The organism is Curtobacterium sp. VKM Ac-1393 (assembly GCF_015350995.1).
GTDB lineage: Bacteria > Actinomycetota > Actinomycetes > Actinomycetales > Microbacteriaceae > Curtobacterium.
In genome coordinates, this window is sequence record NZ_JADKRW010000001.1 from 431,196 (window position 1) to 486,110 (window position 54,915).

Annotated in this window: 57 protein-coding genes (1 of these 57 cut by a window edge); 23 read left to right on the forward strand and 34 right to left on the reverse strand. The window is 71.8% G+C overall.

Annotated elements, in window-relative coordinates; all coding sequences use genetic code 11:
* Nucleotides 1-836 carry the 3' portion of a LacI family DNA-binding transcriptional regulator gene (locus ITJ59_RS02010; RefSeq protein ID WP_323749369.1) on the forward strand. The gene continues 163 nt to the left of window position 1, outside the view, so the window shows 836 of its 999 coding nt (coding positions 164-999); its start codon lies off the left edge, out of view; its stop codon occupies nt 834-836.
* 230 nt (nt 837-1,066) lie between these two features.
* Here ITJ59_RS02010 and ITJ59_RS02015 read toward each other — a convergent pair whose 3' ends face one another.
* The 5 genes from ITJ59_RS02015 to ITJ59_RS02035 form a co-directional block, all read right to left on the reverse strand.
* On the reverse strand, nt 1,067-2,785 hold the full coding sequence (locus tag ITJ59_RS02015; protein ID WP_194649466.1) for an MDR family MFS transporter: 1,719 nt from the start codon (nt 2,783-2,785) through the stop codon (nt 1,067-1,069).
* Nucleotides 2,782-3,402 carry a TetR/AcrR family transcriptional regulator gene (locus ITJ59_RS02020; protein ID WP_323749370.1) on the reverse strand — a complete coding sequence of 207 codons (621 nt, stop codon included), beginning with the start codon at nt 3,400-3,402 and terminating at the stop codon, nt 2,782-2,784. Before ITJ59_RS02020 ends, ITJ59_RS02015 begins: the two co-directional genes overlap by 4 nt.
* Before the next feature lie 50 nt (nt 3,403-3,452).
* Nucleotides 3,453-3,935 carry a GNAT family N-acetyltransferase gene (locus ITJ59_RS02025; protein WP_323749371.1) on the reverse strand — a complete coding sequence of 161 codons (483 nt, stop codon included), beginning with the start codon at nt 3,933-3,935 and terminating at the stop codon, nt 3,453-3,455.
* Between the two features lie 106 nt (nt 3,936-4,041).
* Complete coding sequence (locus ITJ59_RS02030; RefSeq protein ID WP_194649467.1) at nt 4,042-4,683, reverse strand: MBL fold metallo-hydrolase; 642 nt, start codon at nt 4,681-4,683, stop codon at nt 4,042-4,044.
* 57 nt (nt 4,684-4,740) lie between these two features.
* Entirely contained in the window at nt 4,741-5,166 is a 426-nt protein-coding gene (locus ITJ59_RS02035; RefSeq protein ID WP_123671116.1) for a MarR family winged helix-turn-helix transcriptional regulator, read from the reverse strand.
* A gap of 52 nt (nt 5,167-5,218) precedes the next feature.
* Here ITJ59_RS02035 and ITJ59_RS02040 point away from each other — a divergent pair, with 52 nt between their 5' ends.
* Both ITJ59_RS02040 and ITJ59_RS02045 read left to right on the forward strand, forming a co-directional pair.
* Nucleotides 5,219-5,974 (forward strand): glycosyltransferase family 2 protein, encoded by a 756-nt coding sequence (locus tag ITJ59_RS02040; protein WP_194649468.1) that lies wholly within the window; start codon nt 5,219-5,221, stop codon nt 5,972-5,974.
* 97 nt (nt 5,975-6,071) lie between these two features.
* Nucleotides 6,072-6,728, forward strand: coding sequence for a hypothetical protein (locus tag ITJ59_RS02045; RefSeq protein WP_194649469.1), 657 nt, complete (start codon nt 6,072-6,074; stop codon nt 6,726-6,728).
* A 9-nt stretch (nt 6,729-6,737) separates the two neighbouring features.
* On the opposite strand, the gene ITJ59_RS02050 is transcribed toward ITJ59_RS02045, so the two are convergent.
* Nucleotides 6,738-7,346 (reverse strand): helix-turn-helix domain-containing protein, encoded by a 609-nt coding sequence (locus tag ITJ59_RS02050; RefSeq protein WP_194649470.1) that lies wholly within the window; start codon nt 7,344-7,346, stop codon nt 6,738-6,740.
* Nucleotides 7,347-7,413: 67 nt separating this feature from the next.
* Between ITJ59_RS02050 and ITJ59_RS02055 the strand changes: the two genes are divergently transcribed.
* The gene (locus ITJ59_RS02055; RefSeq protein ID WP_194649471.1) at nt 7,414-8,400 is read left to right on the forward strand and encodes an NAD(P)/FAD-dependent oxidoreductase; all 987 of its coding nucleotides are present in this window, start codon (nt 7,414-7,416) and stop codon (nt 8,398-8,400) included.
* Nucleotides 8,401-8,460: 60 nt separating this feature from the next.
* Here the strand turns inward: ITJ59_RS02055 and ITJ59_RS02060 are convergent, their stop codons facing one another.
* From ITJ59_RS02060 to ITJ59_RS02110, 11 genes are all read right to left on the reverse strand, one after another.
* Nucleotides 8,461-9,126, reverse strand: a complete 666-nt coding sequence (locus ITJ59_RS02060; RefSeq protein ID WP_194649472.1) for a pentapeptide repeat-containing protein — start codon at nt 9,124-9,126, stop codon at nt 8,461-8,463.
* Between the two features lie 34 nt (nt 9,127-9,160).
* Nucleotides 9,161-9,571 carry a DUF6314 family protein gene (locus ITJ59_RS02065; protein ID WP_194649473.1) on the reverse strand — a complete coding sequence of 137 codons (411 nt, stop codon included), beginning with the start codon at nt 9,569-9,571 and terminating at the stop codon, nt 9,161-9,163.
* 9 nt (nt 9,572-9,580) lie between these two features.
* Nucleotides 9,581-9,934 (reverse strand): SHOCT domain-containing protein, encoded by a 354-nt coding sequence (locus ITJ59_RS02070; RefSeq protein WP_194649474.1) that lies wholly within the window; start codon nt 9,932-9,934, stop codon nt 9,581-9,583.
* 159 nt (nt 9,935-10,093) lie between these two features.
* The gene (locus ITJ59_RS02075) at nt 10,094-11,170 is read right to left on the reverse strand and encodes an NAD-dependent epimerase/dehydratase family protein (RefSeq protein WP_194649475.1); all 1,077 of its coding nucleotides are present in this window, start codon (nt 11,168-11,170) and stop codon (nt 10,094-10,096) included.
* Nucleotides 11,170-12,363, reverse strand: coding sequence for a zinc-dependent alcohol dehydrogenase (locus tag ITJ59_RS02080; protein ID WP_194649476.1), 1,194 nt, complete (start codon nt 12,361-12,363; stop codon nt 11,170-11,172). The genes ITJ59_RS02075 and ITJ59_RS02080 overlap by 1 nt, the downstream gene beginning before the upstream one ends.
* A gap of 124 nt (nt 12,364-12,487) precedes the next feature.
* Nucleotides 12,488-13,375 carry an aminoglycoside phosphotransferase family protein gene (locus tag ITJ59_RS02085; protein WP_194649477.1) on the reverse strand — a complete coding sequence of 296 codons (888 nt, stop codon included), beginning with the start codon at nt 13,373-13,375 and terminating at the stop codon, nt 12,488-12,490.
* A 105-nt stretch (nt 13,376-13,480) separates the two neighbouring features.
* A complete protein-coding gene (locus ITJ59_RS02090) occupies nt 13,481-14,038 on the reverse strand; it encodes a TetR/AcrR family transcriptional regulator (protein ID WP_194649478.1) in 558 nt (185 codons plus the stop codon).
* Between the two features lie 8 nt (nt 14,039-14,046).
* Entirely contained in the window at nt 14,047-15,567 is a 1,521-nt protein-coding gene (locus tag ITJ59_RS02095) for an MFS transporter (RefSeq protein ID WP_194649479.1), read from the reverse strand.
* A 69-nt stretch (nt 15,568-15,636) separates the two neighbouring features.
* Entirely contained in the window at nt 15,637-16,281 is a 645-nt protein-coding gene (locus ITJ59_RS02100) for a DNA alkylation repair protein (protein WP_194649480.1), read from the reverse strand.
* 163 nt (nt 16,282-16,444) lie between these two features.
* The gene (locus ITJ59_RS19515; protein WP_194649481.1) at nt 16,445-17,641 is read right to left on the reverse strand and encodes a peptidoglycan DD-metalloendopeptidase family protein; all 1,197 of its coding nucleotides are present in this window, start codon (nt 17,639-17,641) and stop codon (nt 16,445-16,447) included.
* Nucleotides 17,642-17,769: 128 nt separating this feature from the next.
* Nucleotides 17,770-18,684, reverse strand: coding sequence for a LysR family transcriptional regulator (locus tag ITJ59_RS02110; RefSeq protein WP_194649482.1), 915 nt, complete (start codon nt 18,682-18,684; stop codon nt 17,770-17,772).
* 69 nt (nt 18,685-18,753) lie between these two features.
* On the opposite strand from ITJ59_RS02110, the gene ITJ59_RS02115 reads away from it, so the two are divergent.
* Complete coding sequence (locus ITJ59_RS02115) at nt 18,754-19,920, forward strand: TDT family transporter (protein WP_228510754.1); 1,167 nt, start codon at nt 18,754-18,756, stop codon at nt 19,918-19,920.
* A gap of 61 nt (nt 19,921-19,981) precedes the next feature.
* On the forward strand, nt 19,982-21,877 hold the full coding sequence (locus ITJ59_RS02120) for a gamma-glutamyltransferase (RefSeq protein WP_194649483.1): 1,896 nt from the start codon (nt 19,982-19,984) through the stop codon (nt 21,875-21,877).
* A gap of 7 nt (nt 21,878-21,884) precedes the next feature.
* On the opposite strand, the gene ITJ59_RS02125 is transcribed toward ITJ59_RS02120, so the two are convergent.
* Both ITJ59_RS02125 and ITJ59_RS02130 read right to left on the reverse strand, forming a co-directional pair.
* Complete coding sequence (locus ITJ59_RS02125; protein ID WP_194649484.1) at nt 21,885-22,928, reverse strand: NAD(P)-dependent alcohol dehydrogenase; 1,044 nt, start codon at nt 22,926-22,928, stop codon at nt 21,885-21,887.
* A gap of 23 nt (nt 22,929-22,951) precedes the next feature.
* On the reverse strand, nt 22,952-23,566 hold the full coding sequence (locus tag ITJ59_RS02130) for a DUF805 domain-containing protein (protein WP_194649485.1): 615 nt from the start codon (nt 23,564-23,566) through the stop codon (nt 22,952-22,954).
* Nucleotides 23,567-23,689: 123 nt separating this feature from the next.
* Here ITJ59_RS02130 and ITJ59_RS02135 point away from each other — a divergent pair, with 123 nt between their 5' ends.
* Together ITJ59_RS02135 and ITJ59_RS02140 are read left to right on the forward strand one after the other, a co-directional pair.
* Complete coding sequence (locus tag ITJ59_RS02135) at nt 23,690-24,130, forward strand: OsmC family protein (protein ID WP_111085865.1); 441 nt, start codon at nt 23,690-23,692, stop codon at nt 24,128-24,130.
* Between the two features lie 113 nt (nt 24,131-24,243).
* Nucleotides 24,244-25,773 carry a threonine/serine ThrE exporter family protein gene (locus ITJ59_RS02140; protein ID WP_194649486.1) on the forward strand — a complete coding sequence of 510 codons (1,530 nt, stop codon included), beginning with the start codon at nt 24,244-24,246 and terminating at the stop codon, nt 25,771-25,773.
* 10 nt (nt 25,774-25,783) lie between these two features.
* Here the strand turns inward: ITJ59_RS02140 and ITJ59_RS02145 are convergent, their stop codons facing one another.
* A complete protein-coding gene (locus ITJ59_RS02145; RefSeq protein WP_194649487.1) occupies nt 25,784-26,470 on the reverse strand; it encodes a TetR/AcrR family transcriptional regulator in 687 nt (228 codons plus the stop codon).
* 175 nt (nt 26,471-26,645) lie between these two features.
* Here ITJ59_RS02145 and ITJ59_RS02150 point away from each other — a divergent pair, with 175 nt between their 5' ends.
* Nucleotides 26,646-26,963: a hypothetical protein gene (locus ITJ59_RS02150; RefSeq protein ID WP_194649488.1), complete on the forward strand. Its 318-nt coding sequence runs from the start codon at nt 26,646-26,648 to the stop codon at nt 26,961-26,963.
* Between the two features lie 142 nt (nt 26,964-27,105).
* On the opposite strand, the gene ITJ59_RS02155 is transcribed toward ITJ59_RS02150, so the two are convergent.
* Nucleotides 27,106-28,005: an SDR family oxidoreductase gene (locus ITJ59_RS02155; protein WP_194649489.1), complete on the reverse strand. Its 900-nt coding sequence runs from the start codon at nt 28,003-28,005 to the stop codon at nt 27,106-27,108.
* Nucleotides 28,006-28,203: 198 nt separating this feature from the next.
* Here ITJ59_RS02155 and ITJ59_RS02160 point away from each other — a divergent pair, with 198 nt between their 5' ends.
* The gene (locus ITJ59_RS02160) at nt 28,204-28,923 is read left to right on the forward strand and encodes a hypothetical protein (protein ID WP_194649490.1); all 720 of its coding nucleotides are present in this window, start codon (nt 28,204-28,206) and stop codon (nt 28,921-28,923) included.
* A gap of 1 nt (nt 28,924) precedes the next feature.
* Here the strand turns inward: ITJ59_RS02160 and ITJ59_RS02165 are convergent, their stop codons facing one another.
* The 4 genes from ITJ59_RS02165 to ITJ59_RS02180 all read right to left on the reverse strand — a co-directional run bounded on the left by ITJ59_RS02165 (nt 28,925) and on the right by ITJ59_RS02180 (nt 34,134).
* Nucleotides 28,925-29,707 carry an endonuclease/exonuclease/phosphatase family protein gene (locus tag ITJ59_RS02165; protein WP_194649491.1) on the reverse strand — a complete coding sequence of 261 codons (783 nt, stop codon included), beginning with the start codon at nt 29,705-29,707 and terminating at the stop codon, nt 28,925-28,927.
* A gap of 35 nt (nt 29,708-29,742) precedes the next feature.
* Nucleotides 29,743-31,239 (reverse strand): LCP family protein, encoded by a 1,497-nt coding sequence (locus tag ITJ59_RS02170; protein WP_194649492.1) that lies wholly within the window; start codon nt 31,237-31,239, stop codon nt 29,743-29,745.
* Between the two features lie 93 nt (nt 31,240-31,332).
* Nucleotides 31,333-31,983 carry a GntR family transcriptional regulator gene (locus ITJ59_RS02175; protein WP_194649493.1) on the reverse strand — a complete coding sequence of 217 codons (651 nt, stop codon included), beginning with the start codon at nt 31,981-31,983 and terminating at the stop codon, nt 31,333-31,335.
* A gap of 12 nt (nt 31,984-31,995) precedes the next feature.
* Nucleotides 31,996-34,134 carry an MMPL family transporter gene (locus ITJ59_RS02180; protein WP_194649494.1) on the reverse strand — a complete coding sequence of 713 codons (2,139 nt, stop codon included), beginning with the start codon at nt 34,132-34,134 and terminating at the stop codon, nt 31,996-31,998.
* A gap of 100 nt (nt 34,135-34,234) precedes the next feature.
* On the opposite strand from ITJ59_RS02180, the gene ITJ59_RS02185 reads away from it, so the two are divergent.
* Both ITJ59_RS02185 and ITJ59_RS02190 read left to right on the forward strand, forming a co-directional pair.
* Nucleotides 34,235-34,648, forward strand: a complete 414-nt coding sequence (locus ITJ59_RS02185; RefSeq protein WP_194649495.1) for a MarR family winged helix-turn-helix transcriptional regulator — start codon at nt 34,235-34,237, stop codon at nt 34,646-34,648.
* Nucleotides 34,649-34,727: 79 nt separating this feature from the next.
* A complete protein-coding gene (locus ITJ59_RS02190) occupies nt 34,728-35,762 on the forward strand; it encodes an LCP family protein (RefSeq protein ID WP_194649496.1) in 1,035 nt (344 codons plus the stop codon).
* A gap of 96 nt (nt 35,763-35,858) precedes the next feature.
* Here the strand turns inward: ITJ59_RS02190 and ITJ59_RS19520 are convergent, their stop codons facing one another.
* From ITJ59_RS19520 to ITJ59_RS02220, 6 genes are all read right to left on the reverse strand, one after another.
* On the reverse strand, nt 35,859-36,563 hold the full coding sequence (locus tag ITJ59_RS19520) for a transglycosylase family protein (protein WP_194649497.1): 705 nt from the start codon (nt 36,561-36,563) through the stop codon (nt 35,859-35,861).
* A gap of 302 nt (nt 36,564-36,865) precedes the next feature.
* A complete protein-coding gene (rlmC, locus tag ITJ59_RS02200; RefSeq protein WP_194649498.1) occupies nt 36,866-38,017 on the reverse strand; it encodes a 23S rRNA (uracil(747)-C(5))-methyltransferase RlmC in 1,152 nt (383 codons plus the stop codon).
* A 7-nt stretch (nt 38,018-38,024) separates the two neighbouring features.
* Nucleotides 38,025-38,903 carry an SMP-30/gluconolactonase/LRE family protein gene (locus ITJ59_RS02205; RefSeq protein ID WP_194649499.1) on the reverse strand — a complete coding sequence of 293 codons (879 nt, stop codon included), beginning with the start codon at nt 38,901-38,903 and terminating at the stop codon, nt 38,025-38,027.
* A gap of 37 nt (nt 38,904-38,940) precedes the next feature.
* Nucleotides 38,941-39,561, reverse strand: a complete 621-nt coding sequence (locus tag ITJ59_RS02210) for a DedA family protein (protein ID WP_194649500.1) — start codon at nt 39,559-39,561, stop codon at nt 38,941-38,943.
* Between the two features lie 67 nt (nt 39,562-39,628).
* On the reverse strand, nt 39,629-40,288 hold the full coding sequence (locus ITJ59_RS19525; protein ID WP_194649501.1) for a FadR/GntR family transcriptional regulator: 660 nt from the start codon (nt 40,286-40,288) through the stop codon (nt 39,629-39,631).
* Nucleotides 40,285-41,007: an SDR family oxidoreductase gene (locus ITJ59_RS02220; protein ID WP_228510756.1), complete on the reverse strand. Its 723-nt coding sequence runs from the start codon at nt 41,005-41,007 to the stop codon at nt 40,285-40,287. Before ITJ59_RS02220 ends, ITJ59_RS19525 begins: the two co-directional genes overlap by 4 nt.
* Before the next feature lie 45 nt (nt 41,008-41,052).
* Here ITJ59_RS02220 and ITJ59_RS02225 point away from each other — a divergent pair, with 45 nt between their 5' ends.
* Nucleotides 41,053-41,802 carry an SDR family NAD(P)-dependent oxidoreductase gene (locus ITJ59_RS02225; RefSeq protein WP_194649502.1) on the forward strand — a complete coding sequence of 250 codons (750 nt, stop codon included), beginning with the start codon at nt 41,053-41,055 and terminating at the stop codon, nt 41,800-41,802.
* A gap of 6 nt (nt 41,803-41,808) precedes the next feature.
* On the opposite strand, the gene ITJ59_RS02230 is transcribed toward ITJ59_RS02225, so the two are convergent.
* Nucleotides 41,809-42,225, reverse strand: a complete 417-nt coding sequence (locus tag ITJ59_RS02230) for a MarR family winged helix-turn-helix transcriptional regulator (RefSeq protein ID WP_228510758.1) — start codon at nt 42,223-42,225, stop codon at nt 41,809-41,811.
* 72 nt (nt 42,226-42,297) lie between these two features.
* On the opposite strand from ITJ59_RS02230, the gene ITJ59_RS02235 reads away from it, so the two are divergent.
* From ITJ59_RS02235 to ITJ59_RS02265, 7 genes are all read left to right on the forward strand, one after another.
* Nucleotides 42,298-43,242: a zinc-binding dehydrogenase gene (locus tag ITJ59_RS02235; RefSeq protein ID WP_194649503.1), complete on the forward strand. Its 945-nt coding sequence runs from the start codon at nt 42,298-42,300 to the stop codon at nt 43,240-43,242.
* 109 nt (nt 43,243-43,351) lie between these two features.
* Entirely contained in the window at nt 43,352-46,258 is a 2,907-nt protein-coding gene (locus tag ITJ59_RS02240; RefSeq protein ID WP_194649504.1) for a Na+/H+ antiporter subunit A, read from the forward strand.
* Complete coding sequence (locus ITJ59_RS02245; RefSeq protein ID WP_194649505.1) at nt 46,255-46,665, forward strand: Na(+)/H(+) antiporter subunit C; 411 nt, start codon at nt 46,255-46,257, stop codon at nt 46,663-46,665. Before ITJ59_RS02240 ends, ITJ59_RS02245 begins: the two co-directional genes overlap by 4 nt.
* Nucleotides 46,662-48,353, forward strand: coding sequence for a Na+/H+ antiporter subunit D (locus tag ITJ59_RS02250; RefSeq protein ID WP_194649506.1), 1,692 nt, complete (start codon nt 46,662-46,664; stop codon nt 48,351-48,353). The genes ITJ59_RS02245 and ITJ59_RS02250 overlap by 4 nt, the downstream gene beginning before the upstream one ends.
* On the forward strand, nt 48,350-48,934 hold the full coding sequence (locus tag ITJ59_RS02255) for a Na+/H+ antiporter subunit E (protein WP_194649507.1): 585 nt from the start codon (nt 48,350-48,352) through the stop codon (nt 48,932-48,934). The genes ITJ59_RS02250 and ITJ59_RS02255 overlap by 4 nt, the downstream gene beginning before the upstream one ends.
* On the forward strand, nt 48,931-49,272 hold the full coding sequence (locus ITJ59_RS02260; protein WP_194649508.1) for a sodium:proton antiporter: 342 nt from the start codon (nt 48,931-48,933) through the stop codon (nt 49,270-49,272). Before ITJ59_RS02255 ends, ITJ59_RS02260 begins: the two co-directional genes overlap by 4 nt.
* Nucleotides 49,273-49,277: 5 nt before the next feature.
* Nucleotides 49,278-49,625 (forward strand): cation:proton antiporter, encoded by a 348-nt coding sequence (locus tag ITJ59_RS02265; protein WP_228510952.1) that lies wholly within the window; start codon nt 49,278-49,280, stop codon nt 49,623-49,625.
* Between the two features lie 3 nt (nt 49,626-49,628).
* Here ITJ59_RS02265 and ITJ59_RS02270 read toward each other — a convergent pair whose 3' ends face one another.
* Nucleotides 49,629-50,894 carry an MFS transporter gene (locus tag ITJ59_RS02270; RefSeq protein ID WP_194649510.1) on the reverse strand — a complete coding sequence of 422 codons (1,266 nt, stop codon included), beginning with the start codon at nt 50,892-50,894 and terminating at the stop codon, nt 49,629-49,631.
* Nucleotides 50,895-51,100: 206 nt separating this feature from the next.
* Here ITJ59_RS02270 and ITJ59_RS02275 point away from each other — a divergent pair, with 206 nt between their 5' ends.
* Nucleotides 51,101-52,147: an aldo/keto reductase gene (locus tag ITJ59_RS02275; RefSeq protein ID WP_194649511.1), complete on the forward strand. Its 1,047-nt coding sequence runs from the start codon at nt 51,101-51,103 to the stop codon at nt 52,145-52,147.
* Nucleotides 52,148-52,156: 9 nt separating this feature from the next.
* Here the strand turns inward: ITJ59_RS02275 and mgrA are convergent, their stop codons facing one another.
* Complete coding sequence (mgrA, locus tag ITJ59_RS02280) at nt 52,157-53,200, reverse strand: L-glyceraldehyde 3-phosphate reductase (RefSeq protein ID WP_194649512.1); 1,044 nt, start codon at nt 53,198-53,200, stop codon at nt 52,157-52,159.
* Between the two features lie 103 nt (nt 53,201-53,303).
* Between mgrA and ITJ59_RS02285 the strand changes: the two genes are divergently transcribed.
* Nucleotides 53,304-53,759, forward strand: coding sequence for an iron chaperone (locus tag ITJ59_RS02285; protein WP_194649513.1), 456 nt, complete (start codon nt 53,304-53,306; stop codon nt 53,757-53,759).
* 49 nt (nt 53,760-53,808) lie between these two features.
* Entirely contained in the window at nt 53,809-54,855 is a 1,047-nt protein-coding gene (locus ITJ59_RS02290; protein ID WP_194649514.1) for a YdcF family protein, read from the forward strand.
* Nucleotides 54,856-54,915 lie beyond the last annotated feature (60 nt).

A 54,915-nucleotide genomic window follows, 5' to 3' on the forward strand; every position in this document is an offset into this window, starting at 1 on the left:
GCTACGTCGTGGACCACGCCGCGAGCTCCCTGGCGCGCGGCAGCGGCGACCTGGTCGTGTTCATCGCCCCGGACCTGTCGAACCCGTTCTTCGCCGAGGTCATCCGCGGCGTCCGCGACACGATCGGGGAGCGCTTCCAGCTCGTGCTGTCCGTCACCGAGCGTGGCGCGCAGCCCCTGGCGTCGGACGTCCGGCGCTTCGAACGCCTCCGGCCCGCGGGCATCCTCGTCGACGCTCCGGCCGCGGGCGAGTCGATGTCGGCGAGCGTGCCCGTGGTGCTCCTCGACGCCCCCGGAGGCCCCGAGGCCGTGAACTACGACCTCTCCCCCGGGGTCCACGACCTGGTCGCACACCTGCACGCACAGGGTCATCGCCGCGTCGGGTACCTCGACGGGACCTCGCGGGCGACGACGTTCGGCGTCCGCCGTGAGCTCTTCGAGCAGGAGTGCGCGGCGGTCGGCATCTCGGTGTCCGAGGTCACCGCGCGCGCCGACCTGACCGTCGACGCCGCGGCCTCGGCCACCGAACACGTCATCGAGGCCTGGCAGGACGACGACGTCACCGCGGTCGTCGCCGCAGCGGACACGCTGGCCTACGGAGTCCTGCGCGTCGCCGGATCGCTCGGCATCGATGTGCCCGGGGAACTCGCGGTCGCCGGCTTCGACGACCTGCCGTCGTCGTCGGTCACGGCCCCCGCCCTGACGAGCGTGGCCCTGCCGGGCGCGGACCTCGGGCGCGCAGCCGCTGAGCGGCTGCTCGCGACGCTCGACGGCACCGCTCCGGAGCCGGCCGCGCTCCCCACGCGCCTGGTGCGCCGCGCGAGCACGGGCGCGTAGCGCGCGGAGCCCACCAGGCCGCCACGACCTCACGTACCCAGCGACACCTCACGCGCGCTGGAACCCGTGAGCTGTCGCTCAGCGCAAAACGCCGCCACGGCGGTGGGCGCGACCGGACGACGGACGGGAGGCGCGGCACCAGCTGGCACCGCGCCTCCCGTCAGCACGCCGTCGTCTCCACAACGCGCCCCGCGATCCGCAGGACGCCGCCGGATCCGGCGGCGTCTCGCTCAGTCGGAGGCGTCCCGACGAGACGCCGGCGTCTCACCGCCCGACGACGCGGACCCTGACGGCACGGACTCCGACGACACGGACGTCGCGTGCGCCGAACGCTGCGCACGGTCGAGCTCGTCGGCCTCGGCGCCACCGACGGCCTCGCCACGAGCGACCATGCCGGCCGTGTCGGAGAGCGTGATCTGCGGCAGGAACAACGCGAGCAGGAACGCCACGGCGATGAAGGGCAGCAGGTACCAGAACACGGGCGCCAGGGAGTCGGCGTACGCGTTCACGATGCCGTCCTGCACCGCCGGCGGCAGCCCGGCGACGGTCGACGGGTCGATGCTCCCCGCGGACGACGCCGCATCGGTCGCCGAGCCGCCGGCGCCGGTGAAGACGTCGGTGAGCGACGTCGTGAGCCGGGCCGTGAACAGCGCACCGAAGACGGCGGTGCCGAGGGATGCCCCGACCTCGCGGAAGTAGTTGTTCGTCGACGTCGCGGTGCCCACCTGCGACGCCGGCACGGCGTTCTGCGCGACCAGGACGACCACCTGCATGATCAGTCCGAGCCCGGCGCCGAAGACGAACAGGTACGCGCAGATCAGCCAGATCGGGGTGGCCGCGGCGAGCTGGGTCATCGCGAGCATCGCGATGGCGACCAGGACCGTGCCGATGATCGGGAACATCCGGTAGCGACCGGTCTTGGTGATCAGGTTGCCGGACGCGATCGAGGTCCCGATCAGGCCGACCATCATCGGCAGCATCAACAGACCGGACACGGCGGCCGAGGTGCCCGATGCCATCTGCAGGAACGTCGGGACGAAGCCGATCGCCGCGAACATGCCGATGCCGAGCACCAGGCCGATGCCGGTCGCCAGCAGGAACGTCCGGTTCTTGAAGAACGACAGCGGCAGGACGGGGTCCTGCGCACGCGACTCGACGAGCACCAGGAGCGCAGCCGAGACGACGAGCCCGGCGAACCAGGCCCACGTCTCCGGGGCGTCCCAGCCGTGGTCCTTGCTGCCGCCGAACTCCGAGAAGAACACCAGGCAGGTCGTCGCGGCGGACATGAAGAGCACGCCGAGCACGTCGATGCGCTTCGTCGCCTTCTTGTTCGGCAGCGTGAGTGCGAACCACGCCACGAAGAACGCCGCGATGCCGACCGGGATGTTGATGTAGAACGCCCAGTTCCAGGTCAGGTGGTCGACGAAGAAGCCGCCGAGCAGCGGGCCGCCGATCGCGGACAGGCCGAAGATCGCACCGAGCGGGCCGAGGTACTTGCCGCGCTGCGAGGCCGGCACGATGTCGGCGATGATCGCCTGGGACAGGATCATCAGGCCGCCGCCGCCGAGGCCCTGCATGGCACGGAACACAACGAGCTGCGTGAAGTCCCCGGCGAAGGCACACCCGGCCGACGCGATGGTGAACAGCGCGATGGCGATGAGGAACAGGTTGCGGCGACCCAGGACGTCACCGAACTTGCCGTACACGGGCATCACGATGGTCGAGGCGAGCAGGTACCCGGTCGTCAGCCACGCCTGGTGTGCGACGCCGCCGAGTTCGCCGACGATGGTGGGCATCGCTGTCGAGACGATGGTCTGGTCGAGGCTGGAGAGCAGCATCCCCGCGATGAGCGCGGAGAAGATGATCCAGATCCGGCGCTGCGTCAGCAGCAGCGGGCCGTCGGTGCCGGGGCGGGCACGCTTGGTGGTGCCCGGCGCGGTTGCGCTCATGGTGTGGAGTCCTGTCCGGTGGTGATGGCCGCCCGCATCAGGCGGAGGTTCTGGGTGAGCAGCTCGTCGAACGGCGGGCCGGTGGTCTCGTCGAAGGCGTCGTCGAAGAACGTCTCCGCCGTCACCTTGAGCAGCCCCGCGGCGGCCTCGGTGACGAGTCGGGCGCGGCGGTCGGCGGGGTCGTCCCACCCGAACCGCAGCCGCACGGCATCGGTGATCCGCGCGAGCTGCACGTCGGTCGCCGAGAGGAACCGGGCGACGAGTGCCGGCTCGCGTTCGAAGACCCCGCGGACGAGGACCTCGTCGGCACGGTCGATGCCGGCTCGGTGGAACTGGTCGATCGCCAACGCGACGATGGAGTCGAGCGGCTCGAGGTCGGCAGCGACGACACCGCCGGCGGCGTACGCGTCGATGGCTTCGACGTCCGCGTTGATCTCGATGCCGAGCACGGCGTCGTCCTTCGACGCGAAGTGGTTGAAGAACGTGCGCCGTGACACCCCGACGGTCTCGCAGAGCTGCTCGATCGTGAAACCGTGCAGCCCGAGCTCGACCGTCGCCCGACGCGCTTCGACGATCATGCGTCGGCGCAGCGCGCGGGTGCGTTCGGTGGTGCTCACCCGAACAGAATTGCACTATCTGGTTGAGAGTGCAATACGGGTCGGAACGCTCAGAGCGCCTTCTCGAAGCAGAACGACCACGGCATCGTCGCCGCGTAGGGCGCGTACACCGGGATCGGGCTCCACCCGGTCTTCTCGTACAGGGCGACCGCGTCGGGCTGCTTGTCGCCGGTCTGCAGGATCAGCCGGGGAGCGCCGAGTTCGCGGCCGATGCGCTCGCACTCGTCGAGGAGCGCCGTGGCGGCGCCCTTGCCCCGCGCCGCGGTCAGCACGATGAGGCGCTTCAGCTCGACCTCGTCGCCCAGGCGTCGGATCGCGATGTGCCCGAGGGGCTCACCGGACTCGTCGAGGGCCAGGACCGACGTGACGACGGTCGACGGGTCGACCGACAGCGCGCGGCTCCGCTCGGCCGTGATCGCCGGGTCCTCGTCGCCGTTCGACGAGCCGTAGCGTTCGTGCATCTCGTCGTCCATGCGGGCGCGGAGCTCAACGGATCGGGGGTCGTCCCAGGACACGCGTTCGATCGTGATCACGGTCGACGATCCTGTCACGGATGCCAGCGGCGACGCACGCTCACGCGCGCCCACCAGCGCTGGACCGGCAGGCACGGATCGCCTCCCAGGAGCACGGTCGCGTCCGTCAGACGGTGACGTGCTCACCCGCCTGGAGGATCGTGGTCGGCACACCGCCGAGACCGTCGGTCCCGAGCATGCGGACGTTCATCTGCTGTCCCGCATCGCTCAGCAGGAGCTCGTGGATCTGGATCGCGCGCTGCGGCGCGACCTCGCGGACGTAGTCGACGGCGGCGGCGGTGTGCGCCCACGGGCCGCTCGTGGGGATGAGCAGCGTGCCGACCGGGACCCCCGGCACGAGGTAGGCGTCGCCCGGGTGGAACACCGTGCCGTTCACCAGGTAGCCGACGTTCGCGATCGTCGGGATGTCACGGTGGATGACGGCGTGCTGCTCGCCGAAGACCTGCACGGAGAACGGCCCGACCTCGAACGCCTCACCGGCACGGACCGCAGCGACGCGGCCGTCGTGGTCACCCAGCTGCTCGACGATCACCGCCGGCCCGCGGACCACGAGCGACGGGTTCGCGTCGAGCCCGGCACGGACGGCGTCGACGTCGAGGTGGTCGGCGTGCTCGTGGGTGATGAGGACCGCGGCGGCAGCGCCGGCGAGGTCGGCAGCCTCGGGCGTGAAGGTGCCCGGGTCGATGACGAGTGTGGTGCCGTCCTGCTCGAGGACGACGGTGGCGTGGTTGTACTTCGTCAGCTCCATGCCGACAACACTACAACCGTGTTGTACTTCTGGTTGCCGATCCGGGTGAGGGACCACTCAGTCGGCGCGCCGGGCCAACCGTTCGAAGATGCCGGGCAGGCGCTCGAGGGCCGCGCGTTCCTCGTCGTCGAGTTCCTCGCGGATCGCGGTGGCCAGCCAGTCGGCACGTGCCGTCATGTCCCGGCGGAGGACCTCGCTGCCGGTGTCGGAGATGCGGATGACCGAGACCCGGCGGTCGGTGTCCGACGCCGTCCGCTCGACGTACCCGAGGTCGGCGAGCTCCCCGACCGTGCGCGACTGCCCCTGATGCTTCACCGCACGGCGACGTGCCAGCTCGGCGATCGGCATCGGCCCCTCGCGCTCGAGGAACCCGAGGGTCGTCGCGTGGGCGGTCGGCAACGAGTCCGCCTCCCGCTTCGCAGCGCGCACGACACGACCGATCGCGTGCCGGAGCTCCACGGCGAGTTCGTCGGTCCGGTCCATGCCCGGAACGCTACCGCGTGGCCGTACAGCGGACCTCCGGTTGGATCGGAGGATGGTCCGCGTCTCCGTCGTCATCCCCGTGCGCGACGACGCTGCGCACCTGCGGCGGTGTCTCGACGCCCTCGCGGCGCAGACGCTGCTGGCCGACGAGGTCGTCGTGGTCGACAACGGCAGTCAGGACGACAGTGCCGCGGTCGCGCAGGCAGCTGGTGCGGTCGTGCTCACCGAACGGATCCGCGGCATCGCCCGGGCCTCGGCGCGGGGCTACGACCGGGCGTCCGGCGACGTGCTCGTCCGGCTCGACGCCGACTCCGTGCCGCCGCCGGGGTGGATCGCCACCGCCGTGCGACTGCTCGCCGACCCGGACGTCGCCGCCGTGACCGGCCCCGGATGCCCCCACGATGGCGGACCGCTGATCGGCCGACTGTGGGACGCCGTCTACATGCGGCCGTACTTCGCGCTGATGTGGGCAGCGCTCGGCCGGCCGCCGCTGTTCGGGTCCGCGATGGTGATGCGACGGTGGACCTGGGACGCGGTCCGGAGCCGAGCGCACCGCGAGGACCCCGAGGTGCACGACGACGTCGACCTGAGCATGCAGTTCGACCCGGCCTGGCGGGTGGTGGCCGACCGTGCACTCACGGTGCAGGTGTCCGCACGACCGTTGTCGGGCCTCCCGTCCGCCCTGCTGCGGACGCGACGCGCCTTCCACACGTTCCGCGTGAACGGACGGCGGGCGAACCCGGTGCGCCGATGGGCGCGGCGGGTGCGCGCGGACCTGCGCACGCGGCGCGGGTGGCGGACGCGCTGACGGGATCGCGGAACGGTAACGCTTGCGGACACCGCTCGCGCGCTTGCCTACGATCGAAAGGGGCGGGCAGAACCGCACCACGAACCAAGGGGGAACGATGCGGCGATCCGCGCGCACGACGACATCCGGCATCACCGGGACGCTCACGGTCGCACTGGCGATCGGGTTCGCCCTGACGGGCTGCGCAGCGAGCACTCCGGCCGGGCCCGGCACGCCGTCCGCGACGACGGCGGACAGCACCGGCACGCCGAGCGCGAGCCCGAGCGACACCGGCTCCACCGCGCCGGCGACCGACGACAGCGGGACGGTGCCGGCCAGCTGCACGGACGTCATCACCCCGGGCAAGTGGGACAAGACCTTCGCCTCGGCGCCGCTCAACGACCCGTCGGTCGCCGGCGATCCGATCACCATCCCGAAGAGCTCCTTCACCCCGGCACTGCAGCCCGACGGCAAGCGTCTGTTCTGCATCTGGGCGGACCCGCGCGCGGACACGTCGTTCCTGTCCATCGGTGTCGACGTCGTCGACCCGGCGGTCGCGCGGACCGAACTGGACCAGCTCGCCGACGACGGCTACGAGTGCGGCGAGCAGGCCGACGGGTACCAGTGCCAGAAGGTGTCGAAGAACGAGCAGTACCCCGTCACCGACGGTGACACCTACTTCACGCGGGGCGACATCGGCATCCACATCCGGCAGTCGAACATCGAGACGTCGGAGCTCCTCGACGACGTGATCGACCACGTGTTCACGTCGTAGCCCGGACGGTCAGCGCGTCGGTCTCGACCGCACGTGCGCCCGTTCCCCCTGCGGCCCGTACAGGCAGAGCACCTCGGTCACCGAGTCGGTGACGTTGCCGATCCAGTGCGGAGTGTGGGTGTCGAACTCGGCGACCTCGCCCGGTCCGAGGTCCAGGTCGTGCTCGCCGAGCACCAGTCGCAGTCGGCCGGACAGCACGTAGAGCCACTCGTAGCCCTCGTGCGTCTTGAGCGACGGTTCGCCGCCGGGCTCGTTCGGCGGGAACAGCTGCTTGAACGACCGCACGCCGCCGGTGCGCTTCGTCAGCGGGACCACCACGCGGCCGCCGTGCACCTCGGGCTTCATATGCACCCGCGGGTCGCCCGTCTGCGGCGCCCCGACCAGGTCGTCGAGCGGCACCTGGTACGCCCGCGCCAGTGGGAGCAGCAGTTCGAGCGTCGGCTTGCGTTGCCCGGACTCGAGCCGCGACAGGGTGCTCACCGACACCCCGGTCTGCTCGGACAGGGCGGCGAGCGTCACGTCGCGGTGGGTGCGGAGCCCGCGCAGCCGAGGGCCCACCCCGTCGACGACCTGGGCGGTCGTGCGGGGGACGACTGGTTCCTGCGGGCCGTGGGGCATACGGCCCAGGTTGCCACATCAGCAAGGTTCTTTGCCATGTGTGCCGCATCGGACGCATGCTCCTTGCATGCGTGATCACTACGACGTCATCGTCATCGGCGGCTCAGCCGCCGGCCTCTCCGCCGCCCTCGTCCTCGGCCGCTCCCGCCGTTCCGTGCTGGTCGTCGACGCGGGCGAGCCCCGCAACGCGCCGTCGGCCGGCGCCCACAACTACCTCGGGCGCGAGGGCATCGCCCCCGCCGAACTCACGGCGATCGGTCGCGACGAGGTCGCCGCCTACGGGGTCGAGGTGACGTCCGGGAGGATCGTGGCCACGTCCGCCACGACGGGCGACGGTACCGACCCGGTCGGCTTCTCGGTCACGGTGGACTCCGGCGCGGTCGTCACCGCACGCAGGCTCGTCGTCGCCTCCGGCGTAGTGGACGTCCTGCCGGAGGTCCCGGGCCTGGCCGAGCAGTGGGGGCGCGGGGTCGTGCACTGCCCGTTCTGCCACGGGTGGGAGATCCGCGACCAGCGCATCGGCGTGCTCGTGACCACGCCGAACGGCGTCCACCACGCCCTGATGTTCCGGGCGTTGAGCGAGCACGTGACGGCGTTCGTCACCGATCCAGCACTCGTCGACGACACCGCCCTGGCCGGTTTGCGAGCTCGTGGGATCAGCGTCGTGGACGATTCGGTCGCGCGGGTCGTGTCGTCGGACGGCACACTGACCGGGGTGGTGCTGGGATCCGGCGAGGTCGTCGCGCTGGACGCCCTGGCCGCCGCGAGCACCGCCGAGGCACGCGTGGACTTCCTGTCTGGCCTGGGCCTCGTCGCGGTCGACCAGTTCATGGGCGACTTCCGGTACGCGAGCGCGCTGACGGTCGATCCGGCCGGGCAGACCGCGGTTCGCGGTGTCTACGCGGCCGGCAACGTGGCGGCCCCGATGGCGACGGTGATCGCGTCCGCAGCCGCCGGGGTCCAGGCCGGGGCGGCCGCCCACGGCGACCTGGTGCAGGCCGACCTGACGGCGGCGTTGGCCGCGGCCGCCGACTCACGCGTCGTTTCGGGCTGAGCGACAGTTCGCGGGGCCCGCACGCCGCGAGGTGTCGCTGAGCGCGAAATTCGGCGTCGGTCAGTCGACGCGGTAGCCCGCCTGCGCCGCCAGCAGCGGGGCGAGCGTGTACAGCTGGTCGGCGCCGATCGTCGCGCCGCGGAACCCCTCGAGGCGCTCGACCCGGTCGAGGTCGGCGCCCCGCAGGTCCACGTGGTCGATACGGGTGTTGGAGCCCTCGGCGTCGCGGATGCTGCTGCCCTCGAACGACACCCGCAGCAGCTTCGCGTCGGCGATGTCGAGCTCGTCGATGACGCAGTCGCGGAACACCACGTCGGTGAGGGTCGATCCGCGCAGGTTCACGAACCCGAACTTCATCCCGACGAACTCGACCCCGCTCAACCCCGAGTCGTACAGCTCGCCAGAACCGATCCGCCCGCCGGACACCCGGACTTCGCGCCACGAGCTGCTCGACGCCCGCAGCACCGGGGCGTCGAGCGTGTCGATGATCGAGTCGTGCACCCGGAGCCCGCGGAGGTCGGCGCCGTCGCCCCGGATGGTGTCGATGACGCACTCCTCGATCTCGAGGTCGGGCAGCCGCTCGCCGGCCACGTCGAGCACGCCGATGCGCTTCCCCTCGATGCGGTCACCGGTCAGGACGTCACCGGGTCCGGGAACCCAGTCCTGCAGGTCGACGGGCTCGGTCAGGGTGATGCGCGGGGCGTCGGTGCCGGAGGAACGTGCCATGCGCCCAGTCTGCCGGGTGCCGGTGACGTCGTGGTCACGCCGGTGACCGGGTGAGCACGCTGTCGAGCCGGTAGTCCTTCGCCGGGCCACGGGCCTCCCACCGCACCGTCCACCGCTGCTCGTCGCCGACAATGGTGCCCGTGTAGTCGTCCGGCGCACAGGCGTGGGCCACGGTCGCGCCCCACACCCAGTCGTGGAAGACCCGGCCGTCGGAGAAGTGCACGGCCCAGTGACCGCCGCCGTCCCGGCGCACCACGAGCGTCCGCGACACCGGGGTGGTCCGCCCGTCGAAGGTCATCACGCCGGTCTCGTCCCAGCGCACCTCGTCCGGGCCGACAGCGGTCAGGGTCGTGGTGCCGGTGACGCTGCCCTGTGCGCCAGCGAGCCGGTCGTCCACGGTCCGGCGGAGCGCCCAGTCTCCCAGCAGGTCCGTCGGCAGCAGCACCCGACCAGGCTAGCCGCGCAGGGCCTCGGCTCGGGCGCTGCGGTGCTCCTCGTCCGAGATGACACCGCGGGCGTGCAGGTCGTCGAGCTCGGCGAGCCGCCGTTCGAGCGGCTTCTCGGGCGCGAGGGTGCGGCTCTGCATCGCCTGGTACGCGATGTCCTCCTGCAGGGTGAGGGGGTTCTGCCCGCGGTCGGCCATGCGCTTGCCCCGGTAGATCGTGAGCACGATGATCGACACGAACCCGAGCGCGATGATGCCGGCGACGACGCCGAACAGCACGCCGAAGGCACCGAAGCCGTCGGACACCCCCGGTTCCCCGAACCCGCCGAACGCCACCCCACTGTTTGCCGTGTCGAACGTCATCGCGTCCCCTTCCTCACAACGATGAGCAGATCGTAGCGCGCCGCCGAGGACGTTCGGCCCCGTCTGCCCCGCGATGGGAGGCCGTTTCGCGCGGAAGGGGACAGAACTCCTGGCCTCCTCCGCACGGAACGGCTCACCACGCGCGGAACGGCCCGCCCACTACCCGCGCAAGGGAGCGGACCCCGGGACGTTCGCGCCGTCCGCGAACCCGGCCACGAGCGCGCGCAACGCGTCTTCGGAGGTGTGCCGGGCCTCCCATCCGAGCACCGACCGGGCACGGTCGGTCCGCATGATCGGTACTCCGGCCGCGATGTCGATCCAGCCGGCGTCAGTCGGCTGCAACCGCAGCCGCCACGTCAGCGTGACGATCCCGCGCAGCAGTCCGAGTGGGATCCGGACGGCGCCGAGCATGCCGAAGGCCCTGGCCAACCGCGGTGGGTTGAGCACGGGCGACGCGGCGATGTTGAAGGCTCCGCCGGCCCGCTGGTCGACGGTCCGCCAGTAGGCGTCGGCGACGTCGTCGGCGTGCACCGCCTGGAACACGAACGGGTACGGCAGGGGCAGCACGAGCCACCGGATCCACCGCACGATCGACATCGGCACGAGGTGCCCGAGGAACAGCCCGCGGATCTCGGCGGCGGCGTCCCGCTGGAAGATCAACCCCGGGCGCAGTCGCGTGACGATCACGGACGGGTGCTCGGTCTCGAACGCGTCCATCGCCGCTTCGTTCGCCGCCTTGTGGATCGAGTACGTCGCGGTGGGGATGCCGTCGGTCGGCCAGCTCTCGTCGACCGGGGTCCGCTTGCCCGCGGCGTCGACGCCCCGGTAGGTCCCGACCGACGACGCGACGACCACCTGCCGTACCCCGGCACGTGCGACGGCCGACAGCACGTTCGCCGTGCCGGTGACGTTCGTCCGGTACTGCGCGGGGATGTCGTGCGTCGGCTGGAGCGCCCAGCCGAGGTGGATCACCGCGTCGGCGCCGGTGAAGACCGCGGTGAGCTGCCCCACCGCATCCGCTGCTCCGATGTCGACGGCGTGCCAGACCGCCGAACCGTAGGGCTCCGCGTGCACGTCGGGCAGCCGCCGTGCAACCCCGACGATCTCGACGCTGTCGTCGCGCCCGTCGCCGTCGGACGCACCCGCGTCCGCCCGCGCGGCGGCCCGCGCCTGCGCGAGCCGCCGGAGCACCGCCGTCCCGACGTTGCCGGTCCCGCCGACGACGACGATCCGCATCAGGCGGCAGCCAGTGCGGGGTCGAGCACGACCTTGACGCAGCCGTCCTGCTTCTTCTGGAACACCTCGTACATGTGCGGGGCGTCCTCGAGCGAGACCCGGTGCGTGGTCAGGTCGAGCGTGCCGAGCGGGTCCGAGGAGTCGGAGACGAGCGGCATGATGTCGTCGATCCAGCGCTTCACGTTGCACTGGCCCTCGCGGATGGTGATCTGCTTGTCGAACAGCGTCATCATCGGCATCGGGTCGGCCATGCCGCCGTAGACGCCGCTCAGCGAGACGGTGCCACCGCGGCGGACCAGGTCGATCGCCGCGTGCACCGCTGCGAGTCGGTCGATGCCGGCGGTCTCGATGGCCTTCTTCGCCAGGGCGTCCGGCAGCAGCCCGGCCGCACGCTGCGCGAACCCGGCGACGGGGTTGCCGTGCGCCTCCATGCCGACGGCGTCGACGACGCCGTCGGGGCCACGGCCGTCCGTCAGGTCGACGAGCTCCGGCACTGTGTCCTTGGTCAGGTCGAACACCTCGGCGCCGTGCTTCGCGCCGAGGTCACGCCGGACCTGCTCCGGGTCGACGGCGAGCACGCGGTAGCCCAGGTGCTTGCCGATGCGGGCGGCGAACTGGCCGACGGGGCCGAGGCCGAGCACCGCGAGCGTGCCGCCCTCGGGCACGTCCGCGTACTGCACGGCCTGCCACGCGGTGGGCAGGATGTCGCTGAGGAACAGCCAGCGGTCGTCGGGCGTGCCGTCGTCCGGCACCACGATGGGCCCGTAGTCGGCGTGCGGGACGCGCAGGTACTCGGCCTGGCCGCCGGGGACCTGGCCGTACATCTTCGTGTAGCCGAAGAGCGCGGCTCCCGAGCCGTACTCGGTGACCTGCGTGGTCTCGCACTGCGACTGCAGCCCGCGCTGGCACATCCAGCAGTGCCCGCAGGAGATGTTGAAGGGGACGACGACGCGATCGCCGACCTTCAGGTTCGTCACGGCGCTGCCGACCGCTTCGACGACGCCCATCGGCTCGTGCCCGAGGACGTCGCCCTTGTCGATGTACGGGCCGAGGACCCGGTACAGGTGCAGGTCGGAGCCGCAGATCGCGGTCGAGGTGATCCGCACGATCGCGTCGGTGGGCTGCTGGATGGTCGGGTCGGGGACGGTCTCGACGGACACCTTCTCGGTGCCCTGCCAGGTCAGTGCGCGCACGTCGCGTTCCTCTCGTGGTCGCTTCGGGCCGGCCGGGAGGCGCGGCTCACTTCCCCCTCTTCGGTACGCGCCCGCCCCGTGGCGCGTTCACAGCCCCACGCACGACCCCGGGCGCGCCGTCGCGTCAGACGACGGGGTCGGCCAGGACCGTGGCGAGCACGCGCTCGTGCTCCGCGCGGTCGCCGGGCCCGGCACTGCCGGCGAGCATGATGAGCGCCTTCCAGAGCGCCCAGCCCCGCCCGCGGGCCCAGGTGTCGGCGTCGAGGCCCACGGCCTCGCGGAACACCGGGCGCGCCGACGGCTCGAGGAACGTCCACGCGAGCACCAGGTCGCACGCCGGGTCGCCGACGCCGCACGTGCCGAAGTCGATCAGCGCGGTGAGCCGTCCCGCGTCGTCCACGAGCAGGTTGCCGGGCGCGACATCGCCGTGGAACCAGACGCCAGGACGCCCCCAGGTCGTCGAGGTCGTTGCAGACCAGACGCGCTCGCACGCCGCGCGGTCGACCTCCGCGCCCAGCGTGTCCAACGCCGCGACGACCTGGGCGCCGTACACCGACGGGTGCTCGCCGCGGTGGAACGAGTGCGCGCCGGCGGTCGGGCCCCCGGTGGCGGGGAGACTCCGGAGCTGCCGGAGGACCGCACCCACGTCGGCGGCGAAGCGCTCGTGGTCGAGGTCGACCGCACGCGCGGCAACCGTGCCGTCGAGCCACCGCAGGACCGACCACGGGAACGGGTACCCCTCGCCGGGCTCGCCCAGGCCGACCGGCTCGGGGACCGCGATGTCCAACCGTCGGGCCAGGTACGGCAGGACGTCCTGCTCCTTCTCGACCGCGGGCACGTAGCCGTCGGCGCTCGGCAGCCGGACGGACAGCGCGTCGCCGAGTCGGTACGTGCGGTTGTCCCAGCCCTGGTGGTCGACCTCGCGCACGGGCAGGGCACGCCACTCGGGGAACTGCGCGGCGACGAGCCGTTCCACGAGTGTGCTGTCGATCGGGGGCACCTCGGTGTGCATGTGCCCACCGTAGGCCGGGGCCGCTGACCGGACCACGGGGTGGGCCCGGCCGCCTGCCCGGGTGACGGGTGAGGCGGGCGCGCACCGGGCCTCCCGGCCGATCCGTCAGACGGGTTCTGCCAGGGCGAGCAGTGCGTCGCGGGTGACCGCGACCTCGCGCTCGTCCAGGTACGGCGGCATCGCGATGGCCGCAGCCAGCCCCTCGGCGGCGTTCCGGACCACGAGCGTGCGGTCCTCCGGCAGGCCGTCGCGCGCGAAGATCGTGCGCCAGTCCTGCGCGTCGGCGGCGACGAGGACCTCGACTCCCGGCACGGCCATCAGGCCGGTCCAGTGCGACGACGGCGAGAAGACCTCCATCGCCCGTTCGCTGCCGCCGGACAGGGTCCGGACGTAGGCACGGAGGACCTTTCCCGGTCGGTTCTCGGCCAGGTCGACGTGGCGCATGACCTCGTCCGTGAAAGTGGTGAGGCCCTGCTCGACGACCGCGAGCAGCAGGGCGTCCTTCGACGGGAAGTGGTGCAGCAGGCCGCTCTTCGAGACGCCGGCGTCGGCGGCGATCTCGGCGACGCTCACCCGGGTGCCGCGCTCGGCGAGCAGCCGCTCGGCGGACTCGAGGACCGCCTGGCGGGTGCGCTCCCGGTCACGGGTGCCGTCAGTGCTCATCGCGACCGTCAGTGCTCATGCGGTCCATCCTGCCGGTTCGGGATGACCCGGAGTGCGACCGCGGCGGCGACGGCGAGCGCCACGGCGGCACAGATCGAGGCGAGCTGCATGCCGCCGGTGAAGGCGTGCCGCGCGTGTTCGAGGATCGGGTCGCCGTCCTGCAGGACCTGCGACGCCGACGCGAGGGACTCACGGATCCGGTCGCCGACACCGCCGCTGAGCGATCCGCTCGCGACGTCGAGGTTCGAGCGGTAGAACGCGGTCTGCAGCGACCCGAGCACCGCGATGCCGAGCGCGACGCCCAGCTCGTACCCGGTCTCCGAGATGGCCGAGGCCGCACCCGCACGCTCACGGGGTGCCGCGGCGACCACCGCGTCGGTGGCCAGGGTCATCGACACCCCGACGCCCAGGCCGACCACCGCCAGCGCGATCGCGATGCCCCAGTAGGTCGGCAGCCCCTCGGCGAACGCGAGTCCGGCCATGCCGACTGCGGCGACCGCCAGGCCGAGGCCGATCGACCGACCGGGGCCGACCCGGCGGGACAGCAGCCCGATGATCGCGATCACCGCGATCGAGGCGAGGGTCGCCGGCAGTTCGGCAGCGCCGGCGAGCAGCGGGGGGAACCCACGGACCAGCTGCAGGTACTGCGAGAAGAAGAACAGCAGCCCGCTCAGCGCGAAGACCGACAACGAGTTGGCGACGACGGCACCCGAGAACGCCGGGATCCGGAAGAGCTGCAGGTCGATGAGCGGCGTCGCCAGGCGCTTCTGCCGGCGGACGAACCACCAGCCCGCGCCGATGCCGAGCAGCGCCGTCAGGGGCACCGTCCAGTCGAAACCGTGCCCGGCGACGTGCTTCACCGCGTACACGAGCGGGACGATCGCCAGCACCGAGAGCACGGCGGACAGCAGGTCGATCGGCGTGCGCGAACCACCCTTCGACTCCGGCAGCAGGATCGCGCCGGCGATGACGATCACCACGATGACGGGGATGTTGATGAGGAACACCGAACCCCACCAGAAGTGCTCGAGCAGCGCCCCGCCGACCAGTGGACCGGCAGCAGCACCACCGGTCGCACCGGCTGACCAGACCGCGATGGCCGTGGTGCGCTGACGGGCGTCGCGGAAGATCGTCCGGACCAGGGACAACGTCGACGGCATCAGGGTCGCCCCCGCGATGCCGAGCAGTGCCCGAGCGGCGATCAGGAGCTCGGGCGTCTGCGCGAACGCCGCTGCTGCCGAGGCCAGGCCGAACGCCACCGAGCCGATGAGCAGCAGGCGCTTCCGACCGATCCGGTCGGCGACGTTGCCCATCGTGACGAGCAGCCCGGCGAGCGCGAAGGAATAGACGTCGCCGATCCAGAGCACCTGGGTCGCCGTCGGGTCCAGGTCGGCGGTGAGCGAGGGGACGGCGAGGGCCAGCACGGTGCCGTCGATCGCGAGCAGCACCACGGACAGGGTGAGGACGCCGAGGGACGCCCACTCGCGGACGGAGGCGCGGTGGATCGGGGTGGTGCTGGTTGTGGTCACCAACAGACCCTAACCGACCATCTGGTCTGTTCGGCCGACTGCACAGTCGGTTGTCAGCCCCGTTCGTCCTCAGCCCCGCAGGCGGTCACGTTCCGCCGGTGGCAGGTGCTCCGTCGCGGTCTGTCGTGCCGACGGCGTGAGGAACTTCGCGTTCTTGTCGAGGAACGCCACGAGTGCCGCTTCCGACGCCCGCTTGCCCGTCTCGCGCAGCACCCACCCGAGCGCCGACTGCACGGTGTCGTTCCGCTCTCGCACCAGGCGCCCGGCGATCCCGAGCGGCACCTCGGCGTCGCCCTGCTTCACGAACCCCAGGGTCGCCACGATCGCGATCCGCCGGACCATCGCCACGTCGGACTTCACGAGCGCGAACAGCGGGCCCGTCGAGCCGCCCACGAGTGGTGCGCCGACGAGCTCCTCGGCCGCCAGGTCGACCAACGCAGGGTCGTCGAACCGCTCGGACTTCGCCGCCGACAGGTACTCGTCGGTCAGCTCGGGGTCCGGGTTCGCCCGCATCGCCTGCACCAGGAGCAGCACCGCGATGAGCTTCGCACCGTCGTCCTCGCTCCAGAGCAGCGCCGAGCGCTCCCCCTCGTCGAGGTCCTGGAAGCGCCGTGCGATCCGGCGTGCCGCGGCGACGTCGCCGCTGGTGCTCGCGAAGGCCACGAGGACGGCTTCCGCGTCGTCGCCGGCCCCGGTCCCGCCGCGTGCACTCATCCGGTCAAGCGTATCCGCGCCGTCCCGCCCCGGGCCGGGCATCGAGTGAGCAGAAGACGTCGAGTGATGTGATGCCACCCGACGTCTTCTGCTCACTCGGCGCGAGCGCGCCGCGAGCTCGGCGCGAGCTCGGCGCGCCGCGCCGCGCCCCGCGCAGCGACGATCAGCGGAAGTGCATGTTCTTCAACGGGTCGACGAGCGTGCCGTTCCGCCGCGTCTCGACGTGCACGTGCGGCCCCGTCGACTGCCCGGTGTTGCCGGACTTCGCGATCTCGGTGCCGAGCTTCACGATCTGCCCCTGCTTCACCTCGATCTTGCTGAGGTGGGCGGTGAGCACGGAGGTCATACCGTACGTCACGACGATGTAGTTGCCGTACGAGGCGTCGTTCGCCACCGTCTTGGAGACCTCGCCCGTGCCGGAGCCGTACACCGGGGTGCCGACCGGGACGGGGGCGTCGGCGCCCTGGTGGTAGCGAGGGACGTGTCCGGCGCCGCGGTCGTCGCCGTACCGGCCGGTGATCGTCGTGCCGTTGACGGGCCAGGCGAGGCCGGTGACCGGGCGGCTGGACCAGACCCGGGTGTCCTTGGAGCCGTAGAGCACGACGTTGCCGTCGACCTGCACGAGCAGGTTGCCCGAACCGGCCGTGCTCGTCTTCGCGCTCCAGAGCACGACCTTCTTGCGTGCCGCGTCGCGTGTCCAGATGACGAAGTTGCCCTTCGGCAGCAGTTCGGCCCAGGCGCCGGGGTGGCCGCCGGTCCTCGACTGCCAGACGACACGGCCGCTGACCTTCTGCACGAGGTTGCCGTCGGTGCGCATGTTGAGCACGCGCGTGTTGCTGGTGTCGGAGCGCAGGACCGTCCCGCCGAGGATGAGGTTCCCGGAGGCGACCCGGTCCTGGTAGTTGGCCCAGTTGACGACGACGGTGGAGCCGGCGAGCAGCGCCATGGTGCCGTCGGCGCGCACCTTCAGGGCCGTCGAGTTCGCGGTGCCGGCCGAGGCCCAGCGAGCCAGGCGCTTGCCGTTCTTCGTGATGTCGAGGGCGCGGTTCTTGCCCACGACCGCGATGGCCCCGGGGGAACCGGCGGTGCCCGACGCCCACAGCACGCGGTTGCCGATGCCGTACTCGACCAGGTTGCCGTCACCCTGCATGATCAGCGTGAACTGACGGTTCGGGGAGGTGACCTGGTCACCGGGGTTGAGCTTCGTGCCTGCGGGTGCCGATCCGACCCACACGGCCGACGCTGCGGCCGGTTCGGCGGTCGCGACGAGTGCACCGGCCGCGAGGGCCAGCACCGCGACGGCACTGGCGATGCGTGGGAGTCGGCGCGCACGTGCGACGGTCGACGGAGTGGTGGTCATGGATCCCCTGACTCGGAACCGACCACGCCACTGCGCGGTCGTTCGGCGCTCGCCCTGCACGAGTCACCGAACGATGGTCGCTTTTCTACGCGGGGTGCACAACCCCTTGACAGGGGGGTCCGACCGACTCAGGCCGCACCCGGATCGGGGACCACGACGCGCAGGAACGCCGCGACGGCCGGCTGCGGCCGACCCGGCCAGATCGCCCGCAACGGTCGGGTCAGGCGTGGCCCGGCGAGCGGGACACGCACGAGCGCCCCGTCGGCGAGGTCGGCGGCGACCGTGCGGAGACTCATCACGGCCGGTGCGATCCCCGCGTGCGCGTTCGCCCGGATGATGCTCGTCGTCTCCAGGACCGCCGCCGGCACCGACGCCCGCAGACCGGCTTCCCCGAGCCACGCGTCGAGCGTCGCGCGGGTCCCCGAACCCGCCTCGCGCAGGAGCAGAGCGGTCTCCGCCAGGACCTCTGCGGTGATCCCCGCCGACCGTGCCCAGGGATGGTCCGGCGCGACGACGACCGCGAGTTCGTCATCCGCGATCACCTGCGCGGACACGCCCGCAGCCACGGCCGGGGTCTCCGTGAACCCGAGGTCGGCACCGCCGGACCGCACGAGGCCGGTGACCGCCGTGGAGTTGCCGGCGATCAGCCGCACCGTCACGTCCGGTTCACGGGCGCGGAACGCGAGCAGCCAGCCGGGCAGCAGCAGCTCCGCGATCGTCTGTGACGCTGCCACGACGAGCGAGCCGGTCGGACTCTTGAGCGCCCCGAGTCCCGCTTCCAGGCGGCGAGCCGCGTCGAGGACCGGCCCGGCCAGGCCGAGGACGAGCCGTCCGGTCTCGGTCAGCACCGACCCGGTGGCCGAGCGGTGCACCAGCGCGTGTCCGACCGCGCGTTCGGCGACCCGGATCCGAGCGGACACCGCCTGCTGCGTGACCCCGAGGGCTTCGGCGGCGGCCGACAGTGAACCGGTCTCGGCGACGCGTTCGAGGACCTCGAGCGTGTCGAGGTCGAGCGTCCGGTCCGTCAGTCGCCGCAGTGCCACAACCATCGATTGTGCCCTGCCAAGAGGTTGCCGGTTCCGCCCCGAACGGGATCCGCGCAGGCTTGGCCCATGTCGACACCCCGTACCGCCACCACACCCACGATCGCGGACCCGGTGCCCCGACGGCCGTCGACGGCGTTGTTCCGCGATCTGGAGCGACCGGGACTGATCGTGTCGAACCTCACACCGAACTGGTTCGCGTCGATCATGGGCACCGGGATCGTCGCCGTCGCGGCTGCCTCACTGCCGGTGCAGTTCCCCGGTCTGCGCACGGCGGCGACGGTCGTCTGGGCGATCGCGGCGGTCCTGCTCGTCGCCCTCACGATCGCGACGGTCCTGCACTGGGTCCGGTACCGGAGCACTGCGGCCAGGCACCACCTGCACCCGGTGATCTCGCACTTCTTCGGCGCACCGCCGATGGCGTTCCTCACCGTCGGCGCCGGAACGATCCTGCTCGGCAAGGACTGGATCGGCCTGCCCGCCGCCGTCACCGTCGACTGGGCGCTCTGGACCATCGGCACCGTCGGCGGTCTCTTCACCGCCGTCCTGGTGCCCTACCTGGCGTTCACCCGCCACGAGAACACGCCTGATTCCGCGTTCGGAGGCTGGCTGATGCCGATCGTCCCGCCGATGGTGTCCGCCTCCACCGGCGCACTCCTGCTGCCCTACGCCCCCGCCGGTCAGGCGCGCGAGACACTGCTGTGGTCCTGCTACGGCTTCTTCGGCCTCAGCCTCGTCACGTCGCTGGTCGTGATCACACTGATCTGGAACCGGCTCGCGCAGCACAAGGTCGGTGCGGCCGGCATGGTCCCGACCCTGTGGATCGTGCTCGGACCGGTCGGGCAGTCGATCACCGCGGTGAACCTCCTCGCCTCGAACGCCCCCACCGTCGTCGATGCCTCCACCGCCCACGCGCTCCTCGTCGTGGCGCTGGTGTACGGGTTCGCGATGCTCGGGTTCGCGCTGCTGTGGACCGTCATCGCCCTCGCCATCACCGTCCGGACCGCCCGCGACCACCTGCCGTTCAGCCTGACCTGGTGGTCCTTCACGTTCCCCGTCGGCACCTGCGTCACCGGCCTCAACGGGCTCGCCCTGCACTCCGGACTCACCGTCGTCGCCGTGCTCGCCGTCGTCTACTACGCCGGTCTCGTCGCCGCGTGGACCGTCGTCGCGGTCCGCACCTTCCACGGATCCGTCATCCGAGGCACCCTGCTGGCACCACCGCAGTCGGCATGAGGGCCAGTGGCGAGCGGGCGCACGTCCGTCTCCCCGAAGGGGAGCGGGACAGGATGGGTGCATGCCGACGCCGAACCCCGCCTTCGTCCCGCCCGCCCAGCTCACCTCGCGGCCGGACCTGCAGGGCACCTTCGGCATGGCGGCGGCGACGCACTGGATCGCGACCGCCACCGCGCAGTCGGTGCTGGAGCGCGGCGGCAACGCCTTCGACGCGGCCGTCGCCGGAGCGTTCGTGCTGCACGTGGTCGAGCCGCACCTGAACGGCCCCGGCGGCGATCTGACGGCGGTCTTCGCGACCGCGTCGGACCCGTCCCCGGTCGTGCTGGTCGGTCAGGGTCCGGCCCCGGCCGGTGCGACGCCGGAGCACTACCGCGCCGAGGGCCTCGACCTCGTGCCCGGATCCGGTGCACTGGCCGCCACCGTCCCGGGCGCCGTCGACGCCTGGCTCCTGCTCCTCCGCGACCACGGCACGTGGGAGCTCGCCGACGTCCTCGCCCCGGCGATCGGCTACGCCCGTGACGGCCACCCGGTCGCGCCCGGTGTGGTCCGGACGATCACCGCCGTGCAGGACCTGTTCCGTGAGCACTGGCCCACGTCCGCCGCGCAGTGGCTGCCGGGAGGCGCGGTGCCGGTCCCCGGGGACCTGGTGCGCAACGAGGCACTGGCTGCAGTGCTCGACCGCCTCGTCGACGCCGGTGACGGCTCCGACAGTCGGACCGCACGCATCGACGCGGCACGGAGCGAGTGGGCCGAGGGCTTCGTCTCCGAGGCGATCGACCGCTCCGTGCGACAGCCGCACCGGCACGCGTCGGGCACCGACCACGCCGGCGTGATCCGGGCGGCGGACCTGGCAGCGTTCCGGGCGTCCTACGAGCCGGCAACGACGGCCGAGTTCCGCGGCTGCACCATAGCGAAGACCGGACCGTGGGGGCAGGGTCCGGCGCTGCTGCAGACCCTGCGGCTGCTCGAACCGCTCGACGACGCACTGCTCGACCCGTCCACCGAGGTCGGTGCGCACACGATCGTCGAAGCGCAGAAGCTCGCCATGGCCGACCGCGAGGCGTTCTACGGCGACGGCGACGTCCCGCTCGACGTCCTGCTGTCCGACGCGTACTCCGACGAGCGGCGTGCACTGATCGGCGAGCGCGCCTCGGCCGAGCTGCGCCCGGGCACCGTCGCTGGCCTCGAGCGCGCGATGCCGCCGGCCCGGACGTCGTCCTCCGCCGGCGACGGGGCGGGCGTCGGCGAACCGACGGTGCAGGTCGCTCGGGACACCGACCGAGCGCCGGTCGCTCAGGCCGCGCCGGTCGCTCCCGTCGTGCCCGTCGAGGACCGCGGCGAACCCTTCGTGGCCCCGGACGGCGAGACCCGCGGCGACACCTGCCACATCGACGTCGTCGACCGCTGGGGCAACATCGTCAGCGCGACGCCCTCCGGCGGCTGGCTGCAGTCGTCGCCGACGATCCCGGAGCTCGGGTTCTGCCTCGGCACCCGCCTGCAGATGACCTGGCTCGAGCCGGGCACCGCCTCGACGCTCCGCCCCGGCGAACGCCCCCGCACGACCCTGACCCCGACGCTGGTGCTCCGCGACGGCGTGCCCGTCGCCGCGCTGGGCTCCCCCGGTGGCGACCAGCAGGACCAGTGGCAGCTGCTGTTCCTGCTGCGGTGGATCGTCGGCGGGTACTCCCCGCAGCAGGCGATCGACGCTCCGGCGCTGCACACGACCTCGTTCCCGGGGTCGTTCTGGCCACGGACGTGGGAACCCGCCGGACTCGTGGTCGAGGACCGCCTCGGCGACGACGTCATCGCGGGTCTCGAGGCCCGAGGTCACGTCGTCACCCGTGCCGGCGACTGGGCACTCGGCCGACTGACCTGCGTCACCCGCGACCCGGCGACGGGCGTGCTCGGCGCTGCCGCGAACCCCCGCGGCGCACAGGGCTACGCGGCCGGCCGCTGACCCTGGCTCAGAGCGTCGGGACGACGACTGCGCGGCCCGACAGCTCGCCGGCCTCGAGCTTCCGGTACGCCTCGAGCGCGTCGGCCAGCGCGTACCGCTCGACGTCGGGCACGATCTGCCCGGCGCGGTACATGGCGACGACCTCGTGCAGGTCCTCGATGGTGCCCCAGTAGGTGTTCGTGATCGTCGACTCGTACGGCGTCGCGAAGAAGTTCCACTCGGTGGTGCCACCGGCGATCCCGACGACGGTGAACCGGCCGCCGATCGCCATCGATGCCTGGGCGACCGTGATCGTCGGGGTCGCCCCGACGAAGTCGAACGCAGCGTCGACCCCACGGCCGCCGGTGACCTCGCGGATCGCAGCGGCCTGGTCCGGCCCGCCGGGCACGGTGATCGCCCCACGGGCGGCAGCGCGGTCCATGGCGTCCTGCTTCACGTCGGTCGCGATGACCGTGGCGCCGGTGAGCGCGGTGAGGATCTGCACGGCGATCTGGCCGAGGCCGCCCAGCCCCACGACCAGCGCGTACTTGCCGCCGCCCGCCAGGTTCGGGAGCGCGTTCTTGATCGCGTGGTACGGGGTGAGCGCCGCGTCACTGAGCGGCGCAGCGGCGATCGGGTCGGCGTCACCGAGCGGCACGAGGTTCCGTGCGGGGACGGTGACGTACTCGGCCATGCCGCCGTCACGCCCGAGACCGATGCCCATGTACGGGTTCGTCGCGGCGTTCTCGCAGTAGGTGTCCTGCCCCTTCGAGCAGTACGAGCAGTGTCCGCAGCCGACCGGCCCGTAGACCAGGTAGGCGTCACCCTCGGTGAACCCGGTCACGCCGTCGCCGACGGCTTCGACCCAGCCGGAGTTCTCGTGGCCGAGCACGAACGGGGGCTGCTGCGACCCAGGAGCACCGGCGGCGAACTCGCGGTACACGGCGACGTCCGAGTGGCAGGCACCGGCACCGGCGACCTTGAGGAGCACCTCCCCCGGAGCCGGAGTGGGCTTCGGGACCTCCGTCAGGGACGGGAAGGTCTGGTACTGCTCGAACACGACGGCGCGCATGGTGGGTCTCCTTTGAACGCCAGTCAGACTACACCTGTCGTTGTCGACGACACCTGTTGCTCATCAGCGCTCGCGGCGGGTCGTCCGGCGAACAGACCGTGGTCGAACCGAGCGCCCCGGGCCCGGGACCGACTGGCGACCATCCCGGTCACCACGAGCCATCCGATCGGCCCGGTGAACACGAGGAGCAGGATCCACAACCCGGTGTGGTCCCGGTCGTGCAGCCGGCGCACGAGCAGTGACCACCGCGGCACGATCGTGACGATCGTCGGGACGAGCAGCGCCAAGTCCCATGCGTCCGGCCAGGCATCCCGTGGACCAGACCCCCAGCCGAACCAGGCCCCCTGCCCACGGTCGAGCAGGTGGAAGGACACGAGCGGCGAGGGGACAGCCCCGAGCGGATCGACGTACAGTTCCCACCGCCCACCGGTTCCGTGCACGCCGACGATCCAGAGCGCAGCTCCGACGACCGCGAGTTCGAGCGCGATGACCCACCAGAACTCCGAGCGACTCGCCCGTCCGTGGAAGCGCCACCCCTGCGTCCAGAACCGCACCCAGGCGATCACCGGGTTCGAGACGTCGACCGGTCCCTGCTCGAGCACGCGCTCGCGGAACGTCGTGGCTGTGCTGTCCCCCATGCGACCGATCGTAGGGCAGACCTGCGTCTTCGCCGTGAGCGGCTTGCGAGAACGGGCGTTCTCCGCTTGACTCGGCTGCGACGGATCCACTCGGGTCCGATCCCCCACACGAAAGGAGCGGCCATGCCCACGCGCACCGCACGCACCGCCTGGAACGGCGGCCTCAACGACGGTTCCGGCCAGGTCGAACTCTCCAGCTCGAAGGTCGGCACGTACGACGTCTCGTTCCCGAAGCGCGCCGCCGACGAGGCCGGTGGAAGCACCAGCCCCGAGGAACTCATCGCCGCAGCGCACTCGGCCTGCTACGCCATGCAGTTCTCCGCCGTCCTCGGCGAGGCCGGCGGCACGGTCGAGGCCCTCGACGTCAAGGCCGACGTCTCGCTCGGCCCGGACTCCGCTGGCGGCTTCAAGCTCACCGGCATCGCCCTGACCGTGCACGGCGAGGTCACCGGCATCGACGAGGCGACCTTCCTCAAGGCCGCCGAGGACGCCAAGGCGACCTGCCCGGTCAGCAAGGCACTCACCGGCGTCGACATCACGCTCGACGCGACGTTCGAGCAGTAGTCGGCTCGCGTCCGAGACGCGACCGACGGCCTGACGGGAGGCCCGGTGCCAGCTGGCACCGGGCCTCCCGTCCGCTCTGGTCGCGTCCAGAGCACGACTGGCACCATGGTCGGATGGCCGAGCAGCACTTCCCCGGCGAACCGAAACCGGGGCGCCCACACCGGCCGCCCCGCCCCCGGCGCCGCAGTCTCGCGCAGCACGACCTGCGCGACGCCCGGGCACGACTGCGCGGCACGATCTACGAACACGTCGAGCCCGATGCCAAGGGCCGCGACCAGTACACGGCCGCCCAGATCGTCGACTTCTGCCTCGACCTGGCCGAGGTGATGCTCGCCTCGGGCGCCGACACCCGCAGCGTCGAGACCGCCGTCGTCGCGGTGTCGACGAAGTGGAACCTGGCACCGCTCGACCTCGACTTCTCCGGCAGCTCGGTGACGATCCAGTACGCGCCGGCCGACGTCCCGCCGCTCGTGAAGGTCCGGACGGTCAGCTCGGACGGCTCCGACCTCGACCGGCTCGCACGCGCGAACCAGATCGTCGACGACCTGATCCACGACGAACGGGACATGACCTCGGCGGTGAGCGCCCTGGTGGCGGTGCTGCGGATGCCGCCGCGCTGGCCCACGTGGCTCGCCGACATCGGGCTGTCGATCCTGGGGACCTCGATCGCGATGCAGGCCGGTGGCGGGTGGCGAGCCGGCATCGGCGCCTTCGTGCTGATGTTCGGCATCATCCTGTCCGGCCGCTGGCTGACGGGCCGCGGGTACCCGCAGTTCTTCGTGTCCGGGGCGCAGGGGGCGGTCGCGTCGGTGATCGGCACCCTGGCCATCGGCGTCGGCGTCCTGCACCCAGCGGGTGCCGCCACCATGGTTGCGGCCCTGGTGGTGCTGCTCCTGCCGCACGTGTCGCTCGTGACCTGGGCCCAGGACGCGATCTCCGGCTTCCGCGCGATGGCCGTCGCTCGGGCGTTCTACATCGGGCTGGTGATCGCCGCGATCGTCGTCGGGGTGCCCGCGGGGATCGCCATGACCAAGTGGCTGCACCTCGAGGTGGACCCGTCCGGCATCGTCACCCAGGCGCTGCCGCTGTGGGCGTCACTGGCGCTCACCGTGGTGTCGGCCGGGGCGAACTGCTTCGTGCAGCAGGCCAGCGCACGGGTGATCCCGGTCGCGGTGGTGTTCTCGGTCGCTGCAGGCGCCTCGCTGTGGGGGCTGCAGCAGCTCGGCCTGCCGCTGCTCGGTGCGACGTTCCTGGCCGCGGTGCTGCTCGGCGTGCTGTCCACCTACGCGGCCGTCCGGATGCGGACCGCGGTGGCGGCGATCGCGGTGCCGGCGTTCTGCGGTGCGCTGCTGCCCGGTGTCGCCGTGTCGAACGCCCTGCTGAACTTCATGTCCGGGTCGTCGAGCGCGGCGCTCGACTTCGTTGCGGCGGTGTCGGTGGCGCTCGGGATCGGCGCCGGTCTCGTGCTCGGCGGCCTGTTCGCGACCCCGGGGGCACGACGGGCACTCCGGCGGACCCGACGGGTCGTCGTGCACTCGGTCCACAACGACACCACCGCCCTGCGGGTCATCCGCGACACCGGGTACGACCCCGGCGACGGGTCGGTCCCCCGCGGGTCGCGCTCGGCACCGGGCGGTCGCTGACGCCCCGGGGTCAGATGTCCCAGCTGCCGTCGTCGCCGTCGCTCCACGTGGCGTGGCGGCGCGCGGCGTGCGGCTCGTAGCGTTCCATCCAGCCGCGCTCGAGTCGGGCGACCGCACGGTCGAACGCCGGCACGAGGTCCAGGTCCGACCGCAGGAGTGCCTGCAGCTGCAGCCCCTCGTACAGCGCGATGAGCTGTTCGGCGCCGCGTCGGGGTTCCATCGTGTGCGGGGCGCGGCCGGTCGCGATGTCGCGCTCGAGCCCGCGCTTCACCTGCGCGTAGAAGAGCTGGTAGCGCGAGCGCAGGTAGGTCGCCATCGGGTGCTCGGCGTTGCCGGCGACCGACAGCAGGGCGACGAGCAGGCGCATGAGCGCGGGGTCCTCGGCGTTCGAGGCGACGATCGCGCGCAGGAGGTCGACGGTCGAGCCGTCCCCGACCTCGCGGGTGACCTCGTCCATCCGGCCGCCGTTCCAGCGGTCGACGGCTGCCAGCACCAGGCCGTCCCACGACGGGAAGTGCTGTTCGATCTCCTCGACGGAGATGCCCATCCGCTCCGCCACGTGCACGGCGCGTGCCTCGTGGAAGGGGACGTCGCGGAGCAGGTCGACGGTGGCCCCCACGATCGTGATCCGCAGGTGCAGGGTCGCCGCCGCAGCCACTGCGGCCTGCGTGTCGGCGCTGGTGTGTTCGAGCATCATGCCCTCCGTCGTTCCGCGGACGTCCTGTCCGGGTCGCCCCGACTCCGGGGCATGTCCATCCAAACGCAGAACGGGGGACAACAGAATCCCCGGTCCGGGTGTCAGCACATGGGGGGACACGGACACCGACACCACGTCCAGCGCGCTCGCACGGATCCGTGTGACGATGCCGGACATGACCCCGAACGACCCCACCGCGCAGGGACTCGCGACCATGGCCTCGGCCGGCTTCGAGTTCGGCGGCGACCCGGACCAGGTCGCGCACGACGTCCGGACGATGTGGGAGCAACTCGGACGACCCTCGGGCGCGTTCGACGCCGCAGCGCGCGCGATCGCGGTGTTGCCCCAGCGGCCGGAGGTCCCGATCGTCGACCAGGCCCGCCGCCAGGCGTTCGAGCACGCGATCGGGATCAACCCGGTCGAGGTCGAGCTCGCCGCCGCCCTGTCCGCACGCGAGCTGCTGGAGCGGATGGCGCGTACCGTCTCCTGCTGACGCGCCCCCGCGGCCCGCGGCCCGCGCCCGCGCGGCCCGCGCGTGGCCCGTCACACACGAAACCAGGTTCCGGACACCACACCACGCAACCGCGCGGTGCTGTGTCCGGAACCTGGTTCCTCGGTACTCCCGGAGCGGCGTGTTACGGCGTCGGCATCCCACCGTCGACGTGCAGCGTCTCGCCCACCACGTACGACGACTCACCACTCGCCAGGAACACGTAGGCCGGTGCGAGCTCGGCCGGCTGGCCCCAGCGACCGAGGTAGGTCTGCTCGCCCGCGGACGGCAGCGCCTCGGGCGGCTGGCCACCAGCGGGCTGCAGCGGCGTCCAGATCGGCCCCGGCGCCACGGCGTTCACACGGATGCCCTTCGGCGCGAGCTGCGCGGCCAGGCCCTTCGCCAGGTTGTTCACGGTCGCCTTCGTGGCCGCGTAGTGCACCAGGTGCGGTGACGGTGCGTAGGCCTGGATCGACGTGGTGTTGATGATCGTCGAGCCCGGCTGCAGGTGCGGCACCGCGGCCTTCGTGATGCGGAAGGTCGCGTAGGCGTTCGTCTTGAAGGTCTCGTCGAACTCCTCGTCCGAGATCTTCGTGATGTCGTCGACGTTCTGCTGCTTGCCGGCGTTGTTCACCAGGATGTCGATCCCACCGAGCTGCGCCACGGTGTCGGCGACGATCTGCTCGCACACCGCGAGCGAGGTGATGTCGCCGGGCAGCGCGACGGCCTTGCGACCCGCGGCCTCGATGAGGCCGATGATGCGGTCGGCGTCCTCTTGCTCCTCGGGCAGGTACGAGATCGCGACGTCCGCACCCTCGCGTGCGTAGGCGATCGCGACGGCCGCACCGATGCCGGAGTCGCCACCGGTGACGAGCGCCTTGCGGCCCGTCAGCCGTCCGGAGCCGCGGTACGTGTCCTCGCCGTGGTCGGCGGGGACGTTCTCCGCCATCTCGGCGTCGGTCCCCGCGCCCTCGAGGTACTGCTCGTCCGGCTTCTTGTCGGCGTACATCTTCGTCGGGTCCTGCATGCTGTACTGGTCCGTCATGCGGCTGACGCTCCGCATCGGGTCACGACCGGCCGTCCAGGAGGCTGTCCCCCGGTGCGCGGAGCGGCCTGCGCCCGCCGCGCGCAGCGGTCCAGGGCCGCAGGTGCGTGATCCTCGTTTGTCACGGTCCGGTGACGGCCAGGACCCGATTCGGTAACACCTGTCGTCCGGGACGGATCGGGGTCGTACCGTCGAACGGTGACTCCTCGGACCCTGCTGGCGCTCGGCGCCGCCGTGCTGGCCTTCTCGGCCGGCACGTTCGCGGTCGACGCGATGCCCGGGCTCGGTGCGGGCACGGCCGTCGCAGCCGAGACCACCCACGACGTCGCCCCGGTGCACGTGTCCAACGCGAAGCTCCGACGGGTCGACTCGATCGAGCTCGACGCCGAGTCACTGGTGTTGCGGAACGGCGGCAAGACCGTCGTCGAGTCCTCGATGCGCGACTCCCGACTGACGGTCAGCCTGCTCGACCGACTGCTCGGCACCCCCTCGCGCACCCAGACGGCCGAGGGCGACGGCGGGGCGTGCTTCCCCGCCGGCACCACCTACACGTGGGGCGGTGCGATCCGGGTCGCAGCCCTGACGACCGATGCCCGGGCCGGCAACGCCGTCGAGATCCGGGTCCTGCGCGACGGGGTCCGCAGCCGGCTGGGGGCGGAGATCGAGCTCACCGGGCCGGACGGTGTCCAGGTCGGCGACGACATCGCCGACGAGATCGCCGACGCGACGCGCTCCGAACGGGTGTCCTACGGCGCCGACGACTCCCGCGCCTGGCAGTTGCTGCTGCGCGAGGGATGGGAGCGCTCGGACGACGACTCCGACCGCTCGGGGACCAACGGTGTGTCGGCACTGACGAACGAGACGACCGTCACGGTGCTCGGATCCCCGATGCCCGTGCACGCCGCGCGGAGCTGCTGACTCACACGCGGATCGTCGCCACCACCGGGAAGTGGTCGCTGGCGAACCACGTGTCCGGACCGTCGTGGTCGATCACGACGCTGTCGACCCCGGTGATCCCCCGGGTCAGCACCCAGTCGATGCGCTCACCGGTGTCGAGCGGCGGTTCCCAGTCGTTGAACGTCGCGGTGCGGTCCGCGGGGTCGCCCGCGAGCAGCCACGTGTCGTCGAACCCGGCTTCGGCGAACACGTGTGACGCCGTGCCGGCACCAGCGGCCTCGTTGCAGTCGCCCGCGACGATGACGGGGCCGGTCTCCCCCGCCAGGCGTTCGACGATCAGGGCCGCGCTCTTGCCGCGCACCTCGTCGCCGTGCTGACCGGGTTCGTGGTCCAGGTGCGTCGTGAGCAGGGTGAAGGACGGTCCGTCGGTGTCCAGGAAGGTGGCGTGGTTCGCGATCCGCGGGAACAGACTGCCCCACGTGTTCGAGACCGGCTCGTCCGGGGTGTCCGACAGCCAGAAGGAGCCTTCGTCGGTCGGCCGGAACCGATCGCGTCGGAAGAACACCGCCGGGTGTTCACCCGCGGTGCCGCCCTCGCGCCCCTGCCCGACGTCCGCGTGCTCCGGCAGGCCGGCGCGCAGGTCGTCCAGCTGGTGTGCGAAGGCCTCCTGCACGCACACCAGGTCGGGGTCGTGCCGACGGATGACCTCGAGGAGGACGGGGAGCCGGGCCGGCCAGTCGTGCTCCGGATCGGGGTTCTTGATGTTGTAGGTCATCAGGACGATCGAACGCGCTGCGTTGCTCACTCCTCGAACCTAGCGACCCGAGCTCGGTCGTGGCGTCAGTTGATGCAGGTGCCCTCGGTGCCGTAGTTGTGCACGTCGGTCGACTTCGGCGCGGGCTCCTTGGTCGCCTGCTTCGTCGCCTTCGAGCCCGAGCCGGATCCGGTTGCGGGCTTCGACGCGGTCGCACTCGGCTCGCTGGCGGCCTTCGCCGTCTTGCCGTCGGTACCGAGCACGAGCGTGACGCCCGTGACCGCACTGGTGCGGACGGCGACGGCGCCGGGCACCGCCGCGGCGATCGCCTTCGCCTGCGACTCCTGGCCGGCCGGGTACTGCACCTGCGTGGTCGTGGTCGTGGCCGAGGAACCGGCCGGTGCGACCTGGAAGCCGCGGCTCGTCAGCACCTGTCCCGCTGCGGTGGCCGCACCCTCGACGCCGCTGCCGTTCAGGACGGTGACCGAGGTGTTCGCCGGCTGCGCACGACCGGCCTTCTCGTACGCTTCCGGTGCGCCGACCAGACCCTGGACGAACGCGGGCAGTCCCACGGTGTCGACCTCGACGATCGACAGCGCCGAGCCGTTGACGTAGATCGTCGGCGTGCCGAGTGTCGGGATCGTGGCGGACTGGATGTTCGCCGGCCGCAGGTTCCGCAGCTGCGTCGCGAGGGAGAGCAAGTCGGTGTCGGTCTGGATCGAGCCGCCGACGGCCTTGAGGATGTTGCCCATCTTGACGGGGTTGAGCAGCGTGCCCGCAGAAGTGACCTTCCGCGCCTCTTGCGACAGGAAGTACTGCTGCCGGACGTTGCGGTCGAGGTCGCCGTTCGGCAGGCCGTGGCGCTGACGGACGAACGACAGCGCCTGCTTCGCGTCGAGCGTGGACTTGCCCGCGGGCAGGTTGACGCCGGAGTACGGGTCGTTGGTGGCCTGGTTCAGGCAGACCTGCACCGGTCCGAGCTCCTTGACCACCTGGTAGAAGCCGAGCAGCGAGACGCGCACGTAGTGGTCGATCTGCAGACCACTCAGGTTCTCGATGGTCTTGATGAGCAACTTCGCACCACCGGTGTCACCGCCGCCGTTGAGCGTGCCGTAGTAGAACGCGCTGTTGAGCTTGCCCTTGCCGACGTCCGGGATGTCCACGTACGAGTCACGGGGGAACGAGATCATCGTCGCCTGCGAGCCGTCGGCGCTGATGTGCAGGACGATCATCGTGTCGGTGTTCGTCGCCCCGCCGTCCGACTCGGTGCTGAGTTCGGCGAGCTGCTCAGGGGTGGCGTTGTCCGGTCGGTGGTCGTCACCGACGAGCAGGATGTTCTGCGCCTGACCGTCGACGTCGTCCTTCTTGTCCTTCTTGCCGGTGATCGCGTTGACGATCGTGACGCCCCCGGACAGCTGGTTGTACGCGTACGCCGTGTAGCCGACGCCCAGCACGAGGGCCATCGTGAGCACGCCCGCGATCGCTGGGAAGACCACGCCCGCTCGGCGTTTCTGGCGCCCGTGGCGCGGCGTCACGGTGCCGCGACGCGCGGGCTCCGTCGTCTGCTCGGGTTCGTTGCTCACCGGGAAACCATAACCGGCGCGCACCCAACGGACATGGACTGCGCCTGGAAGGTCACCCCACAGCCCCTGCGACACCCCTCACGCGAGGAGACCCTACGCGCGCGACGGCAGCAGGTGGATGGCCTCCATGGCCAGCTCGGCCGCGATCGGGTCCTTCGCCAGGACGGCGGCCTTGAGCTTCGCGAGCTCGGGCAGGATCACGTCGGCCGGCACGAGCTCGGCGAGCTCGGGGACCCGGAGCTTGAAGGACAGCCCGTCGGTGGTCGACCGGCAGAGCTGGACGAGCGACGGGTTGCCGCAGGCGTCCGCCCACTGGGAGTAGATGTCGGCGCCGTCGCGGGCGACCTGGTCCTGCTCGTGTGCGCCGACACGGGCGACGACCTCGTCGAGCATCTTCACGATCTTCTTGCGCTGCGGTTCGGTGAAGTTCGGCACGGCGAGCCGCACGACCCCGCCGTAGATCACGCCGAGGGTGCGGTAGGCGTCGAGGAGCTCGTCCTTGGTCGGGGCGGCCACACGGGTGTAGCGGTTCGGGGCCATCTCGATCAGGCCGGCGCGGGCGAGCTCGGCGAGTGCTTCACGGATCGGGGTGCGGGAGACACCGAGCCACGCGATCAGGTCGTCGTCGTTGAGTCGCTCGCCGGGCTCCAGCGTGCCGTCCATGATCGCGTCGCGGATCTTGTCCTGCACGGTGTCACGGAGGAGCTTGCGCTCGGCGGCGGGCTGCGTCGAAGGAACTGGCATACGCCCAGCGTGTCACATGTGATGGTTCGCGCGCGAGAGGCGCGACGGCCACCACGCGCGACGGCCGAGGTCGTACGCGATCGCCGGCACGAGCAGCGAACGGACCACGATCGTGTCGAGCATGACGCCGAACGCCACCACGAACGCGATCTGCACGAGGAACAGGATCGGGATGACGCCGAGCGCCGCGAACGTCGCCGCGAGCACCACGCCGGCCGAGGTGATGACGCCGCCGGTGACGCCGAGCCCGCGCAGGACCCCCTCGTGCGGACCGTGCTGCAACGCCTCTTCCCGCACACGGGTCATGAGGAAGATGTTGTAGTCCACCCCGAGCGCGACGAGGAACACGAACGAGTACAGCGGGACGCTCGGGTCCGCGCCGGGGAAGTGGAACACGTGGTCGAACACGAGCGCGCCGACACCGAGGGCCGCGGCGAACGACACGATCACGCTGCCGATGAGCACGAGCGGGGCAACGATGCTGCGGAGCAGGAGCATCAGGATGAGCAGGATCACGACGAGCACCACGGGGATGATCAGGGTGCGGTCGCGGATGCCGGTGTCGTTCGTGTCGACGGCCGTCGCGGTGACGCCGCCGACGACCGCGCCGGGGTCGACTCGTTCCACCGCGGTGCGGAGGTCGCGGACGGTCTGTTCGGCCGCGTCCGAGTCGGCCGGGTCGGACAGGGTGACCTCGAGCAGGACGTCCCCGCGCGAGACGGTGGGGTCGGTGGCGGTGCCCGACGAGGCGGCGGCGCCCGTGGCCGGGTCGCTCGTCACGGGTACGGTGCCGGACGGGGCGTCCTTCGCGGCGGCCACGACCCCGTCGACACCGTGGACCGCCGTGATCGCGTCGACCAGGCCGTCGAGGTCGCGCTCCGACCCGATCACCTGCGCCGGGCTGCCGGAGCCACCCGGGAAGTGGTCGGCGAGCACGTTCTGCCCGTCGCGCGCCTGCGAGGCCCCGATGACCAGGTCGCTCTGCGGGACCCCGTCGGCCTTGAGCCCGACCAAGCCGGTGCCCATCGCGAGCAACCCCACCGTGCAGACGATCCGCACCACCCGTGAGCGCTTGGCGACGAGCCGACCGACCCGGGCCCAGACACCGCGGGCGTCCGTACCGGTGAGCACCGGGTGCGCGCTGCCGTACGCGGGACGGAGCGGCCAGAACGCGGCACGGCGGAACGCGAGCAGCAGGGCTGGCAGCAGCGACAGGGCGGCGAGCAGGCTGAACGCGATGCCGATCGCCGCGACCGGGCCGAGCGCCTTGTTCGAGTTGAGGTCCGAGAGCAGCAGGCAGAGCACGCCCACGATGACGGTGCCGCCGGAGGCCAGGATCGGCTCGAGACTCCCGCGGAGCGCGGCCTTCGTCGCACCCCAGCCGGTGCGGTGGTCGCGCAGTGCCTCGCGGAACCTGGCGGTGTACAGCAGGGCGTAGTCCGTCGCCGCGCCGATCACCAGGATCGACAGGATGCCCTGCACCTGGCCGTTCACGGTGACGATGCCGGCCTTCGCGAGCCACCACACCACGAGGATCGAGGCGCACAGGGCGAAGGTCGCGGTGCCGAGCACGAGGATCGGCAGGAGCGGTGACCGGTAGACGATGATCAGGATCACGAAGACCGCGGCGAGCGCCACCCCGAGCAGCAGGCCGTCGATTCCCGCGAACGCCTCGGTCAGGTCTGCGGTGAACCCGGCCGGCCCGGTGACGTACCCGGAGACGCCGCTGGGCAGCTCGGCGTCGACGTCGGCGCGGATCGCCTCGACGGCGTCGCCGGTGTCCGCGGCAGCGGTGAGGGTCGCGACGATCTCGACCGCGTCGCCGTCCTCGCTCGGGATCACCGGGCTGACGGACTCGACGTCGTCACGGTCGCCGAGCCGCGTGGTGAGGTCCTTCGCCGCGCTGAGGTCGGACGACGACATCCCGCCGTCGCGCTCGAGCACGACGATCGCGGGCGCGCCCGACTCCTGCCGGAACTCCGAGGCCCGCTCCTGCACCTTCGTGGCGTCGGCCGAGGCCGGCAGGAACGAGGTCTGGTCGTTGGTCGAGACCTCGGAGATCTTGCCGAAGTACGGACCACCGACGGCGGCGATCGCGAGCCAGACCACGATGACGAGCGCGGGGAGGACGATGCGGAGGAAGCGGGACACGTCGGCGAGCGTACACCGATCGTCAGCATGCTGATTACTAGACGTGCGCGACGCCGACCGCGACGCCGACTGGGACAGCTGTCGACCGTAGACTGCGCCCATGGACGACACGACCGAGCAGTGGCCGCTCGGACGCCTGCTGTCGGCCGCCGCACGCTCGGTCGAACGGGACTGGGACGAACGACTGCGCGCCATCGGGCTGCCGCACGCGGCGCTCATCGCGGTCGACATCCTGATCCGCACGGGCCCCACCGGTGCCGACACGATCGCCCGCACGGCACGGGTCCAGCCGCAGACGATGTCGCGCACGCTCGAGCGGATGGAGCGGGACGGCCTGGTCGAGCGGACCCCACACCCGGCCGATCGACGCCGGCGCCTCGTCACCGTGACCGACCACGGGCGTCGGGCCTGGGAGACCGCTCGGCACATCGAGCGCGAGGTCCTGCCGGACGACCCCGCACTCCGGGCCGCCCTCAGCGCGCTCCTCGGCAAGTCGTCGCGAACCGAACGGTGACACCCTGTACTTGAAATACCACATGCGATAGGATCGATCGGTCGGTGGCACGGCCGACCCGAATCCGCAGGAGTTCCGCATGTCCGAACGACGGGCGGCCCGTCAGGCCGCCGAGACCGCAGCCCGGACCGCGCGCCGCCCGAAGCGCCGACGCCCCTTCCTCGTCGCCCTTCTCGCGACGATCGGCTCGCTCGTGGGCGTCGCCACCGTGATCGCCGTCGTCGCGAGCATCTTCGTCGGGGGCCTCGCTCGGAGCTTCGATGCGCACACCGACACCATCACCGATGCCTTCCCTGGCGGCGAACGCCCCTCGCCGACCGACGGTGCGGAGAACATCCTGCTGATCGGCTCGGACCGGCGACCGAGTGGCGATGCCGACCGGACCGCGGGCGGACGATCCGACACCCTGATGCTCGCGCACATCCCCGCCGACCGGCAGGCCGTGTACCTCATGTCGATCATGCGTGACTCGTGGGTCGACGTCCCCGGTCACGGGAACGCCAAGATCAACGCCGCGTACTCGTGGGGCGGGATCCCGCTCACCGTGCAGACCGTCGAGCAGCTGCTCGACGTCCGCATCGACCACGTCGCCGAGATCGACTTCGCGGGGTTCAAGGGCATGACCGACGCCCTGGGCGGCGTCACGGTCGACTCCAGCCAGGCGTTCTCCGCGCGCGGCCACGACTTCGTCGCCGGAGCCAACCGGCTCGACGGCGACGCCGCACTGGCCTTCGTCCGCGAGCGGTACGCCTTCGCCGACGCCGACCACACCCGCGTGCGGAACCAGCAGGCGTTCATGCGCGGGGTCGTGGGCGGGCTGCTCTCACGCGGCACGATCACGAACCCCGGCCGCATCCAGGACTTCGTCACCGCGACGAGCGAGTACCTCGCCGTCGACGCCGGGCTCACGTTCCCGAAGCTGGTCGGTCTCGGGTGGTCGCTCCGCGACGTCCGGACCGACGACCTCCGCACGTTCACGGTGCCGACGGCCGGCTCCGGCACATCGCCGGACGGCCAGTCGTACGTCACCCTCAACGACCTGACGGTCCGGTCGCTGTCCCAGGCGCTCCGCTCCGACGACGTCGCAGGGTGGCTGGCCACCGCCGACCGCTAGCACCGCCCCGCCCCGCACCGTGCGCACCCGCGCCACGCACGACGACGCCCCGCGACCGAGGTCGCGGGGCGTCGTCGTGTTGGGCCTGTGGAACGATCAGGCGGGGAGCTGCAGCTCCTGGCCCGCGTAGATCAGGTTCGCGTCGTCGATGGTCGACGTGTTCGCGGCCCAGAGCTTCTTCCAGCCACCGTCGATCTTGAGCTTCGTCGCGATGGTGTCGAGCGTGTCGCCCGACGCGATCGTGTACGTCTTGCCGCTCGTCTTCACGGCGGCCGGCTTGCTCGGGGTCGAAGCAGCCGGTGCGGCGGTCGCGGCCTTCGGAGCAGCCTGCTCGGGCGCCGCCTGCTGCGGTGCGGCCTGCTGCGGGGCAGCCGGGGCCGGGGCGGCCTGCTGCGTCGGAGCCGGAGCCGCGGGGGCTGCCGGAGCCGGAGCAGCGGCGGCCGGTGCTGCACCGGTCGTGCCGCTCAGCCCGAGCTTGGCCGAGCAGGCGGGCCAGGCGCCCCAACCCTGCGAGGCGAGGACGCGCTCGGCGACGGCGATCTGGGCCTCGCGGCTCGCGCCGGCCGGGCTGCCGACACCGCCGTTCGCCTGCCAGGTGCCGAGGTTGAACTGCAGGCCGCCGTAGTAGCCGTTGCCGGTGTTGATGGCCCAGTTGCCGCCGGACTCGCACTGCGCGAGGGCGTCCCAGGTCGAGCCGGACGCAGCGTTCGCGGGGGTTGCCGCGAGGCCGACACCGGTCGCGGCGATGCCGGCGAACGCGAGGCCGCCGACGATGGTGCGGGTGCGGGAAAGCTTCTTCATGTGATTGCTCCACCGGGGTCACGAGCCGCTTCGAACGCGGAATCCACTGCCCACCCCGACCGATCGCGGTCAGTTGTGGGGTGCGCCACCGGGGGCAGTGGTCATCGGGCCGGCGGCACCTCGGTCGGCAACCATAGGAAACTCTTCACCGTTATCAAACCGAGACAAACGGTTCTACCCGTTGGTGCTATGTACCCCGGAGGTGAACCTGTACGCCGCGATGCCCATGGCCATGGCCATCGACCCGTACCCGGGTACGTCACCTTGGCAATTCCCTGGCAATGCCGACCGGGAGGCCCGGATCACGCCCGCGACAGCAGGGTCACGGCCTCGAGATGGCCGGTCTGGGGGAACATGTCGAGCACGCGTGCGCGGCGGAGCCGGAACGACGGCATGCGCGCCAGGTCCTTCGCCAGGGTCACCGGGTTGCAGCTCGAGTAGACGACGTGCTGGACGTCGGACTCCTCGAGCCAGGTCGCCAGCGTCTCGCCGATCCCCCGCCGTGGCGGGTTCACCAGAACGAGCTCGGGCACCGCGTCGGGTCGGGCCCGGAGTGCGTGCTCGGTGGCGTCGTCCGCGGCGAACCGCAGGCCCTCGAGTCCGGCCTCGCGCGCGGACTGCTTCGCCGACCGGATCGCCTCGGCGCTCGTCTCGATGCCCGTCACCGCTCGACCGGGTCGTGCGGCGTGCAGGGCGAACCCGCCGACGCCGCAGTACAGGTCCCACATCGAGGCCGGGTCGATCTCGTCGATCCACGCCGAGGCCTGCGCGTACAGCTCGGTGGCGACGCCGGTGTTCGTCTGGAAGAAGCTCTGCGGCCGCAGGTGCATCGTGATCCCGCCGAGGCGCATCGGCAGCGTCTCCTGGTCGGTGAGCACGATCTCGCGGTCACCCTCGGTGACGGCCTTGTGCTCGGGCAGCAGGTTCGCCGTGACGACCACGACGTTCGGCAGGACCTCGTGCAGCGCACCGAGGTGCTGTCGGAGCCGCGCCACCTGCCCCTCGGAGCGCAGGACGAACCGCACCATCAGTTCACCGTCGGGCGACTCGGTGACCAGCACGTACTTCAGCTCACCGCGACGGGCGGCGACGTCGTACGGGATCAGCCCGGCGGTGGTGACGAACTCGGCGAGCAGGGGCAGCGCGTGCTGGATGCCGGGCGTGCAGATGCCGCAGTGCCGCAGGTCGACGCCGCGCTGCCGGTGGTCGAGGATGCCGATCGTCGGGTGCTCGACCGACCCGCCGACGACCATCTTCGCCTTGTTCCGGTACCCCGACTCCGGGCTGGCGATCGCCGGGGACCACACGACGGCTCCGGGGCCGCCGGCCGCCTCGACGGCGTCGTGCAGGAGCTCGCGGGTGCGGAGTTCCTTGTCGAGGACCTGGTCGGCGTAGGGCTGCCCCATGAGCGTGCACGACCGGCACACCCCGCGGTCGAAGTAGTCGCACTGCATGGCCGAGTCAGGATACGGCAGCGTCCCACGTCGTCGTGGCGATCCGGTACACGGACGTCGTCGCGGTGATGAACACCGTCGTACCGTCGTCGCCGCCGAAACAGAAGTTCGAGACGACCTCGGGGACGGGGACCTCGCCGATCCGCTCGCCGGCCGGGTCGAACACGATCAGCCCGCGGTTCGAGGACGACCAGACGTCGCCGTGCACGTCGACCCGGATCCCGTCCGGTACTCCCTCGCCCGGCTCGAGCCGCGCGAACACCCGGCCGTTCTTCAGCAGGTCGCCGTCGTCGCCGCGGCGGTCGTAGGCCCGGATGACCGGCTCGTCACCGGACGAGCTCGCGATGTACAGGACCTGCTCCGACGGGTCGAAGGCCAGGCCGTTCGGCTCGTCGACGTCGGTCGCGACGGGTCGCAGGTCCTCACCGTCGGGCCCGCAGCGGAACGTCCAGTGGTCGCCGTACTCGCGCACGCCCGGGTGTCCCTCACGCGGCTGGGTGATGCCGTAGGCCGGGTCGGTGAACCACACGCTCCCGTCGCGGGCGACCACGACGTCGTTCGGTGAGTTGAACCGCACGCCGGCCCAGGCGTCGACGATCGGCGTGACCACGCCGTCGCGGTCCCGTTCCACCCGCCGGAGCCCGTGCGAGCACTGGACGACGCTGCCGTCGCGGTCGAGCGTCCGTCCGTTGGTGAACTCGACGCCGTCGGCGTACGTGGACGTCGCGCCGGAGTCGGCGTGCCACTGCAGGATCCGGTCCCCCGGGATGTCCGACCACCGCAGCGTGCGGGTCGCGGGGATCCAGACAGGCCCCTCAGCCCAGGTGCTGTCGGTGGCGATGCGCTCGAGCGCGTCGGGGTCCGGTACGAGGTCGTCGAGCAACATGGGTTCTCCTTCGAACGGGGTGCCCACCCTACGTTCGTCAGGCCGCGGCCGCCGCCTCGCTCCGTCGTCGCACGGCCTTCTCGATCGCGGAGATCACGAGGCCGAGCAGGATCGACGCCACAACCGCGAGGGTCGTGACGAGGAAGGGCTGCTCACGGCTCCAGCGCCCGGTGGCCGAAGCGATGCCGACGCAGTACGCGGCCCACACGACGTCGGCGAGCACGCAGCTGACGAGGAACCGCCGGAGGTCGAGACCGCTGTCCGCGCCGACCAGGTTCGTCGTCAACCGGCCCATCGGGATGAAGCGTCCGAGCACCGCGATGCGCCCGGGAGCAGCACGGTAGCGGCCGTCGATGGCGTCCCGCGCCGCGCGGACCTTCGGACGGGCGAACCACGACCTCGAGCCGAGGTCGACCGACCGCGCCAGCTGGTACAGCCCGAGGTCGCCGAGGACCATGCCGATGGAGGCCGCGACGACGAGGAAGAGGACCGGCAGGAGACCGCCGTCACCGCCCACCAGGAGCGTGCCGATCGCGACGACGAGTGCCTGGCTGGGCAGGAAGACCGCGACACTGCCCACGGCGAGCACGAGGCCGACCACGAAGAACGCCCACGGGGTACCGACGAGCTGGACGACCAGGTCCTGTGCTGCGTCCACGACTCACCCTCCACGGGCACCGGAGGGGCGCGCCGGGGTTCATCTTCGCAGGTCCGGCGCGCTCCGCTCACGTGCGGTCGACGATCGCTCGCATCGTGGCGGCCGCCTCGTCCGGGCGACCGTCGAGGACGGCATCGGCCAGTGCGAGGTGCAGGCCGACGTCGTGGCGGTCCGGGCGGATGCTCCCGCGTTCGCGCAGCACCTGGCCGACGACCTGGTGCAGGCGTCGGTAGAGCGCGTTGCCGGACAGGTCGAGCACGAGCGCGTGGAACCGCACGTCCGCGATCACGAAGTCGAGGCGGTCGTCGCCGGTCGCGGCGGCGGCGAGCTCGTCCGCGGTGGTGCGGAGGGCCTCCCGTCGGTCCGCGCACTCGTCGAGCGCTGCCCGCCGGGCTGCTGCGGCAGCGGCGGCGGGCTCGACCGCCGCACGCAGCTCGCGGAGCTCGAGCGCCACGCGGTCGCCGTCGGGACCCCGCAGCCGCCACCGCACCACGCGCGGGTCCAGGACGTCCCACTCCCGCACGCCGAGGACGGTCACGCCGACCCGACGACGCGCGGTGAGCAGGCCGAGGGCGACGAGGACGCGGACGGCCTCGCGGACGATGCTGCGACTGGCGCCCGTCCAGGCCACCAGGTCGTCGACGCTCCGGCGGCTGCCCACCGCGACCTCACCGGAGACGACGGCGGCACCGACCTGGTCGAGGACCCGCTCGAAGGTGCTCGTCACCGCTGCGAGACCGGCGACAGCACGAGCTCGTCGATGCGCACGTGCGCCGGCGCCCCGAGCACGAAGGCGACCGTCCGCCCGACGTCATCCGGCTGGAGCATGCGCTGCCGGGCGGCCGCGTCGGGGACCTCCGGCCGCTGGTCGAGGAAGTCGGTCGCGACGTCACCGGGGCACAGGTGCGTCGCGCGCACGCCGTGGGGCGCCTCCTGCTGGTTGAGGCTCCGGACGACGGACCCGAGCGCGGTCTTCGACGCCGAGTACGCGACCCCCGCACCGGGCTGGAAGGACCAGCCGGCGTAGGACGAGACCACGACGACCACCCCGCCGGACCCGCGCAGTGCCGGCAGCGCGGCGTCCACCAGCGTGACGACGGCGGTGAGGTTCGTGTCCACGATCGCGCGGAAGTCGGTCAGCGACTGGTCGTCCCACCGGCGTCGCGGGGCGTTGAGCCCGGCCGCCAGCACGAGCCCGTCGAGCCGGCCGTGCCGCTCGAGCACGGTGTCCCGCGCGGCTGCGACGGCGTCGGGGTCGTTCGCGTCGAGGGGCAGGACGTCCGCGGTTCCGCCGGTGTCCCGGATGGCACCAGCGACCTGCTCGAGCCGGTCGGCACGGCGTCCGCTGAGCACCACGGCCCAGCCGTCCCGAGCCGCCGCCTCGGCGCTCGCGGCTCCCACGCCGCTGCCGCCACCCGTGACCCAGAGCACACGCTGATCCGTCATGCTCGAATAGTATGCCTATTCAAGGCACCAACGACAGGAGCAACGATGCACCTCGACCTGACCGACCGCGTGGTGGTCGTGACCGGAGCAGCACGCGGGATCGGGCGCACGCTCGCCGACCGCTTCGTCGCCGAGGGCTGCCGCGTCGTCGCCCTCGACCTGGCCTTCGAGCCCGACTTCCCGCTCGACCACGTCGTGTGCAACGTCGCCGACCCGGTGTCCGTCCAGGCCGCCGTCGACGAGGTCGTCACCCGCCACGGCACGATCGACGTGCTCGTGAACAACGCCGGCATCAACGTCGAGGGCACCGTCGCCGAGCTGCAGTGGGACGCCTGGCGCCGGTGCATGGACGTCAACCTCGGCGGCACCTTCCTGATGAGCCAGGCCGTCGCGCCGGTGATGCAGACCGCGGGGCGGGGGCGGATCATCAACGCCGCCTCGTTCGCCGCCATCGTGCCGAGTGTCGGCAGCGCTGCCTACGCGGCGTCGAAGGCAGCGGTCGTCTCGTTCACCCGGGTGCTCGCATCGGAGCTCGGACCGTGGGACATCACCGTCAACGCGTACGCGCCGGGCATGGTCCCGACGGCGATGAACGGGTTCGCGACGATGCCGACCGAAGCCCAGGACCGCCTGCTCGACACCCTGTCGCTCCGCCGGTGGGAGACCGCGGACGACGTCGCCGACCTGCTCGTCTTCGTGGCGAGCGATGCCTCGGGCTACATCACCGGCTCCCTGCTCGACGTCTCCGGCGGCAAGCTCGCGACGCAGATCCCGTCGCGCGCCCACGGTCGCTGACGCAGCTCAGCGCAGCATCTGCTCCAACAGCGCGTGCAGCTGCCGCCGATCCCGCTCCGGCAACCGCGCGGTGAGCGGGAGCAGTGCGTCGCGGATCGCACCCTCGAGCGAGCGCGCCACCTCGAGGCCGGCGTCGGTGATCACGACGTCCACCGCACGGGCGTCGTCGGCGTTCGGCTGTCGTGCGAGCAGCCCCTTCTTCTCCGCGCGCGCCACCAGCCCGGTCATCGTCGACTTCTCGAGCCCCAGGTACTGCGCCAGGTCGCCGATGCGCAGTCGACGGTCGCGCAGGATCGCGAGGACCCGCAGTTGCGTCAGGGACAGCCCCGCGTCGGCCGCGAGCCCGGTCAGCGGCCCCATCGTCCGGAAGGCGGCCTCGCCCAGGGCATCAACGAGCTGCTCGTCCTCGGTCATCTCCCGCATGCGCCCAGCGTAGTTGACTCATTTCGCATCACGAACTACTTTGTTCGTATAACGAATCAAATGGAGGACACCATGCACGCAGCAGTCGTCACCGAGTTCGGCCACGTCCCGACCTGGCAGGCATTCGACGAGCCGATCCCGGCCGCCGGAGAGGTCGTGGTCGACCTCATCGCCGCCGGCCTGCACCCGCGGGTCCGCTCCCAGGCCGACGGATCGCACTACACGAGCGAGGGCGCACTCCCCCTGGTCCCCGGCGTCGACGGCGTCGCCCGGTTCCCCGACGGCACGATCCGCTACGTCGCCGTCGCGAGCGACACCCGCGGCACCATGGCCGAGCGCGTCGCGGTCGACCCGCGGGCGAGCGTCGTGCTGCCCGCCGGTGCCGACCCGGTCGCCGTGGCCGCCGGTGTGAACCCGGTGCTGTCGTCGTGGGTGGCCCTGCGCCGGCGGATCGTCTTCGCCCCGGGCAGCCGCGTCCTCGTGCTCGGCGCGACCGGTGCCTCGGGCACCGCGGCGGTGCAGGTGGCGAAGCACCTCGGTGCCGCACACGTCGTCGCGAGCGGGCGCAACACCGAGCGGTTGGCGGCACTCACCGCCCTCGGCGCCGACGTCGTGCTGCCGTTGACCGACCTCGACGCCCTCGGCGCTGCGGCAGCCGACGTCGACGTGGTCATCGACTACGTCTGGGGCCAGCCCGCAGCGGACGTGATGCGCGCCGTCGTCACCGCCCGCAGCGAACCGGGCCGCCGACTCGACTGGATCGCGATCGGTTCCACCGCGGGCCACGAAGCCGCGATCCCCTCCGCGGCACTGCGCGCCTCGGGCCTGACGATCGTCGGCAGCGGGCAGGGATCGGTCGGGCGGGCCGGGTTCGTCGCCGAGCTCCCGGGCATCGTCAGTGCGATCGCGGACGGCACCGTCCGGGTGGACGCGACGGCCGTGCGGATGGCGGACGTCGAGGCGACGTGGGCCGGACAGCCCGGCGCCGGCGCAGGCAGAGTGGTGTTCACAGTGTGAACCGAGCGCGAGCAGGCTGTCCGGTCGCACAGGTTCTCCACATGCCGCTCTTCGTAGGCTGTGAGGGCCCAGTGAGCCGGACTGCAGCCCGACCCCGAGGAGGTGCCCGATGGTCCTCGTCGCGTTCGCGATCGTCGCCCTGATCGTCCCCGCCCTGACCCCTGTCCTCGGCCACCGCGTGTTCTACGTCGCTGCCCTCGCGCCCGCGGCCGCCGCCGTGCTGACGGTGCTGCAGACGGACGCGGCGCTGCACGGCAGCGTCGTCGAACGGCACCGGTGGGTCCCGCAGCTCGACCTCGAGATCACGTTGCGGATGGACGCCCTGTCGTGGGTGCTCGCGCTCGTGGTGTCGATCGTCGGGGCCCTCGTGCTCGTCTACTGCGCCTCGTACTTCGGGCGCGACGAACCGGGGATCGGCCGGTTCGCGGGCGTGCTGACCGCGTTCGCCGGGTCGATGTTCGGGCTCGTCCTCGCCGACGACGTCATCGTGCTCTTCGTCCTGTGGGAAGCCACCACGGTCTTCTCGTACCTGCTCATCGGGCACGACGCCGACAAGCGCGCGAGCCGGGCCGCCGCGATGCAGGCGCTCGTCGTCACCACCGCGGGTGGCCTGGCGATGCTCGCCGGCCTGGTGATGCTGTCCGTCGCGGCGGGCACGACCTCGCTCTCCGGCATCATCGCCGCTCCGCCCACCGGGCCCATCGTGACCGTCTCGGTGATCCTCGTGCTGCTCGGTGCGCTGACCAAGTCGGCGATCGTGCCGTTCCACTTCTGGTTGCCCGCCGCGATGGCCGCCCCCACCCCGGTCAGCGCGTACCTGCACGCCGCGGCGATGGTGAAGGCCGGCATCTACCTCGTCGCCCGGCTCGCCCCGGCGTTCGCGCTGCTCGACGGCTGGCGCGAGACCATCACAGTCCTCGGCGTCCTCGGCATGCTCATCGGCGGGTACCGAGCGCTCCGCCAGACCGACCTGAAGCTCCTGCTCGCCTACGGCACCGTCGCGCAGCTCGGGTTCCTCGTGCTCGCCGCCGGCTGGGGTGCTCCTGCGGTGGCCCTCGGCGGGGTCGCCCTGCTCGTGGCGCACGCGGCGTTCAAGTCCACGCTCTTCCTGGTCGTCGGCGCGATCGACCACACCACCGGCACGCGCGACCTCGGGCGGCTGAGCGGCCTCGGCCGCAAGGCGCCGTGGCTGGCCGTCGTGGCCGCCCTCGCGCTCGTGTCGATGGCCGGCATCCCGCCGACGATCGGCTTCGTCGCGAAGGAAGCCGTGCTCACCGGCTTCACCGAGTCGCTGCACGGCCCCGACGCCGGGTGGGCCTGGTTCGCCCTGGTCGGCGTGACGCTCGGGTCGATCCTCACGGTGGCGTACTCGCTCCGCTTCTTCTGGGGAGCGTTCGCCCGCAAGCCCGGCGTGCCCCAGGCGGAACCCCACGCCCTGCACGGCCTCGGTGTCGTGCCGTCGATCCTGGCCCTCACCGGCCTCGCGCTCGGGCTGCTCACCCCGGTGGTCGCGCACGGCATCGAGCCCGCGGCCACCGCAGCCGCCCTGTCCGGCGAGGCCGTCCCGCACCTCGCGCTCTGGCACGGCCTCGAACCGGCCCTCGGGATCTCGGCCCTGACCCTGGTCGGCGGTCTCGCACTGTTCGCCCTGCGCCGTCCGGTCGAAGCCCTGCAGCACCGACTCGCCGGGTCCCCGAGCGCCTCGGGCACGTACCGGCACCTCATGCGCGGGCTCGACCGCTTCGCGACGGGTCTCACCGCCGGTGTCCAGCGCGGTTCGCTCCCCTACTACCTGACGGTGATCCTGTCGGTGTTCGTCGCCGGGGCCCTCGCGAACCTGGTGCTCGGCGGACCGTGGGAGTTCCACGTCCGGTTCTCGGACTCGTGGGGCCAGATCCCGGTCGTCATCGTGATGTCCGTCGGCGCCATCGCCGTCCTCACCGCGAAGACCCGCTTCGCCGCCGCCGTCCTGGTGGGCGTGACCGGCTACGGCATGTCCGTGCTGTTCGTCCTGCACGGCGCCGTCGACCTCGCCCTCACGCAGCTCGTGGTCGAGACCGTGACCCTCATCGCGTTCGTCCTGGTGCTCCGGCGCCTCCCCCCGAAGATCGCCACGACGAACCCGAGCCGCTTCCGTATCGTCCGGGCCCTGTTCGCGGGGCTGGCCGGCCTCACCCTGGCGATCGTCGTCATCGTCGCGGCCTCCGCACGCACCGCCGACCCGATCTGGCCGGACCTGCCGGCGCTCACGAGCTCGTTCGGTCACGGCCTCAACGTCGTGAACGTCGCCCTCGTCGACCTGCGCGGCTGGGACACCCTCGGGGAGCTCACCGTCGTCGTCGCCGCGGCCACGGGTGTCGCGAGCCTGATCTTCGTGAACTCGCGCGAGGACACGCTGCCGCGCCTCCGCGACCTGCCCGAGACCCTGACGGCCGACGGTCAGCGCACCGACGGCGAGCCCCGCGCCTGGCTGCCGACCAGCGCCGCGATCCCGACCGGCCGCTCGGCGCTCCTGGACGTGGTCGTGCGGCTGCTGTTCCACGGCCTCATCGTGCTGTCGGTGTACCTGCTGTTCGCCGGGCACAACGCGGCCGGCGGCGGCTTCGCCGGCGGCCTCGTCGCCGGCATCGCGCTGGCGGCCCGCTACCTGGCGGGCGGCCCGGCCGAGCTCGGGGCGGCCGCCCCGGTCCGGGCCGGTCGACTGCTCGGGCTCGGTGTCGCGACGGCAGCGATCACCGCGATCGTGCCGCTGTTCTTCGGCCGCGAAGCCCTGTACTCGGAGTTCTTCGAGGCGACCGTCCCGATCCTCGGCCACGTCGAGTTCGTCACCGCCACGTTCTTCGACATCGGCGTCTACCTGGTCGTCGTCGGCCTGGTGCTCGACGTCCTCCGCAGCCTCGGCGCCGAGGTCGACCGGCAGCGCCTCGAGGACGCCGGAGCGCCCGTCCGCGACACCACCGAGGGGTCCGTCCGCGACGCCCTCGAGGCCCCCACCCCCGAAGGGAGCGCCACGTGACCGTCACCCTCGTCCTCGTGATCGCGATGGCCGTGCTGTTCTCCTGCGGCGTCTACCTGCTGCTCGAACGGTCCCTGACCCGGATGCTGCTCGGCTTCCTGCTGCTCGGCAACGCCCTGAACCTGCTCCTGCTGGTGATGTCCGGCGCGGCCGGCAACCCGCCGATCGGCAAGTCCGCCGAGGGCATCACCGACCCGCTGCCCCAGGCCTTCGCGCTCACCGCGATCGTGATCACCTTCGCCGTCAGTGCGTTCCTCCTCGCCCTCATCCACCGCTCCTGGCAGCTGTCCCGCGCCGACGAGGTCGCGGTCGACGAAGCCGACGTCGCCATCGGCCGCGAGCGCGACGAGCCGGCGGACGAAGACCCGGAGACCACCACCGACGCAGAACAGGAGGCGACCCGATGACCTGGCTCGTCCCGCTCCTCGTCCTCGTCCCACTCCTCGGCGCCGCCGTCGCACTCGGGCTGCTCCGGCACCAGAAGCTGCAGCGGGCGATCACCGTCGTGGTGCTCGTCGTCGCCCTGGCCGTCGCCGCGACCCTCATGGTGCTCGTCGACCACCACGGCACGATCGTCGTGCAGGTCGGCGGGTGGGACGCCCCGTACGGCATCTCGCTCGTGGTCGACCGGCTGAGCGCCCTCCTCCTCACCGTGAGCGCGAGCGTGCTCCTCATCGTCCTGCTGTTCTCGATCGGCCAGGGGCTCGCGGCCGACGACGGTGAAGCCCCGGTCACGATCTTCTACCCGACCTACCTCGTGCTGGCCGCGGGGGTGCTCGACTCGTTCATCGCCGGCGACCTCTTCAACCTCTACGTGGCGTTCGAGATGCTGCTCGTGGCGAGCTACGTCCTCATCACCCTGGGCGGCAGCGAGCAGCGCGTGCGGGCCGGCACCACCTACATCGTCACGAGCCTGATCGCGTCGGCGATCTTCCTCGCCGCGATCGGCCTGGTGTACGGCGCGACCGGCACGGTCAACATCGCCCAGATCAGCGAGCGTGTCGCCGAGCTGCCCGAACACGTGCAACTGCTCCTGCACACGATGCTGCTCATCGGGTTCGGCATCAAGGCCGCCGTCTTCCCACTGGCGTTCTGGCTACCGGACTCGTACCCGACGGCTCCGGCCCCGGTCACCGCGGTCTTCGCCGGTCTGCTGACGAAGGTCGGCATCTACGCGATCATCCGCCTCGAGACGGTGATCTTCCCCGGGCCGCAGTTGAACACCGTGCTGCTCGTGGTGGCGGTGCTGACGATGGTCGTCGGGGTGCTCGGCGCGGTGTCCCAGACCGACGTGAAACGGTTGCTGTCCTTCACGCTCATCAGCCACATCGGCTTCATGGTGATGGGTGTCGGGCTCGGTACTGTCGCGGGGACGGCGGCCGCGGTCTTCTACACGGTGCACCACATCGTCGTGCAGACCACGCTGTTCCTGGTCTCCGGCCTGATGGAACGCGTCGGCGGGACCACGTCGACGCGGTCGCTCGGCGGGTTGTTGAAGGCCGCGCCGCTGCTGGCGGCGCTGTACTTGATCCCGGCGTTCAACCTGGGTGGCATCCCGCCGTTCTCCGGCTTCATCGGCAAGCTCGGGCTGTTCCGCGCCGCCGCCGAGGACGGCTCCCCCATGGCGTACGTCACGATCGCCGCCGGCGTGGTCACGTCGCTCCTCACGCTCTACGCGCTCATGCGCGTGTGGGACGCCGCCTTCTGGCGGCCGAAGCCCGCGGCCGAGGCCGCGGCACCGCACGCGACGACCGCCGAACCGCACGCCGCCCTGCGGTCGCCGGAACCCGCCCCCTTGACCGTCTCCGAGGAGACGGGTGAGGCCTTCCACCCGGGAGGCTCGGTGACGGTCACCGACGCACCCCACGCGAGCCGTGCCTCCCGTCCGACCACCGGGTCCACCGCGACGGCCGGCGAAGCGCCGACCAAGGTCCGGCTGCCCCGCATGCTCGTCGGCGTGACGACCGTCGCGGTCCTCGGATCCGTCGCCCTCACGATCGTCGCCGGCCCGCTCTACGGGTACGCGAGCCGCGCAGCGGAGTCGCTGGAGTCGCCGGACCGCTACGTGCAGGCCGTCCTCGGGGGTGAGCGGTGAACACCGACACCCGACACGTCGCGAACGCCCGCCGCATCGCGGTGGCGTGGCGCTACGACGTCCCGCTCGTCGCCGGGCTGACCGTCCTGTGGGCCCTGCTCTGGGGTTCTTGGACACCGCTGACCCTGCTGTGCGGCATCGTCGTGGCGCTCCTGGTGACCCAGGCGCTGCCGCTGCCACCGGTGCCACTGTCGACGCGGTTCTCGATCGTGCACGCCGTGCGGTTCCTCGTGGTGTGGTCCGGGCTCGTCGTCGCGGCCTCCTTCCGGGTCGCCTGGGTCGCGTTCCGCCCACGGGGCGTGCCACGCAGCTCGATCGTGCTCGTGCAGCTGCACACGACGTCCGAGATGACCTTCACGCTGGCGACCCTCGCGATCTCACTCGTGCCCGGGTCGTACGTGGCCGACGTCGACCTGCGTCGGCGCCGCCTGCTCGTGCACGTCCTGGACACCGAACGGATCGAACAGGTCGAACAGGAGCGCCGCATCGTGCTCCGGATCGAGGCGATGGTGATCCGGGCCCTCGGTTCGAAGCAAGACGTCTCCGAACTGTCGGGTCCCCGACCGGAGGTCACCCGATGAGCGCCGCCGTGGTCGTCATGGGGATCGGCATCGCCCTGGTCCTCGCGCTGCTCGGCGCCACCCTCGCGCTCGCGGTCTTCCGGATCGTGCGCGGGCCGACGATCCTCGACCGGATGATCGGCTCGGACATGGTCCTGACGACCGTGCTCGTGGTCATCGCCGCATCGATGGTGGTCCGGCGCGACCTCACCGGCATCCCCGTGCTCGTGGTGATCGCCGCGACCAGCGTGTTCGCCACCGTCGCCGTGGCCCGGGCGGTCACCCCCTCGGCGGACCCGTCGGACGAGGGGCTCACCGCCACCACCCCCGAGCGCGCAGCAGAAGAGGAGCAGTCGTGACCGAGATGATCCAGGCGTTCCTCGACGGCGCCGGCGTGCGGGCGTGGATCGCGCTCGCCCTGTTGCTGGTCGGTTCGCTGCTGTCCCTCGGCGCCGGGGTCGGCATCGTCCGGTTCCCGGACCCGCTCGTCCGGCTGCACGCCATGGCGAAGCCGCAGGTGCTCGGGTTGGCGTTCGCCCTGGCCGCGATCGTCGTCGCGGTGGGGACCTGGACGGCGTTCTGGGTCGTCCTGCCCATCATGGTGTTCCAGCTGTTCCTGGTGCCGGTGTCGACGCACATGATCGCTCGCGCCGGGCTGCGGGCGGACGACCACCGGCACGAGGACCTGCTGGTGGACGACACCGAGTCCTGATCGTCAGGCGACGGTGCGGCGCCGCAGCAGCAGGTTGACGACGGCTGCCAGCACGACGACCGCGGCCGAGGCCGCCGGCAGCACCATCGCAACCGACGTGCCGTGCTGCTCGGCCAGGTCGCCGGTGATGGCCGATGCGATCGACTGCCCGACGATGACGGCGGACCCCAGGATCGTCATCGTGGTCGCGGACCGGCCGACCGGCGAACGGTCCGAACCGAGGCTGTACTGCGCGACGAGGGTCGGCCCGATCCCGATGCCCATGATCGCCAGGACGATGCCGACCGCCACGACGGAGTCGGCCTGCGAGAACGCGATCGCGCCGCCGAGCAGGACGACACCGAACACGAGCCAGCGCCAGCCGAGGCCGAACGACCGCGGGAACGCTGCGGACCCGAGCGCGAGTCCGGCAGAACCGATGCCCATCAGGCCGTAGAGCAGTCCGGCCTGGGACGCCTCACCGTGGGTCTCCATGAACGCCGTCAGCGACGTCAGGGTCGAGCCGAAGAACAGGCCGATGCCGAGGATCCCGACGACGACCACGACGAGCCGCGGACGCAGGAGTTGCCGAGCAGGTGCCTGGGTCAGTTCCTCGTGCTGACCGACCACGAGCTTGCCGGTGGGGTGCAGGGCGAAGGCGGTCACGAACACGAACGTCAGCACCGAGGCGCCGGCGACGGCAACCCAGGGGGCGATCGCGCTGGCGAGGATGCCGACCAGGAACGGGCCGATGATGAAGACGGTCTCGTCGGCGGCCGACTCGTACGCCATCGTGCCGCTGAGGGTCTTCTCGCGGCGGGCCGGCGCCATGCGCTGCGCGATGATCGCGACGAGCCGGGTGCGGGACATCGGTGCGACCTGGGGCGCGGACGCACCGATGCAGAACGCCATCGCGAGCACGGCGAGGTCGGGCGCGCTGCCGCTGACGACGAAGGGGAACGCGCCGAGCAGCGCCGCGTTCACCAGGCCGACGGGGACGAGCACCGCACGCTGGCCGAACCGGTCCGCCGCGGCGCCGACCATCGGACCGAAGACCGCAGCACCGATGCCGACGGAGGCGGAGTTGATGCCGCCGAGGGCCACGGAGTCCCGCGCCGCCACCACGAGGGTGAGGACGCCGACGACCATCATCGCGAACGGCAGGCGGGCGATGAACGCCACCGGGAAGTACCAGCGGCCGGCGAGGGAGACGAGCGAGGCGTCGCGGCCGGGTGGGGTGTCCGTGCGTTCGGCTGCGGGCGCGGACGGGGTGGGACTGGTGTGGAGCATGGGGGTGTGCCTTCTCGGCCCGGCCCGGTTCGGTGGGGGCGGACCCATCGGGTGCCGCCGTTGTCCGCCGGGGAGCCGGCGGCCGGTAGATACACACTGCGTGTTTCAGAACTGTGCCCATCGTACCAACCGTTCCGGTCCTGGCCAGGGGTAACGCTTCGTCACCGGACCGCCCCCGGTCCCGCCCGGCCCATATCGTGGCGCGCATGGATCAGCGACGCATGGGGCGCACGGGGGCGCCGGTCAGCTCGTTGACGCTCGGCACACGGGCCGTGGCGGGTGTCGCCGCGCAGGACCCGTCGGCCGGTGTGACCCTCGTGCTCGAGGCCCTCGCCCGCGGGGTGACGGCGGTCGACGTGTCCGATGCGGACGGTGCCGGGCTCGCCGAGACCGCGGTCGGCGCGGCGATCGCCGGACACCGGGACGACGTGTTCCTGTCGGTGCGGTTCGGCGCCCCGGTCGACCAGGACCCGGCGCACCGGGGCAACGGGCGGCGCTGGATGTTCCGTGCCGTCGAACGGAGCCTGCAACGCCTCGGTACCGACGTCATCGACCTGTACGAGCCGGCGCTGCCGGACCCGGCGACCTCACTCGACGAGACGCTCGACGCCCTCGCCGACCTGGTGGCGCAGGGCAAGATCCGCGCCTTCGGGATCCCCGGGTTCCCGGCCGAGGAACTCGTCGAGGCGCAGTGGCTCCGCTCCGGTTCGAAGAGCGCCACCGCGACGCACGTGCCCTACTCGATCCTCACCCGCACGGCCGAGCGCACGGTGTTCCCGGTCGCACGGCGGTTCGGGCTCGGCGTGCTCGCGGGGGCACCGCTCGCCGGCGGCTGGCTGGCTGGCACCTACCGCACCGGCACCGTCCAGCCGCGGTCGCCGCGCGTCGAGGAGCAGCCAGACGTGTACGACATCGGTGCGCCGCGGAACCGCCGGAAGCTCGAGGTCGCCGACCAGCTCGGACAGCTCGCCGACGAGGCCGGGTACACCGTCTCCGAGCTGTCCGTCGCGTTCGCGCTGACCCACCCGGACGTGTCGTCGGTCGTCATCGGCCCGCGCACCGTGTCGCACGTCGACGCCTACGTGCAGGCCTCCGAGATCGTCCTCGACGACGAGTTGCTCGACGCGATCGACGCGATCGTCGCGCCGGGCACCCACGTGCTCGAGCGGGACACCGGGTTCGCGCTGCCGGCGCTCAGCCCCGAACGGCTCCGGGGCCGGGTGCCGGTGAGCTCCGGTCGGGACCGCGCTTAGCCGGCCGCGTCAGGAGACCTCGCCGGCACGCGCTCCCGCCCACAGGTCGACGTCGGTGATGCCGACCGAGTGCTCGTCGATGGTGCGGAGCTCCTCGTCCGAGAAGGACGTGTTCGCCAGCGCGGCGACGTTGTCCTCGAGCTGCGACACCTTCGACGCCCCGATCACGAGCGAGGTCACCCGCTCGTCCCGGAGCGCCCAGGCCAGGGCGAGCTGCGCCAACGACTGTCCGCGGGCGGCGGCGACGTCGTTCAGCGCGCGCAGGTGCCCGACGACCTCTGGGGTGATGCTCGAGGCGTCGAGCGACTTGCCCGCCGCAGCGCGCGAGTCCGACGGCACCCCGTCCAGGTACTTGCCGGTGAGCAGCCCCTGCGCCAGTGCGGTGAACCCGATCACGCCGAAGCCGAGCTCGCCGGCCGCGTCGAGCAGTCCCTCGGTCTCGATCCAGCGGTTCAGCATCGAGTACGACGGCTGGTGGATGAGGAGCGGGGTGCCGAGGTCGCGCAGGATCGCGGCGGCCTGGCGGCTGCGTTCGGCGTCGTACGACGAGATGCCGACGTACAGTGCCTTGCCCTGCTGGACCGCGGTGTGCAGCGCGCCCATCGTCTCCTCGAGCGGGGTCGAGGCGTCGAGTCGGTGCGAGTAGAAGACGTCGACGTAGTCCAGGCCCGTCCGCTGCAGGGACTGGTCGAGCGAGGCGAGCACGTACTTCCGCGAACCGCCGCCCTGCCCGTACGGCCCCGGCCACATGTCCCACCCGGCCTTGGTCGACACCACCATCTCGTCGCGGTAGGGCCGGAAGTCCGCACGCATCAGGCGCCCGAAGTTCACCTCGGCCGCACCGTAGGGCGGGCCGTAGTTGTTCGCCAGGTCGTGGTGCGTGATGCCGAGGTCGAAGGCCCGACGGCTGATCGCGCGCTGCGTCTCGAACGGCACGTCGTCGCCGAAGTTGTGCCAGTACCCCAGGGAGAGCAGCGGCAGGTCGAGGCCGGAGCGGCCGGTGCGGCGGTACGTCATCGAGTCGTAGCGGTCGTCGCTGGCGATGTAGGTCATGGTCCGAGCCTGCCACCAGCACCGTCGGTCCGGCGCGGCGTGCGCGATCGGGTGCATGATCGAGGCGCAGACGCCGAGCGCCACCGACACGGAAGGCACGATCATGGCACGGACGACGAAGACCGAGGGCACCTTCACCGACGAGGAACGCGCGGCGATGCAGGAGCACGCCGCCGAGGTCAAGCGCACCCGCGGCACGAAGGGCACCAAGGCCGACAAGGCGGTAGCGGACGCCGCCGCGGTCGAGGCGAAGATCGCCGAGATGCCCGAACCAGACCGCGGGCTCGCGGAGCGCATCCACCGCATCGCGCTCGAGGTCGCGCCCGACCTCGCACCGAAGCTCTGGTACGGCATGCCCGCCTACTACCAGAACGGCAAGGCGGCGTTCTTCTTCCAGGACGCCGCGAAGTTCAAGGCCCGGTACGCGACGCTCGGGTTCCAGGACTCTGCCGCACTCGACGACGGGACGCTCTGGCCGACGTCGTGGGCGATCACGCCGGAGTTCTCCGAGGCGGACGAGGCGACCGTCGCCGACCTGATCCGCCGCGCGGTCGCCTGACCCCGACCGGTACCGTGGAGCGCATGAGCGCGCTCCGTCAGGCCGATCGATGACCGCGGTGGGCGCCCCGGCCCTGTTCGCGCTGGTGTTCCTGCTGCTGTACGTCCTGGGCAGGCGGCGCGACCCGCGCATGCTCCGGAACGGCGTGTTCCTGACGGCGGCAGCGTTCTTCGCGCTCGCCACGGCGGTGTCCGCCCTGACGCTCGTGGTCCCCGGGTTCAGCCTGGTCGTCGGCACCGTGTTCCTGCTCGTGCCGCTCGCCGTCGCGGTGCTCGGCGTGGCCCTCATCGCGAACGGCTTCCAGATGCTCCGCTCCGAGGGGCGCAGTCTCGGCAACACGCTGTCACTCGCCGCCGGGGTGCTCGTGTTCGTGCTGCCCGCGGTCGCCATCGCCCTGTTCGTGTCCGCCGGCGGCGGGGGCTTCACGCTCTGGGACGGCACCCGCATCGCGCTCGCCGTGCTCATGGTGTTCGTCTGCGGGTACTTCGCGGTCGCGCTGGTGGCCTTCGCGGTCTACTCGGTCGTCTACGGCCGGATGCGGCACGGCATCGTGCCGGACACGATCGTCGTCCTCGGCTCCGGGCTGGTCCGCGGCGAGGTCCCGCCCCTGCTCCGCAGTCGCCTCGACCGCGCACTCGTCGTGTACCGGGCCGAGCGGGCCGCCGGTCGGCGGCCGCTGCTCATCCCCTCCGGCGGGCAGGGCGACGACGAGCCCCGCCCCGAGGGCACCGCGATGGCGGAGTACCTGCTGGCGAACGGCGCGGACCCCGAGGACGTCCGGCCCGAGACCGAGTCGCGCAACACCCGCGAGAACCTGCGGTTCTCGCGCACCGTGCAGGCGGAGGCCGGACGGGACGGCCAGATCGTCGTCGTCACGAACGACTACCACGTGCTCCGTTCCGCGACCCTCGCCCGTCGACTCGACCTGCCGGCGCAGGTCGTCGGATCGCGGACGGCGGCGTACTACGTGCCGAGCGCGTTCCTGCGCGAGTTCGTCGCGGTGGTCGTCGAGCACCGCTGGCTCAACGTGGTGGCGTGCACGCCGTTCGTCCTGTTCACCGCGTTCCTGCTCTGGGAGTCGTTCCAGCAGCGGTAGACGTCACCGACGGACGGACGGGAGGCCCGTGGCGGCCCCGTCACGGGCCTCCCGTCCGCC

Excerpts from the sequence above, each read along its gene's own strand:
- ITJ59_RS02190 (WP_194649496.1), top strand. The coding sequence starts at position 34,728 with ATGTCCGAACGACGGGCGGCCCGTCAGGCCGCCGAGACCGCAGCCCGG.
- ITJ59_RS02125 (WP_194649484.1), bottom strand. The coding sequence starts at position 22,928 with ATGCGCGCCGTCGTGTTCGAGCAGTACCAGACCTTCCCGTCCCTGACG.
- mgrA (WP_194649512.1), bottom strand. The coding sequence starts at position 53,200 with ATGACCTACATCGCCAGCGACGACCGCTACGACTCGATGACGTACCGC.
- ITJ59_RS02055 (WP_194649471.1), top strand. The coding sequence starts at position 7,414 with ATGCGTGATCACTACGACGTCATCGTCATCGGCGGCTCAGCCGCCGGC.
- ITJ59_RS02040 (WP_194649468.1), top strand. The coding sequence starts at position 5,219 with ATGGTCCGCGTCTCCGTCGTCATCCCCGTGCGCGACGACGCTGCGCAC.
- ITJ59_RS02225 (WP_194649502.1), top strand. The coding sequence starts at position 41,053 with ATGCACCTCGACCTGACCGACCGCGTGGTGGTCGTGACCGGAGCAGCA.
- ITJ59_RS02185 (WP_194649495.1), top strand. The coding sequence starts at position 34,235 with ATGGACGACACGACCGAGCAGTGGCCGCTCGGACGCCTGCTGTCGGCC.
- ITJ59_RS02070 (WP_194649474.1), bottom strand. The coding sequence starts at position 9,934 with ATGACGTTCGACACGGCAAACAGTGGGGTGGCGTTCGGCGGGTTCGGG.
- ITJ59_RS02285 (WP_194649513.1), top strand. The coding sequence starts at position 53,304 with ATGGCACGGACGACGAAGACCGAGGGCACCTTCACCGACGAGGAACGC.
- ITJ59_RS02150 (WP_194649488.1), top strand. The coding sequence starts at position 26,646 with ATGACCCCGAACGACCCCACCGCGCAGGGACTCGCGACCATGGCCTCG.
- ITJ59_RS02075 (WP_194649475.1), bottom strand. The coding sequence starts at position 11,170 with ATGCGGATCGTCGTCGTCGGCGGGACCGGCAACGTCGGGACGGCGGTG.
- ITJ59_RS02175 (WP_194649493.1), bottom strand. The coding sequence starts at position 31,983 with ATGCCAGTTCCTTCGACGCAGCCCGCCGCCGAGCGCAAGCTCCTCCGT.
- ITJ59_RS02250 (WP_194649506.1), top strand. The coding sequence starts at position 46,662 with ATGACCTGGCTCGTCCCGCTCCTCGTCCTCGTCCCACTCCTCGGCGCC.
- ITJ59_RS02240 (WP_194649504.1), top strand. The coding sequence starts at position 43,352 with ATGGTCCTCGTCGCGTTCGCGATCGTCGCCCTGATCGTCCCCGCCCTG.
- ITJ59_RS02115 (WP_228510754.1), top strand. The coding sequence starts at position 18,754 with ATGTCGACACCCCGTACCGCCACCACACCCACGATCGCGGACCCGGTG.
- ITJ59_RS02275 (WP_194649511.1), top strand. The coding sequence starts at position 51,101 with ATGGATCAGCGACGCATGGGGCGCACGGGGGCGCCGGTCAGCTCGTTG.
- rlmC (WP_194649498.1), bottom strand. The coding sequence starts at position 38,017 with ATGCAGTGCGACTACTTCGACCGCGGGGTGTGCCGGTCGTGCACGCTC.
- ITJ59_RS02015 (WP_194649466.1), bottom strand. The coding sequence starts at position 2,785 with ATGAGCGCAACCGCGCCGGGCACCACCAAGCGTGCCCGCCCCGGCACC.
- ITJ59_RS02290 (WP_194649514.1), top strand. The coding sequence starts at position 53,809 with ATGACCGCGGTGGGCGCCCCGGCCCTGTTCGCGCTGGTGTTCCTGCTG.
- ITJ59_RS02050 (WP_194649470.1), bottom strand. The coding sequence starts at position 7,346 with ATGCCCCACGGCCCGCAGGAACCAGTCGTCCCCCGCACGACCGCCCAG.
- ITJ59_RS02100 (WP_194649480.1), bottom strand. The coding sequence starts at position 16,281 with ATGAGTGCACGCGGCGGGACCGGGGCCGGCGACGACGCGGAAGCCGTC.
- ITJ59_RS02140 (WP_194649486.1), top strand. The coding sequence starts at position 24,244 with ATGGCCGAGCAGCACTTCCCCGGCGAACCGAAACCGGGGCGCCCACAC.
- ITJ59_RS02155 (WP_194649489.1), bottom strand. The coding sequence starts at position 28,005 with ATGACGGACCAGTACAGCATGCAGGACCCGACGAAGATGTACGCCGAC.
- ITJ59_RS02030 (WP_194649467.1), bottom strand. The coding sequence starts at position 4,683 with ATGGAGCTGACGAAGTACAACCACGCCACCGTCGTCCTCGAGCAGGAC.
- ITJ59_RS02265 (WP_228510952.1), top strand. The coding sequence starts at position 49,278 with ATGATCCAGGCGTTCCTCGACGGCGCCGGCGTGCGGGCGTGGATCGCG.
- ITJ59_RS02090 (WP_194649478.1), bottom strand. The coding sequence starts at position 14,038 with ATGAGCACTGACGGCACCCGTGACCGGGAGCGCACCCGCCAGGCGGTC.
- ITJ59_RS02205 (WP_194649499.1), bottom strand. The coding sequence starts at position 38,903 with ATGTTGCTCGACGACCTCGTACCGGACCCCGACGCGCTCGAGCGCATC.
- ITJ59_RS02035 (WP_123671116.1), bottom strand. The coding sequence starts at position 5,166 with ATGGACCGGACCGACGAACTCGCCGTGGAGCTCCGGCACGCGATCGGT.
- ITJ59_RS19515 (WP_194649481.1), bottom strand. The coding sequence starts at position 17,641 with ATGACCACCACTCCGTCGACCGTCGCACGTGCGCGCCGACTCCCACGC.
- ITJ59_RS02235 (WP_194649503.1), top strand. The coding sequence starts at position 42,298 with ATGCACGCAGCAGTCGTCACCGAGTTCGGCCACGTCCCGACCTGGCAG.
- ITJ59_RS02270 (WP_194649510.1), bottom strand. The coding sequence starts at position 50,894 with ATGCTCCACACCAGTCCCACCCCGTCCGCGCCCGCAGCCGAACGCACG.
- ITJ59_RS02060 (WP_194649472.1), bottom strand. The coding sequence starts at position 9,126 with ATGGCACGTTCCTCCGGCACCGACGCCCCGCGCATCACCCTGACCGAG.
- ITJ59_RS02130 (WP_194649485.1), bottom strand. The coding sequence starts at position 23,566 with ATGGGGGACAGCACAGCCACGACGTTCCGCGAGCGCGTGCTCGAGCAG.
- ITJ59_RS02260 (WP_194649508.1), top strand. The coding sequence starts at position 48,931 with ATGAGCGCCGCCGTGGTCGTCATGGGGATCGGCATCGCCCTGGTCCTC.
- ITJ59_RS19520 (WP_194649497.1), bottom strand. The coding sequence starts at position 36,563 with ATGAAGAAGCTTTCCCGCACCCGCACCATCGTCGGCGGCCTCGCGTTC.
- ITJ59_RS02120 (WP_194649483.1), top strand. The coding sequence starts at position 19,982 with ATGCCGACGCCGAACCCCGCCTTCGTCCCGCCCGCCCAGCTCACCTCG.
- ITJ59_RS02085 (WP_194649477.1), bottom strand. The coding sequence starts at position 13,375 with ATGCACACCGAGGTGCCCCCGATCGACAGCACACTCGTGGAACGGCTC.
- ITJ59_RS02230 (WP_228510758.1), bottom strand. The coding sequence starts at position 42,225 with ATGCGGGAGATGACCGAGGACGAGCAGCTCGTTGATGCCCTGGGCGAG.
- ITJ59_RS02045 (WP_194649469.1), top strand. The coding sequence starts at position 6,072 with ATGCGGCGATCCGCGCGCACGACGACATCCGGCATCACCGGGACGCTC.
- ITJ59_RS02220 (WP_228510756.1), bottom strand. The coding sequence starts at position 41,007 with ATGACGGATCAGCGTGTGCTCTGGGTCACGGGTGGCGGCAGCGGCGTG.
- ITJ59_RS02145 (WP_194649487.1), bottom strand. The coding sequence starts at position 26,470 with ATGATGCTCGAACACACCAGCGCCGACACGCAGGCCGCAGTGGCTGCG.
- ITJ59_RS02135 (WP_111085865.1), top strand. The coding sequence starts at position 23,690 with ATGCCCACGCGCACCGCACGCACCGCCTGGAACGGCGGCCTCAACGAC.